General features: G+C 67.6%; 52 protein-coding genes (2 of these 52 only partly in view). 28 read left to right on the top strand and 24 right to left on the bottom strand.

What is annotated here, in order from left to right; translation table 11 throughout:
* Together MJ605_RS11655 and pip are read left to right on the top strand one after the other, a co-directional pair.
* A protein-coding gene (locus MJ605_RS11655) for an FAD-binding oxidoreductase (RefSeq protein ID WP_243041682.1) crosses the window boundary here: on the top strand, nt 1-324 show its 3' end. 1059 nt of this gene lie to the left of the window's left edge; 324 of the gene's 1383 nt are visible here — the last part of the coding sequence; the start codon falls outside the window, past its left edge; the stop codon is at nt 322-324.
* Nucleotides 325-408: 84 nt separating this feature from the next.
* Complete coding sequence (gene pip, locus MJ605_RS11650; protein ID WP_243041681.1) at nt 409-1365, top strand: prolyl aminopeptidase; 957 nt, start codon at nt 409-411, stop codon at nt 1363-1365.
* Between the two features lie 122 nt (nt 1366-1487).
* Here pip and MJ605_RS11645 read toward each other — a convergent pair whose 3' ends face one another.
* The 5 genes from MJ605_RS11645 to MJ605_RS11625 form a co-directional block, all read right to left on the bottom strand.
* Nucleotides 1488-3242, bottom strand: a complete 1755-nt coding sequence (locus tag MJ605_RS11645) for a GGDEF domain-containing protein (RefSeq protein WP_243041680.1) — start codon at nt 3240-3242, stop codon at nt 1488-1490.
* A 52-nt stretch (nt 3243-3294) separates the two neighbouring features.
* A complete protein-coding gene (locus MJ605_RS11640; RefSeq protein WP_243041679.1) occupies nt 3295-4935 on the bottom strand; it encodes a methyl-accepting chemotaxis protein in 1641 nt (546 codons plus the stop codon).
* Between the two features lie 241 nt (nt 4936-5176).
* Complete coding sequence (upp, locus tag MJ605_RS11635; protein ID WP_243041678.1) at nt 5177-5818, bottom strand: uracil phosphoribosyltransferase; 642 nt, start codon at nt 5816-5818, stop codon at nt 5177-5179.
* Between the two features lie 209 nt (nt 5819-6027).
* On the bottom strand, nt 6028-6372 hold the full coding sequence (locus MJ605_RS11630) for a PsiF family protein (protein ID WP_243041677.1): 345 nt from the start codon (nt 6370-6372) through the stop codon (nt 6028-6030).
* A gap of 198 nt (nt 6373-6570) precedes the next feature.
* Entirely contained in the window at nt 6571-8067 is a 1497-nt protein-coding gene (locus MJ605_RS11625) for an aminotransferase class III-fold pyridoxal phosphate-dependent enzyme (RefSeq protein ID WP_243041676.1), read from the bottom strand.
* A 457-nt stretch (nt 8068-8524) separates the two neighbouring features.
* On the opposite strand from MJ605_RS11625, the gene MJ605_RS11620 reads away from it, so the two are divergent.
* The 9 genes from MJ605_RS11620 to MJ605_RS11580 all read left to right on the top strand — a co-directional run bounded on the left by MJ605_RS11620 (nt 8525) and on the right by MJ605_RS11580 (nt 20955).
* The gene (locus MJ605_RS11620) at nt 8525-9556 is read left to right on the top strand and encodes a sensor histidine kinase (protein WP_345779531.1); all 1032 of its coding nucleotides are present in this window, start codon (nt 8525-8527) and stop codon (nt 9554-9556) included.
* Nucleotides 9557-9759: 203 nt separating this feature from the next.
* Nucleotides 9760-10893, top strand: a complete 1134-nt coding sequence (locus MJ605_RS11615; protein ID WP_243041675.1) for a sensor histidine kinase — start codon at nt 9760-9762, stop codon at nt 10891-10893.
* Nucleotides 10890-11492 carry a response regulator transcription factor gene (locus MJ605_RS11610; RefSeq protein ID WP_243041674.1) on the top strand — a complete coding sequence of 201 codons (603 nt, stop codon included), beginning with the start codon at nt 10890-10892 and terminating at the stop codon, nt 11490-11492. Before MJ605_RS11615 ends, MJ605_RS11610 begins: the two co-directional genes overlap by 4 nt.
* Nucleotides 11493-11638: 146 nt before the next feature.
* Entirely contained in the window at nt 11639-12673 is a 1035-nt protein-coding gene (gene queA, locus MJ605_RS11605; RefSeq protein ID WP_243041673.1) for a tRNA preQ1(34) S-adenosylmethionine ribosyltransferase-isomerase QueA, read from the top strand.
* Nucleotides 12674-12753: 80 nt separating this feature from the next.
* Nucleotides 12754-13881: a tRNA guanosine(34) transglycosylase Tgt gene (gene tgt / locus MJ605_RS11600; protein ID WP_243041672.1), complete on the top strand. Its 1128-nt coding sequence runs from the start codon at nt 12754-12756 to the stop codon at nt 13879-13881.
* A gap of 344 nt (nt 13882-14225) precedes the next feature.
* Nucleotides 14226-14561 carry a preprotein translocase subunit YajC gene (yajC, locus tag MJ605_RS11595; protein WP_243041671.1) on the top strand — a complete coding sequence of 112 codons (336 nt, stop codon included), beginning with the start codon at nt 14226-14228 and terminating at the stop codon, nt 14559-14561.
* A gap of 88 nt (nt 14562-14649) precedes the next feature.
* Complete coding sequence (secD, locus tag MJ605_RS11590) at nt 14650-16521, top strand: protein translocase subunit SecD (RefSeq protein WP_243041670.1); 1872 nt, start codon at nt 14650-14652, stop codon at nt 16519-16521.
* Nucleotides 16522-16591: 70 nt separating this feature from the next.
* Nucleotides 16592-17557: a protein translocase subunit SecF gene (secF, locus tag MJ605_RS11585; protein ID WP_243041669.1), complete on the top strand. Its 966-nt coding sequence runs from the start codon at nt 16592-16594 to the stop codon at nt 17555-17557.
* A gap of 419 nt (nt 17558-17976) precedes the next feature.
* The gene (locus tag MJ605_RS11580) at nt 17977-20955 is read left to right on the top strand and encodes a TonB-dependent receptor (RefSeq protein ID WP_243041668.1); all 2979 of its coding nucleotides are present in this window, start codon (nt 17977-17979) and stop codon (nt 20953-20955) included.
* Nucleotides 20956-21096: 141 nt separating this feature from the next.
* Here the strand turns inward: MJ605_RS11580 and MJ605_RS11575 are convergent, their stop codons facing one another.
* The 5 genes from MJ605_RS11575 to MJ605_RS11555 form a co-directional block, all read right to left on the bottom strand.
* A complete protein-coding gene (locus MJ605_RS11575) occupies nt 21097-22206 on the bottom strand; it encodes a sterol desaturase family protein (protein ID WP_243041667.1) in 1110 nt (369 codons plus the stop codon).
* A gap of 235 nt (nt 22207-22441) precedes the next feature.
* Nucleotides 22442-23143 carry an N-acetylmuramate alpha-1-phosphate uridylyltransferase MurU gene (gene murU / locus MJ605_RS11570; protein ID WP_243041666.1) on the bottom strand — a complete coding sequence of 234 codons (702 nt, stop codon included), beginning with the start codon at nt 23141-23143 and terminating at the stop codon, nt 22442-22444.
* Nucleotides 23140-24153 (bottom strand): aminoglycoside phosphotransferase family protein, encoded by a 1014-nt coding sequence (locus tag MJ605_RS11565; protein WP_243041665.1) that lies wholly within the window; start codon nt 24151-24153, stop codon nt 23140-23142. Before MJ605_RS11565 ends, murU begins: the two co-directional genes overlap by 4 nt.
* 238 nt (nt 24154-24391) lie before the next feature.
* Complete coding sequence (locus tag MJ605_RS11560; protein ID WP_425601006.1) at nt 24392-25708, bottom strand: ammonium transporter; 1317 nt, start codon at nt 25706-25708, stop codon at nt 24392-24394.
* A gap of 43 nt (nt 25709-25751) precedes the next feature.
* Nucleotides 25752-26090, bottom strand: coding sequence for a P-II family nitrogen regulator (locus MJ605_RS11555; RefSeq protein WP_243041663.1), 339 nt, complete (start codon nt 26088-26090; stop codon nt 25752-25754).
* 345 nt (nt 26091-26435) lie between these two features.
* On the opposite strand from MJ605_RS11555, the gene MJ605_RS11550 reads away from it, so the two are divergent.
* The 5 genes from MJ605_RS11550 (at nt 26436) to MJ605_RS11530 (ending at nt 31882) form a co-directional block, all read left to right on the top strand.
* On the top strand, nt 26436-26870 hold the full coding sequence (locus MJ605_RS11550) for an SUF system Fe-S cluster assembly regulator (protein WP_243041662.1): 435 nt from the start codon (nt 26436-26438) through the stop codon (nt 26868-26870).
* 47 nt (nt 26871-26917) lie between these two features.
* Entirely contained in the window at nt 26918-28396 is a 1479-nt protein-coding gene (sufB, locus tag MJ605_RS11545) for a Fe-S cluster assembly protein SufB (RefSeq protein ID WP_243041661.1), read from the top strand.
* 118 nt (nt 28397-28514) lie between these two features.
* Entirely contained in the window at nt 28515-29285 is a 771-nt protein-coding gene (gene sufC, locus MJ605_RS11540) for a Fe-S cluster assembly ATPase SufC (RefSeq protein WP_243041660.1), read from the top strand.
* Entirely contained in the window at nt 29282-30601 is a 1320-nt protein-coding gene (gene sufD / locus MJ605_RS11535) for a Fe-S cluster assembly protein SufD (RefSeq protein WP_243041659.1), read from the top strand. Before sufC ends, sufD begins: the two co-directional genes overlap by 4 nt.
* Before the next feature lie 33 nt (nt 30602-30634).
* Entirely contained in the window at nt 30635-31882 is a 1248-nt protein-coding gene (locus MJ605_RS11530) for an aminotransferase class V-fold PLP-dependent enzyme (protein WP_243041658.1), read from the top strand.
* A 160-nt stretch (nt 31883-32042) separates the two neighbouring features.
* Here MJ605_RS11530 and MJ605_RS11525 read toward each other — a convergent pair whose 3' ends face one another.
* Nucleotides 32043-34079 carry a M13 family metallopeptidase gene (locus MJ605_RS11525; protein ID WP_243041657.1) on the bottom strand — a complete coding sequence of 679 codons (2037 nt, stop codon included), beginning with the start codon at nt 34077-34079 and terminating at the stop codon, nt 32043-32045.
* A 169-nt stretch (nt 34080-34248) separates the two neighbouring features.
* On the opposite strand from MJ605_RS11525, the gene MJ605_RS11520 reads away from it, so the two are divergent.
* Together MJ605_RS11520 and MJ605_RS11515 are read left to right on the top strand one after the other, a co-directional pair.
* Nucleotides 34249-34797, top strand: coding sequence for a GNAT family N-acetyltransferase (locus tag MJ605_RS11520; protein ID WP_243041656.1), 549 nt, complete (start codon nt 34249-34251; stop codon nt 34795-34797).
* Complete coding sequence (locus MJ605_RS11515) at nt 34794-35114, top strand: non-heme iron oxygenase ferredoxin subunit (RefSeq protein ID WP_243041655.1); 321 nt, start codon at nt 34794-34796, stop codon at nt 35112-35114. The genes MJ605_RS11520 and MJ605_RS11515 overlap by 4 nt, the downstream gene beginning before the upstream one ends.
* A gap of 88 nt (nt 35115-35202) precedes the next feature.
* Here MJ605_RS11515 and MJ605_RS11510 read toward each other — a convergent pair whose 3' ends face one another.
* Genes MJ605_RS11510 through MJ605_RS11490 form a run of 5 tightly spaced genes read right to left on the bottom strand, consistent with a single transcriptional unit; the run spans nt 35203 to nt 40252 of the window.
* Nucleotides 35203-36009, bottom strand: a complete 807-nt coding sequence (locus MJ605_RS11510) for a MipA/OmpV family protein (RefSeq protein WP_243041654.1) — start codon at nt 36007-36009, stop codon at nt 35203-35205.
* Nucleotides 36010-36020: 11 nt separating this feature from the next.
* Nucleotides 36021-36956 carry an efflux RND transporter periplasmic adaptor subunit gene (locus MJ605_RS11505; RefSeq protein WP_243041653.1) on the bottom strand — a complete coding sequence of 312 codons (936 nt, stop codon included), beginning with the start codon at nt 36954-36956 and terminating at the stop codon, nt 36021-36023.
* Complete coding sequence (locus MJ605_RS11500) at nt 36953-37708, bottom strand: ABC transporter ATP-binding protein (protein ID WP_243041652.1); 756 nt, start codon at nt 37706-37708, stop codon at nt 36953-36955. Before MJ605_RS11500 ends, MJ605_RS11505 begins: the two co-directional genes overlap by 4 nt.
* A 4-nt stretch (nt 37709-37712) precedes the next feature.
* On the bottom strand, nt 37713-38846 hold the full coding sequence (locus MJ605_RS11495) for an ABC transporter permease (protein ID WP_243041651.1): 1134 nt from the start codon (nt 38844-38846) through the stop codon (nt 37713-37715).
* Nucleotides 38846-40252: a TolC family protein gene (locus MJ605_RS11490; protein ID WP_243041650.1), complete on the bottom strand. Its 1407-nt coding sequence runs from the start codon at nt 40250-40252 to the stop codon at nt 38846-38848. The genes MJ605_RS11495 and MJ605_RS11490 overlap by 1 nt, the downstream gene beginning before the upstream one ends.
* Before the next feature lie 259 nt (nt 40253-40511).
* Between MJ605_RS11490 and MJ605_RS11485 the strand changes: the two genes are divergently transcribed.
* Entirely contained in the window at nt 40512-41216 is a 705-nt protein-coding gene (locus MJ605_RS11485; protein WP_243041649.1) for an MtnX-like HAD-IB family phosphatase, read from the top strand.
* A 49-nt stretch (nt 41217-41265) separates the two neighbouring features.
* Entirely contained in the window at nt 41266-42675 is a 1410-nt protein-coding gene (locus tag MJ605_RS11480; protein WP_243041648.1) for an aspartate aminotransferase family protein, read from the top strand.
* 140 nt (nt 42676-42815) lie between these two features.
* On the opposite strand, the gene MJ605_RS11475 is transcribed toward MJ605_RS11480, so the two are convergent.
* A complete protein-coding gene (locus tag MJ605_RS11475; RefSeq protein WP_243041647.1) occupies nt 42816-43721 on the bottom strand; it encodes a LysR family transcriptional regulator in 906 nt (301 codons plus the stop codon).
* Here MJ605_RS11475 and MJ605_RS11470 point away from each other — a divergent pair.
* A complete protein-coding gene (locus MJ605_RS11470) occupies nt 43683-45365 on the top strand; it encodes an MFS transporter (RefSeq protein ID WP_243041646.1) in 1683 nt (560 codons plus the stop codon). The genes MJ605_RS11475 and MJ605_RS11470 overlap by 39 nt on opposite strands.
* A 92-nt stretch (nt 45366-45457) precedes the next feature.
* Here the strand turns inward: MJ605_RS11470 and MJ605_RS11465 are convergent, their stop codons facing one another.
* The 3 genes from MJ605_RS11465 to MJ605_RS11455 form a co-directional block, all read right to left on the bottom strand.
* Nucleotides 45458-45658, bottom strand: a complete 201-nt coding sequence (locus MJ605_RS11465; protein ID WP_425601003.1) for a transposase — start codon at nt 45656-45658, stop codon at nt 45458-45460.
* A gap of 134 nt (nt 45659-45792) precedes the next feature.
* A complete protein-coding gene (locus tag MJ605_RS11460; RefSeq protein WP_243041645.1) occupies nt 45793-47256 on the bottom strand; it encodes a sensor histidine kinase in 1464 nt (487 codons plus the stop codon).
* Nucleotides 47253-47942 carry a response regulator gene (locus MJ605_RS11455; RefSeq protein ID WP_243041644.1) on the bottom strand — a complete coding sequence of 230 codons (690 nt, stop codon included), beginning with the start codon at nt 47940-47942 and terminating at the stop codon, nt 47253-47255. The genes MJ605_RS11460 and MJ605_RS11455 overlap by 4 nt, the downstream gene beginning before the upstream one ends.
* Nucleotides 47943-48171: 229 nt before the next feature.
* Here MJ605_RS11455 and MJ605_RS11450 point away from each other — a divergent pair, with 229 nt between their 5' ends.
* The 5 genes from MJ605_RS11450 to MJ605_RS11430 all read left to right on the top strand — a co-directional run bounded on the left by MJ605_RS11450 (nt 48172) and on the right by MJ605_RS11430 (nt 52891).
* Nucleotides 48172-48816: a PepSY-associated TM helix domain-containing protein gene (locus tag MJ605_RS11450; RefSeq protein WP_243041643.1), complete on the top strand. Its 645-nt coding sequence runs from the start codon at nt 48172-48174 to the stop codon at nt 48814-48816.
* Nucleotides 48817-48906: 90 nt separating this feature from the next.
* Nucleotides 48907-49422: a DUF2271 domain-containing protein gene (locus MJ605_RS11445; RefSeq protein ID WP_243041642.1), complete on the top strand. Its 516-nt coding sequence runs from the start codon at nt 48907-48909 to the stop codon at nt 49420-49422.
* 16 nt (nt 49423-49438) lie between these two features.
* Nucleotides 49439-50248, top strand: a complete 810-nt coding sequence (locus tag MJ605_RS11440; RefSeq protein ID WP_243041716.1) for a DUF4198 domain-containing protein — start codon at nt 49439-49441, stop codon at nt 50246-50248.
* 13 nt (nt 50249-50261) lie between these two features.
* Nucleotides 50262-51251, top strand: a complete 990-nt coding sequence (locus tag MJ605_RS11435; RefSeq protein ID WP_345779532.1) for an FAD:protein FMN transferase — start codon at nt 50262-50264, stop codon at nt 51249-51251.
* Between the two features lie 17 nt (nt 51252-51268).
* A complete protein-coding gene (locus MJ605_RS11430) occupies nt 51269-52891 on the top strand; it encodes a flavodoxin domain-containing protein (RefSeq protein ID WP_243041640.1) in 1623 nt (540 codons plus the stop codon).
* Between the two features lie 32 nt (nt 52892-52923).
* Here the strand turns inward: MJ605_RS11430 and MJ605_RS11425 are convergent, their stop codons facing one another.
* From MJ605_RS11425 to MJ605_RS11410, 4 genes are all read right to left on the bottom strand, one after another.
* Nucleotides 52924-53496 (bottom strand): HutD family protein, encoded by a 573-nt coding sequence (locus MJ605_RS11425; protein WP_243041639.1) that lies wholly within the window; start codon nt 53494-53496, stop codon nt 52924-52926.
* Complete coding sequence (locus tag MJ605_RS11420) at nt 53493-54032, bottom strand: GNAT family N-acetyltransferase (RefSeq protein ID WP_243041638.1); 540 nt, start codon at nt 54030-54032, stop codon at nt 53493-53495. The genes MJ605_RS11425 and MJ605_RS11420 overlap by 4 nt, the downstream gene beginning before the upstream one ends.
* Nucleotides 54033-54037: 5 nt before the next feature.
* The gene (locus MJ605_RS11415; RefSeq protein WP_243041637.1) at nt 54038-54517 is read right to left on the bottom strand and encodes an SET domain-containing protein-lysine N-methyltransferase; all 480 of its coding nucleotides are present in this window, start codon (nt 54515-54517) and stop codon (nt 54038-54040) included.
* A gap of 105 nt (nt 54518-54622) precedes the next feature.
* Complete coding sequence (locus MJ605_RS11410) at nt 54623-54970, bottom strand: ComEA family DNA-binding protein (RefSeq protein WP_243041636.1); 348 nt, start codon at nt 54968-54970, stop codon at nt 54623-54625.
* A 219-nt stretch (nt 54971-55189) separates the two neighbouring features.
* Between MJ605_RS11410 and MJ605_RS11405 the strand changes: the two genes are divergently transcribed.
* The gene (locus MJ605_RS11405) at nt 55190-56614 is read left to right on the top strand and encodes a M20 family metallopeptidase (protein ID WP_243041635.1); all 1425 of its coding nucleotides are present in this window, start codon (nt 55190-55192) and stop codon (nt 56612-56614) included.
* Nucleotides 56614-56740, top strand: partial view of a YggS family pyridoxal phosphate-dependent enzyme gene (locus MJ605_RS11400; protein WP_243041634.1) — the 5' end (the start) only. The gene runs 569 nt beyond the window's last position; the window shows 127 of its 696 coding nt (coding positions 1-127); the start codon lies at nt 56614-56616; its stop codon lies beyond the right edge, outside the window. The genes MJ605_RS11405 and MJ605_RS11400 overlap by 1 nt, the downstream gene beginning before the upstream one ends.

The following is a 56740-nucleotide window of genomic DNA, read 5'->3' as shown; positions in this document are numbered from 1 at the left end:
CAGGTGCTGCTGGCGCGCGAGTACCCGTATGCCGAGGTCGTGTGGTTCGGCCATATCGGTGACGGCAACCTGCATATCAACGTACTGCGGCCCGATGACCTCTCCGACGAGGATTTCATCGCGCAATGCGAGCGCGTGACCAAGCTGCTGGCCGATACGCTGCAGCGCCATGGCGGCAGCATCTCGGCCGAGCATGGCATCGGGCTGGTCAAGCGCCCCTACCTGGAAAGCACGCGCAGCGCGGCGGAGATCGCGCTGATGCGCGGGGTGCGGCAGGTGTTCGACCCCAAGGGCATCCTCAACCCGGGCAAGCTGTTCGAGTGAGGTTTGGCCAGGCGCGGGCGCAGGGCGATTGCCCAGGCGCCGTGCTAGCCTAGTGGGTCGTCCCACGCCGCCAGGAGCAAGCCCATGTCGCCGTCGCTATGCACGCTGTATCCGGAGATCGAGCCCTACGACAGCGGCATGCTGAAGGTCTCGGAGCTGCATACGGTCTACTACGAGCAGAGCGGCAATCCGAACGGCAAGCCGGTGGTGTTCCTGCATGGCGGCCCGGGTGGCGGTACCCATCCCAAGTGCCGGCGTTTCTTCGACCCGGCGGTGTACCGCATCGTGCTGTTCGACCAGCGCGGCTGCGGCCGCTCCACGCCGCATGCCGAGCTGAAGGACAACACCACCTGGCACCTGGTCAACGACATCGAGCGCATCCGCACGCACCTGGGCATCGACCGCTGGCAGGTGTTCGGCGGCTCGTGGGGCTCGACGCTGGCGCTGGCCTATGCGCAGACGCATCCGGAGCGCGTCACCGAGCTGGTGCTGCGCGGCATCTTCATGCTGCGGCGCTGGGAGCTGGAGTGGTTCTACCAGAAGGGTTGCGATGCGCTGTACCCGGATGCGTGGGAGTCGTTCCTGGCTGCCATTCCGGAGGTCGAGCGCGGTGACCTGATGAGCGCCTACCACCGTCGCCTCACCAGCAGCGACCCGCGGGTGCGCGTGGCCGCCGCGCGTGCCTGGTCGGTATGGGAGGGCGCTACCAGCTATCTCTGGCAGGATCCCGGGCATATCGAATCCAGCGGCCAGGACGAGTTCGCGCTCGCCTTCGCGCGCATCGAATGCCATTACTTCGTGCATGGCGGCTTCTTCGAGCACGACGACCAACTACTGCGCAACGTCGATCGCATCCGCCACATCCCGGCGGTGATCGTGCAGGGCCGCTACGACGTGGTGTGCCCCATGCGCAGCGCCTGGGACCTGCACCGCGCCTGGCCGGAAGCCGACCTGCGCATCGTGCAGGATGCGGGGCATTCGGCGTTCGAGCCGGGCAATATCGCCGAGCTGGTGCAGGCAACGGATCGGTTCCGAGGTTGAGCCGGGCGGTTCGCCGCCGCCCTGTTTCGCGTTCGCCATGCCGGCCTTGATGGCTGGCGCCGGCGACTGCCGCTGGTTCTGGCGTTCTGCCTGTGGATTCCGGCCTGCGCCGGAATGACGGCTCAGGGAACGGAAGGCGTCGCGCGCGCGAACACGTGCATGCCGATGCCGGCGCGCTTGGCCTGGCGCTTGGCGCGCGCGGCCAGCGTGGCGATGGGTTGCGCACGCTGTGGCAGCGGCGGCGACAGCTCGACGGCGCCCATCACCACCGAGGTGATGGGGAAGAACTGGGGCTCGCCTCGACGGTCCTTGCCATGCAGGCCTCCGCGCGTCGTGTCGTCGGGATCGAACAGGGCAGGCGCGCGCAGGGTGAAGGCGTCGATGATGCGCTGGCACCGCGCCTTCCAGTCGGCGCTCTGGAACAGCACCACGAAATCGTCGCCGCCGATGTGGCCGACGAAGTCGAGCGAAGGATCCACGTGCTCGGTGAGCAGGCTCGACAGCAGGCGGATCATCTCGTCGCCGCGCGAATAGCCGTAGTGGTCGTTGAATGGCTTGAAGTCGGTCAGGTCCGCGTGCACGACCGCGAAGCGCTCGCCGCCGTCCAGCAGGCGTTCGAGATGCTCGGTGGTGGGAATGTTGCCGGGCAGGAAGGTCAACGGATTGGCATGCCGGGCGGCGTCGATGCGCAGCTCGCTGACGCGCCGCACCAGGGCCTCGCCGGTACCCAGGCCCAGGTAATGGCCGTGGCGGGTGACGATGAAGCCATCGGAGAGATAGCGCTGGTCCTCGCCGCGCAGCACGTCGGCGAGGCTTTCCAGGCTGCGGTGCTCGTCGCATACCAGCGGCGCGCTGTTCATCAGCGCGGTGCATGACTTGCGCGCCAGCAGCTCGCGGGCGAACGGCTGCGCCATGCGCTCGTTCATCAGCCGCCGGTTCACCAGGCCGATTGGCTCGCCGTCCCGCACCACCGCCACCGCGTGCAGCTCGGGATGATTGACGAACAGCGTCATCACCTCCTCGTTGCTCTGGCGGGGATGCACGGCGGGCGCCTCGATCAGCAGGTGGCTGACCTGGGTGGGACGCTGGGTGACCGGGCCGCGCGGACGCGGCAGCACCGATACCGCCGGCGTGCGCAGCAACTGCCGCGACTCGGCGCTGGCTTCGCCGGCGGGCATGGCGTCGGGCCGGCCGATCAGGAAGCCCTGCGCATAGGGGATGCCCAGGTCGCGCAGCACGCGCAGGTCCGCCGGATCCTCCACGCCTTCGCCGACCAAGTCGGTGCCCAGCGTTTCGGCCACTTGGCACAGCGCCCGCACGATGGCCAGGCGCCCGGCGCTGCGCGAGAGGCCATTGATGAGATAGCGGTCGATCTTCACCACGTCGGGGTGGATCTCGTTCCACATCTCGAAGTTGGAATGGCCGTTGCCGAAGTCGTCCAGCGCGATGCGCACGCCATGCGCGCGCAGGTAGCCCAGCGCATGGGCGAGCCGGGCGGGGTTCTCGACCACGTCGCGCTCGGTGACCTCGATGGTGACGCGCGCGGGATCCAGTCCATGGGACGTGATCGCGGCCAGCACCTCGTCCGGCCGCATGGCATCCTGCAGGATGGCATACGCGCTGAGGTTCACCAGCAGGCGGCCGTTGCCAGGATGACCGGCAAAGCGCCGGCAGATCGTGCGCGCGGCATGCAGCTCCATCTCGGCGAGCCGTCCTTCCAGCCGGGCCAGGTCGAGCAGGTCGGGAATGGTGATGTGGCTCGGCATCGCGGCGCAGCGGCTGAGCCCCTCGTGCGCCACCACTTCCAGGGTATCCAGCCGCACCACGGGCTGGAATACCGGTGTGAGGTTCCCCGCGGCGAGTGCCCGTTCGAGCATGGCTTTCCGGGTGAATGGGCTGATGGATGGGGCAGGCATGCCTTCGGTGGGATCAGGCCGCGGCGGCTTGAGGCAAGGGCTTCGTTGCGGGTGAGGGGCGCGCCTCGTGCGCGGCTCCGTGGGAATCTTCCTGCGTGGCGGGCAGGCGGAAGAAGGCAACCTGTTGCATCAGCGCCTCGGCGTCGGTGCCGAGGGCGCGGCCGGTATGGTTGATGTCCTCCACCAGGCCGGCGTTGGCCTGGGTGATGCGGTCCATCTCCATCATGGTGCGGTTGATCTGGGTGATGCCGCTCGCCTGGCCCTGGCCCGCTTCGGAAATCTGCGAGACCAGATCCGACACGCGCGACATGCTCTGCACGATGCCGTCCAGGACCTCGCCCGACAGGGCGACGCGGGCCTGCGCCACTTCGATAGCCTCGGCGCTGCTGGTCACCAGTCGGCGGATGTCTCGCCCGGCCTCCACGCAGCGGCGCGCCAGCTGGCGCACCTCGCCGGCCACCACCGCGAAGCCGCGGCCGCGTTCGCCGGCCTGGGCCGCCTCGATGGCGGCATTGAGCGAAAGCAGGTTGGTCTGGAAGGCGATGCTGTCCACCAGGTCCACGATCTCCGCGATGCCGCGTCCGGCCTGCTGGATGGCATGCATGGAGCCAAGCGCCTCGGCCGCCACCTGGCGACCCTGTTCGACGTGGGCGAGCGCCTCGCGGGCCGCCTCGGCGGCGCCGTCGGCATGGCCGGCGCCTTCCACGGCGCTGGCGGCGATGTGTTCCATCGAGGCGGTGGTTTGCTCCAGGCCGGCCGCCTGCATCTGGGTGCGCTCGCTCAGTGCGTCGTTGTCGTAGGCCAGGCGTCGGGCACGCTCGCCCACCGAGAGCGCGCTGCTGCGCACCTGGGCGAGCACGTTCGCCAGCTGCGCATCCATCGAGGCCAGCGCGCGCAGCAGCTTGCCGAGCTCATCGTCCACGCCAGCCTCCACACGCTCGCCCAGCGAGCCGGCGGCGATGCGCTGCGCCACCTGCGTGGCGAGGGTCAGGCGGCGCATCAGCGAGCGCATCAGCGCGCCGTCGAAGACGATGGTGATGAGCAGGGCGACCGACAGCAGCACCAGCAGCGCGATCATGCCATGGCGGTCGGCCTGCCGCTGGGTCTGGACCTGCTGGTTGCCACGGGCCAGGGCGGCCTGGAACAGGTTGGCGAAATCGCTTTGCAGCGGCTCGTAGGCCGGCTGCACCTCGGTGCTGAGTTTCAGCGCGCCGATGTCGAATTGGCCGGCGTCGAGCAGGGCCAGCGTCTCGTCGATGGCGCGGTCGGCGTCGGCGCGATGCACGGCGGCGATCTTCAGGGTCTGCGCCTGCTCCCGCGCCAGTTCGCTGGCGAGCAGCGGTTTCCAGTGGCGCTCGGCATCCACGCGGTCGGTATGGATGCGGGTGTGTGCGTCCTCCACGGCGGAGGGCAGCTGGGAGAGTACGGCATGCACTAGTACCTGCAGGCTGCTGTTGTAGTCGTTCTGCACGCGGCCCACGTCGGCCACGGGGCTGAGCGAGCCTTCCACCAGGCCCTGGATGCGCGTGTCGGCGCGTTGCAACTGCAGCACGCCGGCCGCGCTCATCACGGCAAGCAGCGCAAGGATGGACAACAGGCGCAACAGCAGGCGCTGGCGCAAGGTCAGGGAAGGAAGCCAGTGGGGACGTTTCATGGGACGGGGGCGGGTGGTGAGGGGGACTGCAAGGTCTGTCGGCTCACCGGGCTGCAACTTTAGCGGAAAATTCAAATAAAATTATTTCAAATCAAATATTTATGCTTTATTTTTTTGGGTATGAAGGCCGGCCTAGGCTGGCACGCAAAGATGGCGATCCGATGACTTCCCGCGTGTCGCGTCGCCACAGCAAAGTCGGATGGCCGCACCGACGCAGACACGGGCGAAGGCCCTGTATGGCTCAGCCGGACGGCAACTGCTTGGTGCCGAAGATCTTGTCGCCGGCGTCGCCCAGGCCCGGCAGGATGTAGCCGTGCTCGTTGAGCCGCTGGTCGATGGCCGCCACGTAGACCTCGATATCCGGATGGGCCGCCTCGATGCGTTCGAGGCCCTCCGGCGCGGCCACCAGGAACAGGCCCTTGATGCGCTTGCAGCCGGCGGCCTTGAGCATGTCCACGGTGGCGACCAGCGTTCCCGCGGTGGCCAGCATGGGGTCGACGATGAGCGCGATGCGCTCGTCCATGCGGCCGGTCAGCTTCTCGTAGTAGGCGATCGGCTTGAGCGTTTCCTCGTCACGCTGCAAACCCACCACGCTGACCTTGGCGGCGGGGATCAGGTCGAGCACGCCAGGCAGCATGCCCAGGCCCGCGCGCAGGATCGGCACGATGGTGATCTTCTTGCCCTTGATCTGGTGCACGGTCAGCGGACCGGCCCAGCCCTCGATCGCCTGCTCCACGGTTTCCAGGTCCTTGGTGGCCTCATAGGTGAGCAGGGCGGCGACCTCGGAAGCCAGCTCGCGGAACTCCTTGGTGCTGATGCCGGCGCGGCGCATCAGGCCAAGCTTGTGCTGGATGAGGGGATGGCGGACTTCGACGATCGTCATGGTGGGGCCTGGCGGGAGGGGCTGGCGCGATTGTCGCCTACGCCGCGCGCGCGGCACAGTGGTTGTGGGAGCGCACCCTGTGCGCGACAAGCCCATGAAACGGCGATACCGGCAGGCCTCGGTCGCGCACAGGGTGCGCTCCCACAAGGGAGGCATGAAAAAAGGCGCCGGCATGCCGGCGCCCTTGGCGGTCATCATTCGGCCGACGCTCAATGGCCGGCGGCGTCGCCCTTCAGGCAGTTGCTCATGAACTGCTTGCGCGCATCGCCCTTGAGGCTCTTGGCTTGCGGATCGGCGTTGCAGGCCTTCATCTTTTCCTGCTGAGTCTGCTTTGCTGGCGCGGCGGGGGCCTGGCCCTTGAGGCAACTGCTCATGAACGTCTTGCGCTCATCGCCGGTCTTGCCGGTGGCCTGCTTGTTGCAATCGGTCATGCGCTGCTGCTGGGCGTTCTTGGGGGGCGGGCTGCGGGTGGCGGCCTGCGGCGCGGCGAAGGCGGTGGAGGCGGCAAAGGCCAGCGCGACGCTGGCGACCATCAGGCTCGAACGCGAGGACATGCGGGTACCCTCCTTGATGACCGGCGAGTGCCGGCCGGCCAAGTCTATGCCTGTAGGCCCAAAAGAAGGGAGGGGTACGAATTCACGGTGCCAATGTAGGAGCGCCCCCAGTGCGCGACCGCGGCGCGGCGATGTATCGCTTCGCCGGCTTGTCGCGCACTGGGGGTGCTCCTACACGGAACCGATGGGGCCTCCGACTCAGGCCGCCTCGGACTTGAGCTTGCGCGGGCCATGCAGCAGGGCCTGGCGCACGTGCGACACCACCAGGTCCACCTCGGCGCTGGTGACCTGGAAGTGGGGAGTGAAGCGCAGGGAGTTGACGCCGCCGTGGATCACGCCCACGCCGCGCTCGCGCAGGTATTCCTCGATGGAATGGGCGCCGTAGCACTTGAACTCGGGCGCCAGCTCGCAGGAGAACAGCAGGCCGGTGCCCTGCACCTTGGTGATGAGGCCACCCAGTTCCTGCTTCAGCGCGTTGAGCTTGTCCAGGAACTCCCTGCCGCGCTCGCGGATGTTGTCGCGCACCTCGTCGGTGAGCAGCGTCAGCGTGGCCAGCGCCACGTCGAGCGCGCGCGGGTTGGCGGTCATGGTGTTGCCGTAGATGCCCTTGCGGTACAGCTCGGCGGTGCGTTCGCCGACGGCGAGCACGGAGAGCGGATACTGGCCGGCGTTGAGCGCCTTGGAGAAGGTCTCCATGTCCGGCGGCGCCAGCGTCTCGAAGCCGGGGTAATCGGTGACCGACAGCACGCCGTGCGCACGCAGGCCCGCCTGGATCGAATCGACCAGCAGCAGCGACCCGTGCGCCGCGGTGAGCTCGCGCGCCTTCTGGTAGAACGCCGGCGTCACCGCGCGGCCCGGGTCGCCTTCGCCCATCACCGGCTCCAGGAACATCGCCTCGATGAACCAGCCATGCTTCTCGGCATCGGCGAACACTGCTTCCAGCTGCGCGATGTCATACGGCGCGACGGTGAGCAGGGTGTCCTCATGGCGATAACTGGCCAGGTGCTGCAGGTAGGTCTTGCGGGTGGAATCCGAATACAGCGCCGGGCGGTCGGTACGGCCATGGAAGGCGCCCTTCACCGCGATGCGCTTGATGGCGCGGCCCGCATAGCGGCCGCCGGCGTCGGTCATCAGCTTGGCGTTGACGTCGGCGATGCGGCAGGCCAGGCCCACCGCTTCCGAACCGGAATTGAGGCACAGGTAGCGCGCATAAGGATTGCTGCCACGGTTGATGCCCAGCTCGCGATCCATCGCCTGCGTGAAACGCATCTGCGAGATGCTCGGCGTCATCACGTTGGCCATCACCTGCGGGTGCGCCAGCGCGGCGTCGATGGCCGGATGGTTGTGGCCGAAGCCCAGCATGCCGTAGCCGCCGTTGTCGTGGATCACCGCGCCCTTGAAGCTGACGATCCACGGGCCGCGCGCGGCGGCCGGCAGGTACGGATTGATCGCATCGTCGGGATAGAAGTTGACGAACCCGGCCTGCGCCTGCGCCAGCTGCTGCACCTCGTCCAGCTTGAGGAAATCGCCCAGTTCGCCGCGCAACTCGCGATGCCGCGCCACGGCTTCCCCGATCGCCTGCGCCAGCGCGGGATGGCTGGCCGCGAAACGCTCGACCGTGGCGTCGTCGAGTCCGGTGGTCAGCGGAGCGCCGCCGAAATCGCGCAGTTCGCGCAGTTGGTCAATCACGCCCATGGGTTCCTCCTTCCAAGGCCGACGATCTGCCGTCCCGCTGGCATGCGCGCCGACGTGTCAACGAATGCATGGGGGAAACGCATGGCCGTTCAGCGCTTCCCGGGCCCCGGGAAGCTATCCCGGCGGGTCATGTCGCACTGCGATCCCTCGCGGTTGTGGCAATGCAACGACCACCCGAGCATAGCGCGGCGATGTGGCCGCCGGTACCCCGGGTGACGCTTGTCACCCGCGCCTGATGACGCTGGCGAGTGCCGCCGAACCGTTGCGCCGCCTAGCATGGCGGCCAAGGAGGAAACGCCATGGCGCATGCCGTCGCAGTCGTCGCCAGCCTGGCTGGCGCAATGGAACGTTACGGTGATCTGGCCGCTTTCGGCGGCCAGGATCTCATGCTGCACCGCGGCGAATGGGTTGAAGTACGATGCGGGTGGGGCAGGGCGGATCCGGGGAGGCCGCGGCGGTGCGCAAGCTGATTCGTGCATGGTTCACGCCCGCGCCTGATTCACTGGTGGCGCACAGCGTGCGCAAGGGCCGCTCGCCCTGGGTCGATGCGGTGCACCTGCTGTGGTCGGTGTGGGTGTTCCTCACGCCGGTGTTCGACCGGTTCTCGCTGCGCTGGGTGGTGCTCACCCTCATTAGCTACCCGATCTTCCTGTTCCTGTATGCGCGCTGCTGTTTCGCACCGCGCCGGACGGTGTATCGCTACAGCCTGGTGCTGGTGGGCATGGCCTACCTGCTCATGCCCTGGTATCCGAGCGGCCTGACCTATTTCATGTACGGCTGCGTGATGCTGTGCAGTCACCGCATGAGCCTGCGCGCCTACATGGCCACCATTGCCGCGCTCAATGCGGGGATCCTGGTGGAGGCATGGCTGCTGCACTATCCGTGGCAGGCCATCATCTGGATGCCGCTGAGCAGTTTCATCGTTGGCCTGGCGGTGAATGCCGAGCGCATGAGCGAAGAGAAGGAAATCGCGCTGCGCCTCTCGCACGAAGAGGTGCGCCGCCTGGCGGCCACCGCGGAACGCGAGCGCATCGGCCGCGACCTGCACGACCTGCTGGGGCACACGCTCTCGCTGATCACGCTGAAGCTCGAGCTGTCGCGCAAGCTGTTCGATCGCGACAGCGAAGCGGCCCGCCGTGAGATGGAGGAAGCCGAACGGGTCGCGCGTCATGCACTGGCCGAGGTACGCGCTGCCGTCACCGGTATTCGCGCCACCGATCTCGCCGCAGAGCTGGCTTCCGCCAAACTGCTGTTGGAATCCTCGGATGTGACGCTCGATTACGGCAGCTTGCCGGCTTCGCTGCCTACCGACTTCGAGCGCAGCCTGGCACTGGTGCTGCGCGAGGCGGTGACCAATATCGCGCGGCACGCGCGGGCCAGCCGGGCGTCAGTGGCGATCGAGGTCATCGGCGAGACGTTGCAGTTGCGCGTGGAAGACAACGGTCGCGGCGGGATTGGCGTGCACGGCAACGGTCTGTGCGGCATGTAGGAACGCGTGCGCGCGCTCGGCGGCCAACTTCAGGTGGATTCTCCGCTGGGGCAGGGCACGCGGCTGTGCATCAGCGTGCCGCTGCGGCCGCGAGGCCGGATGTTCGACCTGCCCGGCGAGTCGACAAGCGCCGCTGCGCCGTGGGTGGAGAAGGAACGGCACGCCACATGAAGCTCATGTCGGCTACGAGCCCGGATTCCTTGATGGCCCAGCTGCACTCGCCCGGCTTCCTGAGCTGGGAAGCCGCGGCGGGCAAACTGTGGATGGTGGCACTGCTGCTGGGGCCGCTGGCGGACGCGCACACCGAGTGGTCGCGGTGGCTTCCGGTCACGCTGCTGTCGATGCCTGTCTATCTTTACCTGCATTCGCGGGTCTACCACGGGCCCTATCGTTATCTGCTGTGGTACGCGATGGGCATGGCGGCGCTGGGCCTCGTGGTCTGGCCTTGCAACGGTGTCGCGCTGGGTTACGTGGTGTCGGCCAGCATGTGCCTGGCTTACCTGCCCACGGTGCGCCAATGGCTTGTCGCGGTGGCGCTCCTGGCGCTGCCCGTGGGCATGGTGTCGGTGTGGATGCAGGTGTCGCCATGGATCATGGCCTTGGTGTTGTTCGCTTCGGTGCTTTCAGGCGCGGGCCATTTCCTGCGGATGAGCAATCTCCGCAAGGACTCACAGCTGCGCCTTTCGCAGGACGAAGTGCGCCGCCTGGCCACGTTGGCGGAGCGGGAGCGCATCGGTCGCGACCTGCACGATTTGCTCGGTCATACGCTGTCGCTGGTGACGCTGAAGTCGGAGCTGGCGCGCAAGCTCGCGCTGATTGATCCGCCGCGTGCGCAACGCGAGATGGATGAGGTGGAGCGCGTGGCGCGTCACGCCCTGGCCGAGGTGCGTGCGGCGGTAACCGGCATGCGTCGCAGTGATCTCGCCGCGGAAATGGTGTCGGCGCGGCTGATGCTGGAAGCATCCGGGCTGATGTTCGATGGCGAACTGCCGGCCGGAGCCACCCTGCCGCCCGCCATCGAGGCGCCTCTCGCCCTCGTGCTGCGCGAGGCGATCACCAATATCCACCGTCATGCGCGAGCCACCAGGGCCAGCGTGCGGTTTCAACCTGGAACGGAGTTATTCCAGATGTGCATCAGTGACAACGGTTGTGGCGGCCTGGCCGCACACGGCAACGGCGTGAGCGGCATGCGCGAACGCGTGAATGCCCTGGGTGGCAACCTGCAGATTGATTCCCCGCCGCGCAAGGGCACGACGCTGACCGTGCGGGTGCCGCTACCGGCGAACAGTGTCGTTGACGCCGCGCAACCGGTCGTCGCACCGAGGAACGCCGCATGATCCGCGTGTTGTTGGCCGAAGACCAGGCGATGGTGCGTGGCGCCTTGTCCGCGCTGCTCAATCTCGAATCGGATATCGAAGTGCTGGGTTCCGCCGCCGATGGCGAAGCAGCCTGGCGGGAGCTGCAACGATTGAAGCCCGACGTGCTCGTCACCGACATCGAGATGCCGGGGCTGACGGGGCTGGAACTCGCGCAGCGTATCCAGCGGCACGAATTGCCCATGAAGGTCATCATCGTCACCACGTTCGCCCGTCCGGGCTTTTTGCGCCGTGCGCTCGATGCAGGCGTCTCCGGTTCCCTGCTGAAGGACGCGCCCGCGGAGAACCTGGCCGAGGCGTTGCGGCTGGTCCATCGCGGTGGCCGTGCCATCGACCCGCAACTGGCGCTCGAAGCATGGTCCGAGGCCGACCCGCTCAATGATCGCGAGCGCCAGGTGCTGCGCCTCGCCGGTGAAGGGCAGTCAGCCAGCGACATCGCCAGCCAGCTCAACCTCTCGCATGGCACGGTGCGCAATTACCTGTCCGAAGCCATTGGCAAGCTGGGGGCGGCCAACCGCATCGAGGCTTATCGTCTGGCCAGGCAGAAAGGCTGGCTCTGATCGGCTGCACGCGCTGCTCCACCGCTGCTTTGCTGAAGGCTGGATGACGATCCTCGCAAAAGCCGGCCGTCGCAGGCGGCTTTTGCGTTTCCGGCCCAGGCGGGCGCTTTGCGCGATAATGGCACATTCGACGCCAGTATCCCGCCGTGAAGAAGACCGATTTCGACTTTGAACTCCCGCCTGAACTGATTGCCCAGGCGCCGCTGGACGAGCGCTCGGCGAGCCGCCTGCTGGTGCTCGACATCGAGGCCCAGGCCCGCCAGGACCGCATGTTCCGCGAGCTGCCGGAGTTCCTGCGCGAAGGCGACCTGCTGGTGTTCAACGACACGCGCGTGTTGCCGGCGCGCCTGTATGGCCGCAAGGACACGGGCGGGCAGGTGGAGATCCTGATCGAGCGCGTGACCGGCACGCACGAGGCCACCGTGCAGTTGGGCGTGAGCAAGAAGCCCAAGGAAGGCGGACGGATCGAACTGGCCGATGGCAGCCGCGCCCTGGTGCTGGGACGTGATGGGCCGTTCTTCCGCCTGCGCTTCGAATCGCCCGACCCGTTGGAGCGGCTGTTGCTGCGCCTCGGCGAAATGCCCTTGCCGCCCTACATCACGCGCCATGCCGACGCCAGCGACATGGAGCGCTACCAGACCGTGTACGCGCGCGAGCCGGGTGCGGTGGCGGCCCCCACCGCCGGCCTGCATTTCGACGAGGCGATGCTGGGTCAACTGCGCGCGATCGGCATCCAGTTCGGCTATGTGACCCTGCACGTCGGCGCGGGCACGTTCCAGCCGGTGCGCACGGAAAACCTCAAGGACCACCAGATGCATCGCGAGTGGCTCAATGTGGGCGCTAGCCTGGTGGAGCAGATCCGCCGCACGCGCGCCGCGGGCGGCCGCGTCATCGCGGTGGGCACCACGGTGGTACGCGCGCTGGAAAGCGCCGTGCGCGACGGCGAGCTGCAGCCGTTCGCCGGCGAGACGCAGATTTTCATCTTCCCCGGCTACAGGTTCAGCAGCATCGATGGCCTGCTGACCAATTTCCACCTGCCGCAATCGACCCTGCTGATGCTGGTGTCCGCGCTGGCGGGACGGGAGTTCATGCTGGCGTCGTATCGGCATGCGGTGGAGCGGCGGTATCGGTTTTTCTCGTATGGCGATGCGATGCTGATCCTGCCGAGAGGCAACTCTTAAATCCCTCTCCCCAAAGAGGAGAAGGAGTTGAACCGAAGCTTCTCGGAGCACGAAATCGCCAGACAGGCGATAATTCCCTTATGACTTCCTTGACTTTCGAACTCCAGGCCACCGACGGCGCGGCCCGTCGCGGCCGCCTCACGTTTGGCCGCGGCACGGTGGAGACGCCGGCGTTCATGCCGGTGGGCACCTATGGCTCGGTGAAGGCGATGACGCCGCGCGATATCCGCGAGATCGGCGCCGAGATCATCCTGGGCAATACCTTCCATCTCTTCCTGCGGCCCGGCCTGGAGGTCGTGGAGCAGTTCGGCGGGCTGCACACGTTCATCGGCTGGGACAAGCCCATCCTCACCGACTCGGGCGGCTTCCAGGTGTTCTCGCTGGCGCACAAGCGCAAGATCACCGAGGAAGGCGTGGCGTTCGCCTCGCCGGTGGATGGTTCCAAGGTGTTCCTGTCGCCGGAAGAATCGATGCGCATCCAGAAGGTGCTCGACTCGGACATCGCGATGATCTTCGATGAGTGCACGCCATATCCGGCCACGGAAAAGGTTGCCGCCGCCTCGATGGAACTGAGCCTGCGCTGGGCGGAGCGTTCGCGTCGCGCCTTCGACGACCTGAAGAACCCCAATGCGCTGTTCGGCATCGTGCAGGGCAGCGTGTACGAGAACCTGCGCCGCCGCTCGGCGGAAGGCCTGGTCGGCATCGGCTTCGACGGCTATGCGGTGGGTGGCCTCGCCGTGGGCGAGCCGGAGGCCGAGCGCAACCACACGCTGGATATCACCGTGCCGCTGCTGCCGGCGGACAAGCCGCGCTACCTGATGGGCGTGGGCCGCCCCGAGGACATCGTGGAAGCGGTGCGCCGCGGCATCGACATGTTCGACTGCGTGATGCCCACGCGCAACGCGCGCAACGGCTTCCTGTTCACCGCCGAGGGCACGCTGCGCATCCGCAACGCCAAGTACGCGCTGGATACCCGCGTGATCGAGGAAGGCTGCGACTGCTACGCCTGCAGCAACGGCTTCAGCCGCGCCTACCTGCGCCACCTGGACCGCTGCAACGAGATCCTGGGCAGCCAGCTCGCCACCATGCACAACCTCCGCCACTACCAGCGGTTGATGGCCGGCCTGCGCCAGGCCATCGCGGCGGGGCAGCTGGGGGATTTCGTGGCGGAGTTCTATGCGCGAAGGGCCGGTGGCGTGGCGGCCTGATCCGGGGCTGGCGCGCCCTCCACGCTCGTCATTCCGGCGCAGGCTGGAATCCAGTAGCCGGGCGGTCCGGTTTTCGCGGCCGCTGTCTGGATACGCTTTTGCGACAACCGACCCTAGCGGTCACTGGATCCCGGCCTACGCCGGGATGACGGGTAAGGGGCATGAGGGAACCTTTGACGCTCCCACCCGGTCCAGTCCTTGGCATCCTAGCCTCCCGCCGCCAGAACCTGCGACGAGGGGCTTGCGGCGCATGCAGGGCCTAGGGGCGCGTGGCATAATCCACGGTTCTTTTATCAGGCGCCGGTAGAAAACCTTGCTGGCGCCGCAACTTACGAGACAAGCTGATGACTTTCCCGATGTCCTTCGTGATCGCCCAGGCCGCTCCGGCCGGCGGCCAGGCACCGAACCCGCTGATGACCTTCCTGCCGCTGATCGTGCTGTTCGGCGTGTTCTACTTCCTGATGATCCGCCCGCAGATGAAGCGCCAGAAGGAGCACCGCAACATGGTGTCGGCACTGTCCAAGGGCGACGAGGTGGTCACCAACGGCGGCATCGCCGGCCGCGTGGAGGAGGTGGGCGAGAGCTTCATCACGGTCGAGATCGCGCCGAACGTGAAGATCAAGCTGCAGAAGGGCGCCGTGCAGCAGGTGCTGCCCAAGGGCTCGCTGAAGTCGTCCTGACGGCTTGCCGGGACGGAGGGGTCCCGGTCCCACGATGCAATGCTCGCCGCGGCCTGCCTCATGCCGCGGCTTTTGACGGATTCAAGGCATGAGTGATTTTCCACGCTGGAAATACGCGCTGGTCGCCATCGTACTGGTGCTCGGCATTGTCTATGCGCTGCCCAACGTGTTCCTGCCGGTGCCCGCCGTGCAGGTCACGGCCAACCGTGGCGGCACGGTGGACGCCGCGCTCGAGCAGAAAGTGTCCGATGCCTTGAAGAAGGCGAACATCGCCAGCACCGGCATCGCGGTCAGCGGCGACCACCTGCAGGCCAGCTTCGTCAACGCCGACGTGCAGAAGAGCGCCGCCGACGCGATCAAGGCCGTGCTGGGCGACGACTACACGGTGGCCTTCAACCTCAAGCCCACCGTGCCGGGCTGGCTTACCGCCATCGGCGCCAAGTCCATGCCGCTGGGCCTGGACCTGCAGGGCGGCGTGCACTTCCTGATGCAGGTCGACCAGGACGACGTGATCGACAAGCAGGAAATCCGCTATGCGGACGACATCCGCAGCCTGCTGCGCGAGAAGAACATCCGCTACGACTCGGTGACCCGCAACGCCCAGCGCGGGCAGGGCGTGCTGGTAGTGCTCAAGTCCGCCGAGGACCGCGCCGCCGCCGCCAACGCCATCGCCACCGAATACGCCGACCTCACCGTGCAGGACGCGGCGGCCACCGGCGACCGCTACCCGCTCAACGCCGTGGTGCGCCCGGACAAGCTGCGCGACCTCTCGCTCAACACCATCCGCCAGAACCTGGGCACGCTGCGCAACCGCATCAACGCGCTGGGCGTGTCCGAGCCGATCATCCAGCAGCAGGGCGACAGCCGCATCGTGGTCGAGCTGGCCGGCGTGCAGGACACCGCCGAGGCCAAGAAGCTGATCGGCGCCACCGCCACCCTGGAATACCGCGCCGGCTACGGCACGCCGCAGCAGGCCATCGACGCCGCGCGCAGCGGCATCGTGCCGCCCGACGCGCGCCTGTACAAGGACCGCGATGGCCGTCCGTACCTGCTAAGCAAGAACATCATCGTCACCGGCGACCAGCTGGTCGATGCGTCCTCCAGCTTCGACCAGCAGAGCGGCACCCCGGCCGTGTCGGTGACGCTGAACTCGGCGGGCGCCAAGAAGATGCTCGACTTCACCACCGGCAACGTCGGCAAGCCGATGGGCGTGGTGTACGTGGAGCGCGTGGTCGACACCAAGGTGGTGGACGGCAAGGAAGTGCGCACGCCCAAGATCACCGAGGAGGTGATCAACTACGCCACCATCAACGGCGTGTTCGGCAAGAACTTCCAGACCACCGGCCTGCGCAGCCCGAAGGAAGCCTCCGAGCTGGCCCTGCTGCTCAAGGGCGGCTCGCTGGCCGCGCCGGTGGACATCGTCGAGGAACGCGTGATCGGCCCCAGCCTCGGCCAGGACAACATCTCCAAGGGCCTGCGCGCGGTGACCCTGGGCCTGGCCCTGGTGCTGCTGGCGGCCGCCTTCTACTACAAGCTGTTCGGCCTGGTCGCCGACGTGGCGCTGTTCTTCAACCTGGTGATCCTGGTGGCGGTGATGTCGGCCATCGGCGTGACGCTGACCATGCCGGGCATCGCCGGTATCGTGCTCACCCTGGGCATGGCCATCGATGCCAACGTGCTGATCTGCGAGCGCATCCGCGAGGAGCTGCGCAACGGCTCCTCGCCGCTGGCGGCCATTCGCGCCGGCTACGACAAGGCCTGGGCCACCATCCTCGACGCCAACGTCACCCACCTGATCGCCGCGCTGGCGCTGACCACGATGGGCTCGGGCCCGATCAAGGGCTTCGGCGTCACGCTGCTGATCGGCATCCTGACCTCGATGTTCACCTCGGTCACCGTGACCCACGCCATCACCGCGCTGATCCACGGCCACCGCAAGCTCAAGACGTTGAGTGTTTGAGTTCTTATTGAGAAGTGCGGCCATGGATGGCCGCGTTCTTGGAAATGGACTTCCATAAAGAGAACACGCCATGGAAATCTTCAACCACAACGCCAACATAAACTTCCTCGGCATGAGGAAGTTCAGCGTCGGCCTCGCCATCCTGCTGATGGTCGCCTCCATCGCGCTGATCGCGGTGAAGGGCCTCAACTACGGCCTCGACTTCACCGGCGGCGTCTCGCTGGTGATGGACTACGACAACCCGGTCCAGATCGGCGAAGTGCGCGATGCGCTCGAGAAGGGCGGCATGGAGCACGCCCTGGTGCAAAGCCTGGGCGGCACCAAGGAAGTGTCCATTCGCCTGCAGCCCAAGGACGACCCGCAGTCCGGCCTGGCCGACGGCGGCAAGGTGAACCTGGACAAGATCGCCGACGACGTCACCAAGACGCTGCAGGCCGCGCGCCCCGACGCCAAGCTCAAGAGCCGCGACTACGTCGGCTCCGCCGTCGGCGAAGAGCTGCGCAGCGATGGTATCGTGGCCGCCATCGTGGTGGTGCTCGGCATCGGCCTGTACCTGGGCATCCGCTTCGAGTGGCGCTTCGCCGTGGCGGCCATCGCCACCGAGGCCCATGACGCGCTGATCACCGTGGGCATCTTCGCCCTGGTGCAGCGCGAGTTCGACCTCACCGTGCTGGCCTCGGTGCTGGCGGTGATCGGCTACTCCATCAACGACAAGGTGGTGGTGTTCGACCGCGTGCGCGAGCTGTTCCGCCTGGCCCGCAAGGCCGAGCCGGAGGAGATACTCAACCGCTCGATCAACAACACGCTGTCGCGAACCATCATCACCGCGCTGTTCACGGCGATCACCATGGCCGCGCTGTACTTCTTCGGCGGCCCGGCCGTGCACGGCTTCGCCATCACCATGCTGATCGGCATCCTGGTGGGTACGCTGTCCTCGATCTTCGTGGCCAGCCCCATCCTGTTGTGGCTGGGCGTCTCCAAGCAGGACCTGATGCCCAAGACCCGCGAGAACCCGGAGCTGGCCCGTCGCCCCTAGGTTTTCGCCTACACCCCAGTACTTGATGGCTCACAGAACGGCCCGGGTTTCCCGGGCCGTTTTTCGTTGCATATGCGGCGAAACCCCACAAGGCCGTGGGCGGTGACGTGGTGTTGGTCTGCCATCACGCCCACAGGGAAGGGCGGGCTTTTCCGATGAACTCTCCCATTCATCCCCAGTAAGGTCTTTGCTTCGCAAGAAACGGCCGTGCCGGGCTTCATCGCCTCGACCGGCACGCGGCGGTTCCGCCGCCAGGCGCTGCCGTTCCCGCATCTCAAAGGGGCGTCGTCCAGCCCGGAAGCTGACAGACCGTACCCATGGCTCATGCGATCCACCGACCTTCCACAAGGCCGGTATCGCTTTCTTTTGCCCAAAAAACTGGGCCGAAACGGGGAGAACCATTGATGAAGTCTCACACGATGAACGGAAGCGTCCTGCTGCGCCGCTCCACGCTGGCCATGGCGCTGGCCATGGGCTTCACGGGCGCCGTCCACGCCCAGTCCACCACCGGCAGCATCTTCGGCCAGGCGGAGGCCGGGCAGACGATCGTGATCTCCAACGATACGGGTTTCGCCCGGCAGGTCACCGTGGACAGTTCCGGGCGCTACCGCGTCACCAACCTGCCACTGGGCACCTACACCGTGACGCTGCAGAAGGATGGCGCCACCGTCGATACGCGCAGGAACATCGGCCTGACCGTGAATGCCGGCACCGAGGTATCCTTCGCCTCGGTCGCCAACGCGACCCAACTCTCCACCGTGACGGTGACCGCCAATACCTTGCCGCCCATCGACGTCTCCACGGTCGATTCGCGCACCGTCATCACCGCGGAAGAACTCCAGCACCTGCCGATCACCCGCACCGCCGAGGCCATCGCGATGCTGTCGCCCGGCGTCGTGCAGGGCAGCGGCTTCTTCACCGGCCCGATGGGCACGCCGCTGGTATCGGTCGGCGGATCGTCGGTCACGGAGAACGCGTACTACATCAACGGCATGAACGTCACCGATCCGTTGAGCGGCCTCGGTGGCATCACGCTGCCCTATGGCGCCATCGCGCAGCAGGAGACGCTCAATGGCGGCTACGGCGCCATGTATGGCCGCTCCGATGGCGGCGTGATCAACCAGATCGGCAAGCGCGGCACCAACGAGTGGCACTTCGGCGGACAAGTGCTGTGGACGCCGGAGTCGCTGCGCGCGGACCCGCACAACATCCGCAACTCGGCGGGCACGCTGTACCAGTACCGCAACGCGAACAAGGGCTGGAACACCACCGCCAATGCCTATGCCGGCGGTCCGCTGATCAAGGACAAGCTGTTCTTCTTCGTGGCCGGCGAGGCGAGCAAGTCGGAGGACACCTACGTGGACCCGGCGTCCGCGGGGATCCTCCGTGAGCGTACCTATCGTGACCCGCGCGGATACGTGAAGCTGGACTGGAACATCAACGACAACAACATCCTCGAATGGACCGGGGCCTCCAGCAAGCATAGCTACGACGGCGATATCTACGAGTTCGACAACGACGCCCGCAGCAAGGGCGACTACCTGTCGGGCGACACGCACACCAAGGCGTCGGCCTCCATGTGGATCGCCAAGTATACCGGCTACATCACCGACAACCTGACGCTGTCCGCCCAGTACGGCAAGCAGAAGACCGACTTGTATACCGAACTGGCGCCGGGTTTCGATCCCAGCCTGATCTACGTCTTGAATGCGGGTAACCAGAATCCCGCGCTGTCGGGCGGGGGCGTGGGCATCGGCAACACGCAGTCGGTCGATAGGACCGACGATCCTGCCCACCAGACCAAGGGCGCGAACTATCGGCTGGACCTCAGCTATGTGCTGGGCGACCACACCCTCACGGTGGGTATCGACAACCAGCGCACCCAGGATCTGTCCGATGGCCAGTACGTTCCCACCGATGCGGGCTATATGTGGAATTACGGGCGCATGACCAATCCCAACTCCGGCATCGTCGCCGGGCAGGTCGATGCCCCGGCGAATTATCCCGGCGGCGCCGATGGCTACTACGTCTCCCAGTATTTCTATCGGACGGCCGCGTCGGTGCGGGTGGAGCAGCGCGCGCAATACATCGAGGACAGCTGGCAGGTCAGCGATCGCTGGCTGCTGAAGCTGGGCCTGCGCAACGACCAGTTCACCAACTACAACAGCGACGGCAATCCGTACATCCGCCAGACCAAGCCGCAGTGGGCGCCGCGCCTTGGCTTCGCCTGGGACGTGAATGGCGATTCCAGCTTCAAGGTGTACGGCAACGCCGGCCGCTACTACCTGGCGATGCCGACCAGCGTGGCATTGCGCGGCGCTTCCGGCTCGCTGTACACCAACATCTACTACACCTACACGGGTATCGATCCGGCCACGGGCTATCCCACCGGCCTCACCCCGATCGACACCATCAAGGGACCGGGCGTGCCGATCTCGGCCAACAACGAATACGGGCAAGCGCCCGACCCCAGAACGGTGACGGCCACCTCGCTGAAGGCGCAGTACCAGGACGAATACATCCTGGGCTTCGACAAGCAGTTCAACGAGTCGTGGGCCTATGGCGCCAAGCTCACCTATCGCAGCCTCAAGAACGCCATCGACGACACCTGCAACTACCAGCTGTTCTTCGATAAGGCCAACGCGCTGGGCCTGGACACCGATGCGCTGCGCGGTTGCTACTTCTTCAATCCCGGCCGGGCCGCGACCTTCCAACTGCCCGACGGCCAGGGCGGCCTGGGCCAGTTCACGGTGACCAATGCCGAGATGGGATTCCCCAAGCTGAAGCGCAACTATTACGCCCTGGAGCTGTTCCTGGACCACCCGTTCGACGGCAAGTGGCAGGGCCGCCTGATGTACACCTTCTCGCGCAGCTACGGCAACACGGAAGGCCAGGTGAAATCCGATATCGGCCAGGACGACGTCGCCGCCACGCAGGACTGGGACTACCCGTCGCTGATGCAGTATGCGAGCGGCCGGCAGCACAACGACCACACGCACCAGATCAAGGCGTATGGTGCCTACCAATTCACGAAGGAGTGGAACCTGTCCGGCTTCCTGTCGCTGATTTCAGGCGCGCCGACCAACTGCTCGGGCTACTACGGCCCGGACCAGACGACGCCCGCCTATCCCGGGCCGTACTACCACTGGTGCGATGGCCGGCCGGCGCCGGCCGGTACGGCGGGCGACCTGCCATGGCAGAAGAACCTGTCGCTGAACCTGGAATACCGGCCCAACTTCGCCGACAACAAGCTGGCCTTCAGCCTGTACGCGAACAACGTATTCAACTGGCAGACCCCGACGTACGTGTACGAGTACTACCTGGAGCCGAACTATCGCCGCGCACGCGGTTATTCCAACCCGCGTTCGGTACGCCTCGGCGTGAGCTACGACTTCTGATGTTCTTGCATCGGCCGCAAGGCCGACTTTGCCCCACGGTGTCACTCCCGTCACCGTGGGGCCTCTTGGAGGAATGGTGTTGCCCCATTACCCAATCGCCGGCCTGGCCGGCGTCTTTTTTTGGGGGGGCGTGGATTCGCTTCAGGCGACCGTGGCGTCGCTGGCGGCTTGCGGCGAGATGGGAGAGCCGGCCGCGACATGTCCCGCCATGACCTGGTGGCCCAGCGCATGCAGGTCGAGCTGGTCGACCGGAATGGGCTCGTAGTGGGGGCCGAAGGCGACCTCGCCGAGCTTCCAGCCGGCCGGGCGGCGCACTGCGCCCCAGAAGCGCTTGAAAGCGTTCCAATGCAGGCCGACCAGGCCGTGGTGGTTGTCGTCGTCCACCATGGGGTCGCCCACGCCGGTGGGGCGCAGCGGTTCGCCGTAGAGCGCGGTGCCGAACAGCACGTCCCAGATCGAGAACACCTGGCCGAAGTTGCAGTTGTGCAGCTTGGGGCGGCTGGGGTCGACCAGCATGTGGTGCAGGCGGTGGAATTTGGGCGCGACGAACACGCGGTCGAACACCGGGCCGAAATCGATGCGCACGTTGGCATGCGAGAAGTTCTGCACCAGCTCGCCTGCCAGCACCAGCCACGCGAACTGCTCGGGCTCCACGCCCATCACGATGCCGACGCAGGCCAGGATCATGGACTGGATGAAGCCGTCGATCAGGCTGCCGCGGTCGTTGGTCCAGCAGCTCATCTGGCGCGTGCTGTGGTGCATGCTGTGCAGCGCCCACCACCAAGGCAGCGCGTGTTGCAGGCGGTGCATCCAGTAGTACACGAAGTCGTAGACCAGGTAGTAGCCGCCGAACAGTAGCCAGGGATGCTGTTTGAGCCAGGGCACCCAGTGCGTGATCGCCAGCGGCGAGGCGCTGGCGTCGCCGGGACCGGTATCCGGGCCGCCGAAGTAGTTGGCGATGGGCGCCAGCACCAGGTAGCTGAAGATCGGGAAGATGCCCACCAGCATCATCACGGTGTACTGGAAGTCGACCTTGGTCAGCTTGCGATCCTCCCACCGTTCCGCCGGCACGATGCTTTCCAGCGGGCGGAACACCAGGGCGATGACGCACAACTGGAAGGCGGCGATCAGCAGTGAGGCGGCGATGTCCCTCGGGTCGCCGGCCAGACCTTCCAGGTGCAGAAGCCTCAGCACCGGCAGCACTCCATGGGCGGCAAACCAGTTGACCAGGTGGAACCACAACTCGGACATCGTCGATACCTTGCAGCGCAGTTGGCGACCAGGCTACAGAACCAGGTGGTTTAGGATACCCGCGCGCGCGTTCTGGCCTCAAACGGGCAGGATCTTGCGCCATCCATGCCATGGGGCCGATTCTGTGGGAGCGCACCCTGTGCGCGACTGGTGCGCGAGGGACTTGTCTCTGATCGCTAGCTCCATGCGGCAGTCGCGCACAGGGTGCGCTCCCACGGGGAAAGACGGGTATGGCCTAGCGGAGCTTCGCGTCGAGTTCGGCCAGGCGTTGGGGAGTGCCGACATCGGTCCAGGTGCCGCGATGATGGCTGCCGTGCAGCAGGCTGCGTGCCATCGCATGTTCCAGCAGCGGCCGCAGCTTGAAGCGCGGTGGTTTTTCCCGCGCGCCGGCATCGTCGACGATGCCATGCCAGCCATCGAGCAACTCGCGCCGGAACACGCCGATGCCGCTGTAGGTCAGGCGGGGCAGGACGCGGTCGCTGCGCAGCAGGCCTTGCGCATCCAGCGCGAAATCGCCTTCGGGATGATGCGTGGGATTGTCCACCATCAGCAGGTGTCCAAGGCCGGCCGGCTGGGGAGGCAGGGTGGCGAAGTCGGCGTCGGTCCAGACGTCGGCGCTGATCGCGAGGAAGGGTTCGGGACCCAGCAAGCCAAGCGCATTGAGCATGCCGCCGCCGGTTTCCAGAGGCGAGGGACCTTCGTAGGCATAGCGGATGCGCAGGCCCCAGCGCGAGCCGTCGCCCAGCGTTTCGGGAAACTGCTCGGCCAGGTGCGAGGTATTGATGACCACATAGCGCACGTCGATGGCGGCGAGCCTTTCCAGGTGCCATTCGATCAGCGGCTTGCCACCTGCCGGCAGCAGCGGCTTGGGCGTGTGGTCGGTGAGCGGGCGCATGCGCTCGCCCAGGCCGGCGGCGAAGATCAGTGCATGCCTCATGCGGCGGCTACCTGGGTGAGGTCGCGACCGGCCGTATGGCGTTCAAGCAGCGCCACGAAGTCGGCCAGCTCCGGATAGCGCTTCGCCACCGACACCACGTAGCGGTAGACGGTCGGCACGTTCGCGAGATAGCCGGGCTTGCCGTCGCGATACCACAGGCGATAGAACTGGCCGAGCACGCGCACATGGCGATGCATGCCGGTGAGATCGAACCAGCGCAGGAAGCGCGCCGGGTCCGCGGGTGCGTCGATCATGCCGGCGCCGAGCAGGCGCTGCCGGTAGGACTCCACCCAGCCCTCCACGCGCTCGCGTGGCCACACGATGTAGGCATCGCGCAGCAGCGAGGCGAGGTCATAGGTGATGGGCCCGCCCAGCGCACCCTGAAAATCGATGATGCCCGGATTGTTGTGCTCGACAATGAGCAGGTTGCGGCTGTGGTAGTCGCGGTGCACGAAGCAGCGCGGTTGTTCCAGCGCGTTGCGGACGATCACGTCGAACGCCGCTTCCAGCACGTCCCATTCGCCGCAGCTGGGCGTGTGGCCGAGATGGCGGCCGAGGAACCATTCCGGCATCACCTCCAGCCCGCTTACCAGCAGCGGCTGGTTGAACGGTGGCAGGTCCGCGTAGTCCATGCGTGTCTGCATGCGAAGCAGGGCGTCCATGGCGTCGCCGTACAGCGCGTCGGCGGTGTGCTCGTTCAACGCGGGCAGGTACAGGCGGTTGCCGAGGTCCTCGATCAGCAGAAAACCCTGCTCCAGGTCCGTGGCGCGCACGGCGGGCACATGCAGGCCGGCGTCGGCCAGGCGTTCGCCGATGGCCAGCCAGGGACGCGGATCCTCCTTGTCCGGCGGCGAATCCATCACGATCCAGCTGGCGCCATCGTGATGCGTGCGCCAGTAGCTGCGGAAGCTGGCGTCGGACGAGGCGGATTCGAGGGTAAGCGTGGCGTCGCCGAGGGCAGTGCGGGTCCAGGCCAGGCGGGCGGCGGCGCGGTCGAGGGCGTTGGTCATGGCGTGCTGCGTGAGGTGATGCACGCAGCTTAGCGGGTGAGGCCCTTCAACTGTAGGAGCGCACTCTGTGCGCGACCGCGGTACCGGGGCCTTGCGGTCGCGCACTGGGTGCGCTCCGCAAAAGGAGGTGGTTGTCGCAAGATTGGCTCCTCACCCCGGCCCTCTCCTCGCTCCTCAAAGCCGCGGCCATCCATGGCCGCTCCCCGCGTGCCCCAAAGGGGAGAGGGAGAAGGGCGGTTCACGACAGGTTGTAGGCCTTCTCTTCGTGCAGCGAGAGATCAAGACCGATCTGTTCCTGTTCGTCGTCCACGCGCAGGCCCAGCGTCCAGTCGATCAGCTTGAGGATCACCAGGCTCAGCACGGCGCTCCACACCACGGTGAAGCCCACGCCCTTGGCCTGGATCCACAGCTGGCCGCCCAGCGATTCCACCGTGCCGAAGCCGCCCAGCCTGGGCGAGGCCAGCGGGCCGGTGAGCAGGGCGCCGACGATGCCGGCGATGGCATGCACGCCGAACACGTCCAGCGAGTCGTCATAGCCGAGCTTGTGCTTCAGGCGCGTGGCGCTGAAGAAGCAGATGACACCGGCAATCAAGCCAAGCACCAGTGCGCCGCCCGGGCCGGCGGTACCGGCGGCAGGCGTGACCGCGACCAGCCCGGCCACCGCGCCGGAGACGATGCCCAGCACGCTGGGCCGTCCATGCACGATCCACTCGGCACCGAGCCAACCCAGTGCCGCGGCGGCGGTGGCGATCTGTGTCACCAGCATGGCCATGCCGGCGCTGCCGTTGGCTGCCACCGCGGAGCCCGCGTTGAAGCCGAACCAGCCCAGCCACAGCAGGCTGGCGCCGACCACGGTGTAGCCGAGATTGTGCGGGGGCATCGGCACATGCGGATAACCGCGGCGCTTGCCGATCACCAGGCAGGCGACCAGGCCGGCGATGCCGGCGTTGATGTGCACCACGGTGCCGCCGGCGAAGTCCAGCACGCCGAGGTCGCCCAGCAGCGAACCCGGGCCACTCCACACCATATGCGCCACCGGCAGGTAGACGATGGTCAGCCACAGCCCGCTGAACCACAGCAGCGCGCTGAACTTCATGCGCTCGGCAAACGCGCCGATGATCAGCGCGGGCGTGATGATGGCAAAGGTCAGCTGGAACATGATGAACACGCTTTCCGGCACCGTCTGGTAGCGCGAGTCCGGCTTGAGTCCGGCCAGCAGCACGCGATTCAGTCCACCGATAAACGAGTGCAGGTTGGTCACGCCGGCCTGCATGCCTTCGGTACTGAAGGCCAGCGAGTAGCCGTAGAACAGCCACAGCACCGTCACCAGCGCGGTGATGGCGAAGCATTGCATCAGGATCGACAGCAGATTCTTGGCGCGCACCATGCCGCCGTAGAACAGCGCCAGGCCCGGGATGGTCATCAACAGCACGAAGGCCGTCGCGGTGAGCATCCAGGCGGTGTCGCCGCTATCGATATGCGTGGGCGTGGCGGCTTGCGCCCATGCGGGCAGCCAGGCAAGGCTGCCGGCCAAGAGCAGAGCGATGCGCACCATGCGGCGCATGCCGATTCCCGATTCCCGATTTCCCATTTCCTGCTTACAAGGCATCGACGTCCACCTCCTGCGTGCGAATGCGGATGGCCTGCTCCAACTCGCTGACGAAGATCTTGCCGTCGCCGATCTTGCCGGTGCGGGCGGCGCCGATGATGGCCTCGACCGCCCGGTCGAGCTGCTCGTCGGCCACCGCCACCTCCAGCTTCAGCTTGGGCAGGAAATCCACCACGTACTCGGCGCCCCGGTACAGCTCGGTATGCCCGTGCTGGCGGCCGAAGCCCTTCACCTCCGTGACGGTCATGCCTGTCACCCCCACCTCGGTCAGTGCCTGCCGGACGTCGTCCAGCGTGAACGGCTTGATGATGGCCGTGATCCACTTCATGCCCGAGCTCCCCGTGCTTCCAGATATGTCGCGATGCAGCAGGATGCGTGCCATGGTGGATGCGGTCGGCGATGGCGCATGCGCGTGCCGCCTCCCTGGTCATGCCGACGAAGGCCGGAATCCAGCCACTTCAATGGGTTGCAAGGCACGGGATCCCTGCCTTGGCCGGCATGACGGGGAGGGGAAAGCGGTTGCCGGGCTCGACGGGTGGGCGGTATTGCCCGAAAAGGGGGCGCTGCACCGGGATGATCGCCCACTTTTGGTGCGCCGCCGTGGTTTGACCCCGGGATCATTAATCAGTACCATTTTGGTACCGATTCATCGCAGTCCCTTGGCCGCTTCCCCATGCTTCGCGTCAGCCGCCTTACCGACTACGCCACGGTGGTGATGACCTGTATCGCCGCCCACCCCGACGACGTGCTCAGCACGGCGCAGATCGCCGATGAGACACGCCTGGAACTGCCCACGGTGAGCAAGCTGCTCAAGTCGCTGGGGCATGCGGGGCTGGTGGCATCCTTCCGGGGCGTCAACGGTGGCTACCGCCTGGCGCGCCCGGCCGGGCAGATCACCCTGGCGCAGATCGTCGAGGCACTGGAAGGACCCATCGGCATGACCGAGTGCAGCCTGGCCGAGGGCCAGTGCGATCGCGAGTCGCAATGCGGCGTGCGCGCCAATTGGCAGCATGTCAACAGCGTGGTGGACAACGCCCTGCGCGCCATCAGCCTGTCCGACATGCTCAAACCCCCTAGTCGCCGTATCGACACGACCCTGGTCGGATGAACGCCGATCCCGCAGTGCCCGGCCACGACGACTCAACGAAGACCCTCATGACTACCGAAACCACCGACCGCAGCGAGATCTCCGCCACGCTTCGCGACAATGCCGAAGTGGCCGCCGCGCTGGGCCGCCGCTATGAGGCCGGTTTCGTCACCGACATCGAGACCGACAGCCTGCCGCCCGGCCTGTCCGAGGACATCATCCGCCAGCTCTCCGCGCTCAAGCACGAGCCGGAGTGGATGACCGAGTGGCGCCTGCAGGCCTATCGCCACTGGCTCACCATGCCCGAGCCGCACTGGGCCAAGCTCAACATCGGCGCCATCGATTTCCAGGCGATCAGCTACTACGCCTCGCCCAGGAACCGCCCGAAATCGCTGGACGAGGTCGATCCGAAACTGCTGGAGACCTACGACAAGCTCGGCGTGCCGCTGCACGAGCGTGCCAAGCTTGCAGGCGTGGCGGTGGACGCGGTGTTCGATTCCGTCTCGGTGGGCACCACCTTCCGCAAGGAACTGGCCGAGGCCGGCGTGATCTTCTGCTCGATGAGCGAGGCCATCCGCGAGTATCCCGAGCTGGTACGCCAGTACCTGGGCAGCGTGGTGCCGATCGGCGACAACTACTTCGCCGCGCTCAACTCCGCCGTGTTCTCCGACGGCTCGTTCGTGTTCATTCCCAAGGGCGTGCGCTGCCCGATGGAGCTGTCCACCTACTTCCGCATCAACGCCGGCCACACCGGCCAGTTCGAGCGCACGCTGATCATCGCGGAAGAGGGCGCCTATGTGTCCTACCTCGAAGGCTGCACCGCGCCGATGCGCGACGAGAACCAGCTGCACGCGGCGGTGGTCGAGCTGGTGGCGCTTGAAAAAGCGCAGATCAAATATTCCACCGTGCAGAACTGGTACCCGGGCGACGAGGAAGGCCGCGGCGGCATCTACAATTTCGTGACCAAGCGCGGCGACTGCCGTGGCGACGATTCGAAGATCTCCTGGACGCAGGTGGAAACCGGCTCGGCCATCACCTGGAAGTACCCCAGCTGCGTGCTGCGCGGCGACCGCTCGGTGGGCGAGTTCTACTCGGTGGCGCTCACCCACCACCGCCAGCAGGCCGACACCGGCACCAAGATGATCCACCTCGGCAAGGGCACCAAATCCAAGATCGTGTCCAAGGGCATCAGCGCCGGCCGTAGCTCCAACAGCTATCGCGGCCTGGTGAAAGTGGAGAAGTCGGCTTCCGGCGCGCGCAACTACACCCAGTGCGACAGTTTATTGATTGGGAAAAAATGCGGCGCGCACACCTTCCCCTATATGGAAGTGAAGAACCCCAGCGCCATCGTCGAGCACGAGGCTACCACCTCCAAGATCTCCGACGACCAGCTGTTCTATTGCCGCAGCCGCGGCATCGGCGAGGAAGACGCCGTGTCGATGATCGTCGACGGCTTCTGCAAGCAGGTGTTCCGCGAACTGCCGATGGAGTTCGCGGTGGAAGCGAAGAAGCTGCTGGAAGTGTCGCTGGAAGGCGCGGTGGGATAGCGGGTAAAGGGTGAATGGTAAGTGGCAAAAGCAAGACCGCTGCCGCACCGCCAGCCGCCCGTTTTCTCGCGCCCGCGCACGCTCTTTCCATTAACCATTTACATTGACGGCTCCATACATGCTAAAGATCGAAAACCTGCACGCCCGCGTCGAGGGCAAGGACATCCTCAAGGGGCTCACGCTCACCGTGAACCCGGGCGAGGTGCACGCGATCATGGGGCCGAACGGCGCCGGCAAGTCCACCCTGGGCAACGTGCTGTCCGGCCGTGACGGCTACGAAGTGACCGAGGGTTCGGTGATCTTCAACGGGGTCGACCTGCTGGCGCTGGAACCGGAAGCGCGCGCCGCCGCCGGCGTGTTCCTGGCTTTCCAGTACCCAGTGGAAATCCCCGGCGTCAACAACACCTACTTCCTGCGCGCCGCGCTCAACGCGCAGCGTAAGCAGCGCGGCGAACCGGAGCTGGATTCCATGCAATTCCTCAAGCTGGTGCGCGAGAAGCTCAAGATCATGCAGATCTCCGACGAGCTGCTGCACCGCGCGGTGAACGAGGGCTTCTCCGGTGGCGAGAAGAAGCGCAACGAGATCTTCCAGATGGCGGTGCTGGAGCCGAAGCTGGCGATCCTGGACGAGACCGATTCGGGCCTGGACATCGACGCGCTCAAGCAGGTGGCCCAGGGCGTGAACGCGTTGCGCTCGCCCGAGCGCGGCTTCCTGGTGATTACCCATTACCAGCGCCTGCTCGACTATATCGAGCCGGATTTCGTGCACGTGCTTGCCGATGGCCGCATCGTGCAGAGCGGCGACAAGACGCTGGCGCTCAAGCTGGAAGAACAGGGCTACGCCTGGGTGGCCGAGAAGGACCCGGCGCTCAGCGGAGCCTCGGCATGAGCGAGCCGCAACGCACGCCCTTCGTGGAGTCGCTGCAGGATGCGGCTGCGCGGGTGCAACTGGCGGGCAGCGGCATCGGCTGGCTGGATGCCGCGCGACGCGAGAACCTCGAGGCCTTCGTCGCCGCCGGCTTGCCGGATACGCGTACGGAGGCGTGGAAGTACACCGCGCTGCGCGCGCTGGGCCAGCGCCGTTTCGCCCTGGGCGACGCCCAGGCGGCGGCACGCGCGGTCGACGCCGCCGCGTTTGCGCTGCCCGGCGTCGATGGCCCGGTGCTGGCGTTCGTCAACGGCGTGTTCCGCGCCGACCTCTCGCGCCTCAACGCGCTGCCGGCGGGACTGGACCTGCAACCGTTGTCGCAGGCCCTGCGGGGCGATGCCGAACCGTTGCGCTTCGCGCTGTCGCGCCACTACCGCGAAGGGGGCGACGCGTTCGCCCGCCTCAACGCGGCGCTGGCCGGCGATGGCGTGGTGTTGCGGGTGGCGGCCGGTGCCAAGGTGCTCGGGCCGGTACAGCTGGTGTTCGTGGGTGCGCCCGCGGAGGGCGATCTTGCCTGGCATCTGCGCCATGTCATCGAACTGGGCGAGGGCGCCGAGCTGTCGCTGGTCGAGCAGCATGTGGCGAGCGGCGCGCAACAGCACCTGGGCACCCAGGTGGCCGACATCGTGCTGCGCAAGGGTGCGCGGCTGGACCACGTCACGTTGCAGCAGGCCGCCGCCGGCGGCACGCTGGTGCGCCGCGACAGCCTGCACCTGGGCGAGGACGCGCAGGCTCGCCTGCACGTGCTGGAACTCGGTGGCGCGCTGGTGCGCCACGACCTGCATGCCACGCTGGCGGGCGACCGCGCGCGGCTGGCGACGGGCGGCGTGTTCGTCCTGCGCGGACGCCAGCATATGGACACCCAGATGGCCATCCGCCACCAGGCGCTCGATACGGCGTCCGAATCGGTATGGCGTGGCGTGGCCGACGAGCGTTCACGCGGCGTATACCGCGGCGCCATCGTGGTGGCGCCCGGTGCCGATGGCAGCGACGCCAGCCTGAGCAGCAAGAATCTCCTGTTGTCCGGCCAGGCCGAGATCGACACCAAGCCCGAGCTGGAAATCTATGCGGACGAAGTGAAGGCCGCGCACGGCGCCACGGTGGGCCAGCTGGACGAGCGCTCGCTGTTCTACCTGCGCTCGCGCGGCATCCCGCTGGGCGAGGCGCGAGCCATGCTCACGGCGGCGTTCTGCCGCGCGGTATTCGCGTCGGTGAGCCACGGCGGCCTGCGCGAGGCGCTCGACCAGCGACTGATGGCCCACCTGCCTTCCGCGTGAAGGCTTGAGAACCGGCAAGGCGAGACGACCACGATGAATGCACAGACCCAACCGAGCCCGACCGTCTTCGACGTGCAGCGCGTCCGCGCCGATTTTCCCTTGCTGTCGCGCACGGTGCACGACAGGCCGCTGGTCTACTTCGACAACGCCAATACCAGCCAGAAGCCGGCGAGCGTGATCGAGGCGGTGGACGACCACTATCGGCGCCACAACGCCAATGTCTCGCGCGCCGTGCACCAGCTCGGCGAAGAAGCCACGGCGGCCTACGAGGGCGCCCGCGACAAGCTGGCCCGCTTCATCAACGCCTCCTCGCGCAACGAGGTGGTGCTGACCTCGGGCACCACCCAGTCGATCAACCTGGTGGCCTACAGTTACGCGCTGCCGCGGCTGAAGGCGGGCGACGCCATCCTCACCACGACGATGGAACACCACGCCAACATCGTGCCGTGGCAGCTGATGGCTGCCCGCAGCGGCGCCACGGTGAAGCCGGCGCCGATCGACGAGCGTGGCGAGCTGATCGTCGAGAAGTACATCGAGATGCTGACGCCGGAAGTGAAGCTGGCCTGTGTCACGCACGTCTCCAACGTGCTGGGCACGGTCAACCCGGTGCGCGAGATCGCCCGCGAGTGTCGCAAGCGCGGCATCCCGCTGCTGGTGGACGGCTCGCAGGCGGTGCCGCATCGTCCGGTGGACGTGCAGGCGCTGGGCTGCGACTTCTATGCGCTGACCGGCCACAAGATGCTTTCGCCCACCGGCACCGGCGCGCTGTGGGCGCGCAAGGAACACCTGGAGGCCATGCCGCCGTTCTTCGGCGGCGGCGAGATGATCCGCGAGGTGCGCTTCGACGGCACCACTTTCGCCGAGCCGCCGCACAAGTTCGAGGCGGGCACGCCCAATATCGCCGGCTTCGTGGGCTTGAGCGCGGCCATCGACTATTACCACTCGATCGGCTTCGACGCGATCCATGCATGGGAGCAGCAATTGCTGGCCTATGCCACCGAGCGCCTGCGCGAGATCCCGGGCCTGCACCTGTTCGGCGAGGCGAAGGAAAAGGAGCCGGTGATCTCCTTCCTGATCGAGGGCGCGCAGGCGACGGACCTCGCCACGCTGCTCGACCTGCAGGGCGTGGCGGTGCGCTCGGGCCACCATTGCGCGCATCCGCTGATGCAATTTTTCAAGGTGCCCGCCACCTTGCGCGCCTCGCTGGCGTTCTACAACACCCGCGAAGAAATCGACGCCTTCATCACGGCCTTGCTCAAGGTGCGCAAGCTTCTGCTGTAACGCCACCCGACCTTTTGTAGGAGCGCACCCAGTGCGCGACAGGCCGACGAAGCGGTGACGACATGGCGCTGCGGCCGCGCATTGGGTGCGCTCCTACAGGGTAGAAAAACGCCGCGGTCGGGCCGCGGCGTTTTCCGTTGCGGTTATCGATCAGAAACGGCTACCAGATCTTCACCTGCTTGTCGGCCGGACGCACCATCGGATCGCCGGCCTTGCACTGGAATGCCTTGGCGAACGCGGGCATGTTGGACGGCGCGCCGATCGCACGGAACTGCGCGGGTGCGTGCGGATCGGTGTTGAGGGAGGTGAGCTGCGCCTCGGGACGGATGCTGCCGCGCCATACGCGGGCCCAGTTGAGGAAGAAGCGCTGGTTCTCGGTATAGCCGTCGATCTTGGCCTTCGCTTCCTTCGGGTTCTTGGCCAGGGCCATCTGCAGCGCGTCGTAGGCCGCGTTGAGACCGCCCAGGTCACCGATGTTCTCGCCCATGGTCAGGCGGCCGTTGACGAACTTGCCGGGCAGCGCCTCGTAGTGGTTGAACTGGTCGGCGAGCAGGTCGGTACGGGCCTCGAAGGCCTTGCGGTCCGCGTCGGTCCACCAGTTGACGTTGTTGCCCTGGGCGTCGAACTTGCTGCCTTGGTCGTCGTAGCCGTGGCCCATCTCATGGCCGATCACCGCGCCGATGCCGCCGTAGTTGAGCGCGTCGTCCGCCTTGGCATCGAAGAACGGCGGCTGCAGGATCGCCGCGGGGAACACGATCTCGTTCTTCAGCGAGTTGTAGTAGGCGTTGACCGTCTGCGGGGTCATGCCCCACTCGGTGCGGTCCACCGGCTTGCCGATCTTGCCGACCATGTACGCATAGTTGAACTTGGCCGCGGCCTCCACGTTGGCGAAGTAGTCGTCCGGTTGCAGGGTAAGGCCGCTCCAGTCGCGCCACTTGTCCGGATAGCCGATCTTCGGGGTGAAGGTGGCCCATTTCTCCAGCGCCTTCTGCTTGGTGGCGTCGCTCATCCACGGCAGGTTCTCGATGCGCGTCTTGTAGGCGGCGCGCAGGTTGGCCACCAGTTCCTGGGCGCGGGCCTTGGACTCGGGCGAGAAGGTCTGCGCGACGTACAGCTGGCCCAGCGCCATGCCCATGCCGCCCTCGATGGCGTCGAGCGTGCGCTTCCAGCGCGCTTTCATTTCCTTCTGGCCGTTGAGGGTCTGCGCATTGAAGGCGAAGTCCTCCTGCTGGAAGGCCGAGGAGAGGTACGGCGCCGCCTCGCTGATGGCGTGGAAGCGCAGGTAGGCCTGCCAGTCGGCCACCGGCACATCGGCCAGCATCTGGTCGAACTCGGCGAAGAACTTCGGCTGCGACAGCGAGAAGCCGTCCTTCACGTCGGCGCCTTGCGCCTGGAAGAAGGCGGCCCACTCGAAGTGCGGCGTGACCTTGTCGGCCTCGGCGATGCTCACGTAGTGGTAGCGGTTCTCCGGCTGGCGCAGCTCGGTCGGCACCAGCGAGGCCTTGGCCAGTCGCGTCTCGAAGGCCAGCACCGCCTTGGCCTGCGCCTGGGCATCGGCCTCGCTCGTGCCCACCAGCACGAGCGTGCGCGCGATGTGTGCCACGTAGGCGTCACGGATCTTCGCGAAGTCGGGCTTGCTGTAGTAGTCGGCCGTGGGCAGGCCCAGGCCGCCCTGGTTGGCATAGGCGATCTGCTTGCTGGAATCCTTGAAGTCGGCGTTGCCGCCGAAGCGGAAGGCCACCGGGTTGCCGTGCGCATAGCTGTCGCGGATATAGGCGGCGACGTCGCCGCCGTTCTTCAGCGCGGCGATCTGCGCCAGCACCGGCTTGATCGGCTCGTAGCCGGCCTTCTCGATGGCCGCCTCGTCCATGCCGGAAGCGTAGAAATAGCCGATCTTCTGCTCGATCGAGCCCGGCTTGGCGGTGGCGGCGTCCTTGGCGGCTTTCTCCACGATGGCGTGCTGCACGTTGAGGCTGTCCTCGCGCAGCATGTCGAACGAGCCCCAGCGCGTGCGGTCGGCGGGAATCGGATTGGCATCGACCCACTTGGCGTTGACGAAGCCGTTGAAGTCGTTGCACGCGTTCTTGCTGGTATCCAGTTCCTTGATGTCGAAGCCGCCGCCGGGAGCGGCCAGCACACCGGTACAGATGGCCATGCCCACGGCCAGCGCGAGCGGTTTCACAATGCGGTTCTTCATGGATTCTCCCTTGGTGGCAGGCGTCTCGCGCATCCGGACGGCCAGTAGCGCTCGATGGGACCGGCGCGGCCCCGCCGGACAGGCTAGGCACCGATCCCTGGCCGCGCACAGTGTCGAAGGTCATTGGTGTACGGTGCGGTCGCCTGCCGTGGGCCTTATCATGGCGCCCATGCCTCATCCATCGATTCCCCTCTACCGCGCGGCGACCGCCGCCGACGTTCCCGCCCTCGTCGCCCTCGTCGAGTCCGCCTATCGCGGCGAATCCGGCCTGCGCAGCTGGACGACCGAGGCCCATCTGTTCGATGGCCAGCGCACCGATGCCGAAAACGTCGCCGGCCTGATCGGCCGCGGCGGCAGCGTGGTGCTGCTGGCCGAGCAGGAGGGCGTGCTGGTGGCCTGCTGCCATGTCGAGCGGCAGGGCAGCCAGGGTTATTTCGGCATGTTCGCGGTCGATCCCGGGCGACAGATGGCGGGCCTGGGCGGCGCGCTGCTGGCCGAGGCCGAGCGGATGGCGCGCGACGCATGGCGGGCCGACGTCATGCGCATGACGGTGATCGAGCAGCGCGCCGAGCTGGTTGCCTGGTACGAGCGCCGCGGCTACCGGCTCACCGGCGAAACGAGGCCGTTCCCGTATGGACAACCGCAATTCGGCATTCCACGCCGGGACGACCTGAGCTTCGTGTGGATGAGCAAGCCGCTGCAGGAGGCGATCGCATGAGCCTCGATGGCTGGGTCCTGGTGGGCACACGCAGCGAGCTGCTGCCGGGCGAGTTCAAGGTGGTGTGGGACGGCGATACTGCCATCGCGGTCTACAACATCGACGGCGACCTGTATGCCGTCGAGGACGTGTGCAGCCACGACGGCGGCGAACTGGCCGGTGGCGACGTGCACGGCTTCGAGGTGGAATGCCCGCGCCACGGCGCACGCTTCGACCTGCGCACCGGCGCGGTGACCTGCCCGCCCGCCTACGAGCCGATCGCCAGCTTCCCGGTGCAGGAAGCGGATGGGCAGATCTGGACGCGCGACGATCGCTGACCCCTCCCCGCCCTCCCTGCGTGCAGGGGGGCGGGAGGAGGTTAATCGGAGTTACATCGAGGTAAACCGTACCGAGGGTGGGCCCGCCTCAGAACCGGTAGACGAAGGCCAGCGTGGTGGTGACCTGGTTCGCCGAGCCGAAGCGGCGCACCAGCGGGCTGTCCGCGGCGTCGCCGAGCAGGCGTGTGTCGTTGATCGCCAGGGCGATGCCGGTGTGCACGCTGGTCGGCATGTAGGCGTCGTATTCGAAGGCGATCTGCTGGCCACCGGCGCCGGGAGACCATGGCATGACACCGAGCCTCGCCGCCTGGCTGGGCGTGAGGCCGAAGAAGCGGCGCATGGCCGGGCCGTTCATGCCCTGCCATTGCAGCTGGATGCTGTGGTTGAGGTAGCCGATGGCGGGCAGGTCGTAGTCGCCGTACACATTGAGGTAGGCGCCCGCGCCCTGGGTGTCGTGGCTCAGCGTGGCGCCCAGGTTGAGCCGCGTGGTGGCCTGGTATTCCAGGTAGCCGCCGCCGTTGATGCGCGGCGACAGCGAATCGACGATGCCGCCGAGCCTGGGACCGAGCTCGTCGTGGTCGCGCCCCCACATGTAGTTGCCGTACAGGCCGCCGCGCCATTGCTCGCCGTGGATCAGGTCGACGGTGAGGCCATCCAGCGTGGACAGCGTGATGTGCCAGGGCAGCTCGGCCTGGATGTACGGCACGGGCTGGTTGCGATGATCGCGTGAACCCAGCCAGGCCGGCATGCGCTGCACGCCGGCGCCCAGCAGGGTATTGGCGCCTTCGACGTCGTCGTCCGCCCTGGCGTGGGAGGCCATGCCCAGGGCCAGCACGGCCAGCGCGACATGGATGGCCCGTGCGCAGGGCGCCGTGGCGGACAGTCGTCGGGACATGCTCACGCCGTTCAATGGCCCGGCTTGGCAGTGCCGTTATCGGCGGGGAACTGCACGATGACGCGCTGGCCGATGCGCAGCGAGGGCGGCGGCGGCTGGTCGAAGGCCAGCACGCATTCGACCGTGCGGGTATTGGCGCGGACCAGCGGATCTTCCTCCAGCGCGCTGGGACCGAACACGGTGCCGATGCGCTGCACGTGGGCACCGAGCGTGGGTACGCCGCTGCCGCTGTCGTCCACCACCTGGGCATGCATGCCTTCGTGCACGGCGGTCACGAACGATTCGTTGAGTTCGGCCCGCACGATGCGCGCCTGTTCCGGCAGCAGCACGAACACAGGGCCGCCCTGCGGTGACACGGCGGCGCCGGGCTGGATCAGGCGTTCCACGATCTGCCCATCCACCGGGGCCAGCAGGCTGCGTTGCGCCAACTCGTAGCGCGCGGCTTCCAGCTTCTGCGCGGCTATCGCCTCGGCAGCGCGCGCGTTGTCCAACTCGCCTTGCAGCTGTTGCGCGGCATCCCTGGCGTCGTCGGCGCTCTGGCCGTCGCCGGCGCCGCTCGCGGCGGCGGCCACGAGCCGCTCGGCACGCTGCTGCGCGGCCTTCAGGCGAAGCTCCAGCAGCCTGCCCTGGGCCTGCGCCTGCTTCTGTTCGGCCTCCGCCGCGCTCACCATCAGTTGCGCCGGCCGGGTATCGAGCATCGCGAGCACCTGGCCCTTGCGCACGTGGTCGCCTTCGTGCACCTGGATGCTGGCCACCACGCCATCGCGCGGCATGCCGAGCTTCAGCAGGCCGCCCTCGACGTCCACGCGGCCGCGCGCCACCGCCGCGTAGGCCGGGGTGGCCGCCGCCGCTGCGCCCTTGTCGCCGGCGTCGCCATGCGAGCAGGCAGCCAGCAGCGCGGTGGCGAGGGGCAGGGCAAGCAGGGAACGGAGCGGACGCAGGATCATGGGGTTTCCTCGAAGCCTGTCGCCGGCGTCGATGGGGAGGGCGGTACACGGTCGCTTAGGATACGGCCATCCTCCATGGCCAGCACGCGGTCGGCATGGCCGACCAGGCGCGGGTCGTGGCTGACGCACAGCACGGTGGTGCCGTGCGTGCGTGCGATGCGATGCAGGATGTCGATGATGGTTTGTCCGTTCGCCGCATCCAACGCGCTGGTGGGTTCGTCGGCGAACAACAGGTCCGGCTGCTTGGCCAGCGCGCGCGCGATCGCCACGCGCTGCTTCTCGCCGCCGGAAAGCTCGGACGGCCGCAGGCTCGTGCGCGGCCCGAGCCCGACTTCCTCCAGCGAAGCCATCGCGCGGCGGCGCGCCTCGGCGGGTGCGAGGCCGAGGTAGCTCAACGGCAATTCCACCTGTTCGAGCGCATTGAGCGCCGGGAACAGGTTGAAGCCCTGGAACACGAAGCCGGTATGGCGCAGGCGGAACCGTTCCAGCGCGCGCGCGCCGAGCACGCCCAGGTCCTGCCCGAGCGCGATCACCTGGCCGTCGTCGGCGCGCTGCAGGCCGCTGAGGATGGCCAGCAGCGTGCTCTTGCCGCAGCCCGAGGGACCGGAGATCAGGGTCAGCTCGCCGGCGCGGATATCCAAGGTCAGGTCGTGCAGCACGGTGCTCCGCACCTGGCCGGAGACGAACGACTTGCGCACGTGGCGCACCTGCAGCGAGGTGGATGCGTTGGCGCTGGGCAGCGGCTGGCTCATGCGGTTACCTCAACAGCGTCGCCGGATCGGCGCGGTGCAGGCTGCGCATCGCCGCCAGGCCGGAGACGATGGCCAGGCCCATGCACAGCGACAGGCAGGCCAGCGTGGTCCAGGGTCCCAGCGCCACCGGCACGTTGCGGCTGCGGGCGAACGCCATGGCGACGGCGCCGAGCACGGCGCTGCCCACCAGGCCCAGCAGGCCGACCCAGAACGCCTGCTCCATCACCACCCTGCGCAGCGCGCCCACGCCGACGCCCAGCGCGTTGAGCGTGGCGTATTCGCGGACCGAGCCGATCACCGCGGCCATCAGCGTCTGGCTGGTGATTGCCGCGCCGACCAGGAACACGATGCCGGCCAGGAACAGCACGCCGGCGCCGGCGCCGGTGTCGAATATCCAGTACAGCCGCGAACGGCGAGCGAAGCTCTTGGCCGTCCAGACGTCATAGTTGCCGAACGCGCGGTCGCCACGCAGGCGCACGGCCACCCTGCGCGCCTGGCCGGGATCATGCAGCCTGGCCACGAAATAGGTCATGCGGTTGGCATTGGACGGATCGGTATCCAGCGTGGCGGCGGTAGCCAGCGAAGCCACCACGTTGACGCCGCCCAGCGCGCGCAGGCCGCTGCTGACGCCGACCACGCGCACGCGGTGGCCGTTGATGACGGCGCTGTCGCCGATGCCCACGCCCAGGCTGTCCAGGTCGGCGCGGTCGACGATGACCGCGTCGGGCTCGTTGAGGCGCGCGCGCAGGGCCGGCGGCAGCGCTTGCGCGAACAGCATGCCGTCCGGTCGCGTGTTGATGCCGGAGACGAACACCGAGACGCCGCCGGTATCGTTCGGGCCGCGCCAGTCGGCATCGACCCAGTGGAAAGGCTCCACGGCGGCCACCGCCGGATCCATGCGCAGGCGCATTTCCACGCCGGCATCGATCGAGCGGCCCAGGTTCACGCTCTGCGTGCCGGGATAACCGGCCCACAGGTCGGCCGAGGAACCGGTGATATAGACACTGGCGCTGCCGAAGATGCCCAGCACCAGCGCGGCCTGCAGCAGCTGCAGCAGGCCGGCGAAGCACACCGCGAGGATGGCGGGCAGGAAACGGCGCCATTCGTAGACCAGCGTCTTGCGTGCCAGCGCCACCATCAGTCGTGGCTCCGCGGCAGCGGCGCGGCGGGCATGGGCGCACCGCCCAGTGCCTTGTACAGCGACACGTAGGCGAGGTCGCGGGCGGCGATGGCGCTCACGGTCTCCAACTCGGCCTTGTGGCTTTCGATCAGGCCGTCCTGGATGTCCAGGCCGCTGCCCAGGCGCAGTTCGGCGCGCTTGCGCAACGCGGCCATGCTGGCCTGCATGGCTTGCGATGCCTGCTGCGTGGCTTCCTCGCGGCCGCGCAGCTGCTCCAGGTCGCCCATCGCCGTTTCCGCCTCCGCCACGCCCTGCAGCACGGCCTGGCGGTAGGCGAACACGGCGGCGCGCAGTTCATGGTCCTTGGCGTGCGCGTTGGCCACGCGCTGGCCCCAGTCGAACAGCGGAATGTCGATGACCGGGCCGATCGAGAAGATCGCCTCGCCGGTGTGCACGCGGTGGTTGCGGACGATGTCCGCCGACCACTGCAGCGAGCTGCCCAGGCCGATATGCGGGTAGATGTCGGCGCGGCTCATGCCCAGCTCGCCGGCGGCGCGCAGCACGTCCGCCTCGGCGCTGGCGATCTCGGGGCGCGCCCGCAGCAAGTCGGCCGGCGCGGCGGTCAGTTGCCAGGCGCCCAGCCGCGGCTGCGGGCCGGGCTGCAGCCAGGCCGGATCGGGTTCGGGCTGGCCCAGCAGCACGGCGAGCTGTTGCACGCTGGCGTTGATGGCCTGCCGTGGCTCTGCCAGCGCCGCCTCGGCACGGGCCAGCTCCGCCTGGGCGCGCGCTACCTCGACCGGGGCCGCCAGCCCGAGCTGCTGGCGCGTATGCAGCAGGCGAAGCCTCTCCTGCTGCGCATCGCGGATCGCCGCCAACAGCAGCGCCTGCTGCTGTGCCGAGCGCAATTCGACCCAGCGCCGGGTCACTTCGGCCACCAGCGAGACCTGGGCGCCCCGCAGCGCGGCGTCGGTGGCGTCCAGCTCGCCCTGCGAAACCCGCTTGGCGCTTTGCCAGGCGCCGAACAACGGCATCTCCCACAGCGCGTCGAAACCGACTACGAAGTAGGACGCCGAGGTATCGGGGTCGATCACGTCGTTGGTGCGGCCGTGCAGCGAGGGCAGGTAGGGATCGTGCGCGTGGCGGTTCAGCAGGCGCGCGGCACGCATGCGCTCGGCGGCCTGGGCCACGTCCAGGTTGCCCTGCAGCGCCCGGTCGACCAAGGCGTCCAGCTGCGGATCGCCCAGCGCCTGCCACCAGCCGCGCAGGTCCGCCGTCGGCGGGGCCACGCCGGCAGGCGCATTGCGCCAGGCATCCGGCAGCGGTGGCTTCAGCGCCGGCATGGGCGCTACCGAGCAGCCCGCCAGCGTCGTCAGACCCCAGGCCAGCAGGCCCCTGGCGAACAGGCGGCGGGGGCGGGCACGCATGGCTTCCGGGAGGGAGGCATCTTGGTGATTTCGACGCTGGAACACGAATTTCCCGGATATTCAGGGGACAAGTGAGAACGCTTGTGGCCGGCGGCAGCGCCAAGAAGTCGCCAAGCATACCGGAGCTGGCCTTCGCCAGCCTTATGAAAGCCTTACCGCCGGAAGAGGCGAGGGCGCGCAGTATCTTTCGGAAAGAAAGGAGGCCGAAAGGGGTGGCTACCTATCGTGTAGGCATCCCGCAATCCGGAGCTGCGCCTAAGTGACTGGCTGGACCATCCTCTGCGACTTCGACGGCACCATTTCCGTCGAGGACGTGATCGACTCCCTGCTCGACCGTTTCGGCCGTCCCGGCTGGGAGGCGCTGGAGCAGGATTGGCGCGCCGGCCGCATCGGTTCGCGCGAGTGCATGACCGGCCAGGTGAGCTTGCTGGACATGACCCGGGAAGAGCTGGACAAGCACCTGGGCTCGCTGTGGATCGACCACGCGTTCCCCGCCTTCGTGGCCAGGGCCCGTGAGCTGCACACGCCGATCCGCGTGGTGAGCGACGGACTGGACTATGCCATCCACGCCATCCTTGGCCGCTATGGCCTGGACGATCTGCCGCTGGCCGCCAACCACCTGGCGCCGGCCACGCCGCCACGCCAGTGGCAGCTGACCTCGCCATTCCAGGCCGACGGCTGCCGCAGCGGCACCTGCAAGTGCGCCGTGGCCGCGCAGGCCGTCCGGGAGGGCGCCAGGACGCTGTTGATCGGCGATGGCGCGTCGGATTTCTGCGCCGCCGACCGCGTCGATTTCGTGTTCGCCAAGCATCGCCTGATCGAGCACTGCCGCGCCGCCGGCATTCCGTACGTGCCGATCACCGGTTTCGAGGACGCGCTGGAGCTGCTGCCGCGCCTGCTCGACGGCAGCCTGCTGGCCGAGCACGCCCCGGCCGCGCCCGCGCTGGCCGCCGCCCCGCTCTGAGCGGGCGGCCTCTCCCTTTACCCTTACCGACCGTTTCCGGATTTCCCTGATGAATGCTTTCAACAAGTACGACGCGGGTGTCGTGATCCCCGACGCGCAGCTGCTGGCCGACGAGGCCGAGTGGAGCTCCTTCGGTGACACCGTGCACTACGTCGATCCGCCGAAGATCTTCCGCCACGGCGAAGGCAGCTACATGATCGACACCGCCGGCGTGCCGTTCCTCGACCTGCAGATGTGGTACTCGGCGGTCAACTTCGGCTACGGCAACAAGCGCCTGAACGAGACGCTGAAGCGCCAGATCGACATCCTCCCGCAGGTCGCCAGCCAGTACCTGCACCAGACCCGCATCGAGCTGGCCAAGACCATCGCGGTGGACGCGCAGCGGAAGTTCGGCCTCAAGGGTCGCGTGCACTTCAACGTGGGCGGCGCGCAGGCGGTGGAGGATTCGCTCAAGCTGGTGCGCAACTACACCGGCGGCAAGAGCCTGATGTTCGCCTTCGAGGGCGGCTACCACGGCCGCACGCTGGGCGCCTCGTCGATCACCTCCAGCTACCGCTACCGCCGCCGCTTCGGCCACTTTGGCGAGCGCGCGATGTTCGTGCCGTTCCCGTACCCGTTCCGCCGCCCGAAGGGCATGACGCCGGAAGAGTATTCCGATGCGTGCGTGCGCCAGTTCGCGCGCCTGTTCGAAACCGAATACAACGGCGTGTGGGACCCCAAGGTCAACCAGGCCGAATACGCCGCCTTCTACGTCGAGCCGATCCAGGGCACCGGTGGCTACGTGCTGCCGCCGATGAACTTCTTCAAGGACCTGAAGAAGGTGCTGGACCAGTACGGCATCCTGATGGTGGTCGACGAGATCCAGATGGGTTTCTGGCGCACCGGCAAGCTGTGGTCGATCGAGCACTTCGGCGTGACGCCGGACGTGATCGTGTTCGGCAAGGCGCTGACCAACGGCTTGAACCCGCTGTCCGGCCTGTGGGCGCGCGAGGAGATGATCAACCCGACCGTGTTCCCGCCGGGCTCCACGCATAGCACTTTCAATTCCAACCCGCTGGGCACCGCCCTGGGCCTGGAAGTGATCAAGATGGGCTACGAGCTGGACTACGAGACCAGCGTGCCGAAGAAGGGCGCGCACTTCCTCGAGGGCCTGCGCGACCTGCAGAAGCGCCACAAGGAAATCGGCGACGTCGACGGCCTCGGCCTGGCGATGCGCGCGGAGATCTGCACCGACGACGGCTTCACCCCGAACAAGGCGCTGCTGGACAAGATGGTCGACATCGGCCTGGCCGGCGACCTCGAGCACAACGGCAAGAAGATCGGCCTCGTGCTGGACGTGGGCGGCTGGTACAAGAACGTCATCACCTTTGCGCCCTCGCTGGACATCACCCACGAGGAAATCGACCTGGCCATCGCGCTGCTCGACCAGCTGCTGACCAAGGCCAAGAAGGCGATGTAATGCAACGCCGCGGGCCCCAGGCCCGCGGTGTGTTGTCGATGGTTTGTCTCAAGCAGTTCCCATGCAGGGGATGTGTGACGACGGCGATGCCTGTGCATCGCCGTTTTTTTGTGGTGCGGACACGGTGGCCGGGGCCTCGGTCAATCCGCGACCATGGCGGGAATCTCGGCGGCCAGCGCATCGATGACGCAGCGCGTCTTGGGCGGCATGTAGCGTGTCTTGGGCCAGATCGCGTGGATGTCCTGCGCGGGCAGGCTGCAGCGTCCCTTGACCATGACCAGTTCGCCACTTTCCACGTAGCGGGCAAGCAGCCAGGAAGGCAGCCGGGCCAGGCCGAAGCCGGCGATGGCGGCCGCGGCGATGGCCTGTACGTCGTCCATGCTCAATTGGGGCCGGATGTCGATGCGCCTGGTCTGGCCCGATGCCTCGCGCAGATCCCAGGGCGCCGCCACGCCGGCACGCGCGTAGGCGATCACGGCGTGACCGTCAAGTTCGTCCAGTTCCATCGGCATGCCGTGGCTGGCGATATAGGCGGGCGATGCGCCGATACTCATGTACTGCGCGCCGAGCCGTCGCGCCGCGAGGCTGGTGCTGTCGCGCAGCTCGCCGATGCGCAGGGCGATGTCGAAGCCTTCCTCGACTAGGTCGACCATGCGGTCGGTGAACGAGATATCGATGCTCAGCGAGGGATGGCGACGCGCGAGGTTCATCAGCACGGGCGCCACGCACAGGTGCCCGAACGCGATGGGCACGCTGACGCGCAGCCGACCTCTCGGCTGCTGGCGGCTACCTTCGAGCATGGCCTCGGCAGCGTCGAGTTCGGCGAGTGCGCGCACGCAATAGTCGTAATAGGCCTGGCCGTCCTCAGTGAGGCTCTGGCTGCGCGTGGTGCGCTGGAGCAGCCGCACGCCGAGGCGGGCTTCCAGCCGCGCCACCGCCTTGCCCACGGCCGAGCGCGTCAGCCGCAGCCGCTCCGCGGCCAGTGCGAAGCTGCCCGCCTCGACGACGTGCACGAAGGTGGCGACGCCCTCAAGCCGGTCATCCATGCGGCGCACCATTGGTTCCTTGATGGATGCATTCATGGGATGAAATGGAGTCAATGGGGATGTTTGTTCGTCTATATAGTACCGGCTCCCGCAGGAGTCCATTTCATGACCGCCCCGCACGTACCCATACCCAATAACAGCATGGCATTGGCTGCCGTGTGCCTTTCGTCGCTGATGTTCGGCCTCGAGATATCCAGCGTGCCGGCCATCCTGTCCGCTTTGGAGAGGACCCTGCATGGTGACTTCAAGGACGTGCAGTGGGTGATGAACGCCTACACCATCGCCTGCACCAGCGTGCTGATGGCGACGGGAACGCTGGCCGACCGGTATGGGCGAAAACGGCTGTTCCTCATCGCCATCGCGCTGTTCGGCGTGGCCTCGGTGCTATGCGGGCTGGCGCGGGACATGCCGGTGATGATCGCCGCCCGGTTCTTGCAGGGAGCCACCGGTGGCGCGATGCTGATCTGCCAGGTGGCGGTGCTGTCGTACCAGTTTCCCGATCGCGCCGCGCGGGTGAAGGCATTCGCGGCATGGGGCGTGATTTTCGGCATCGGCCTGGGATTCGGACCGGTCATCGGTGGCGCCATCCTGGCACTGGCGAACTGGCAGTGGGTTTTTCTCGTCCATGGTCCGCTCGCGCTCGCCACCTTGGCGCTGGCCTGGCGCGGCGCGCTGGAGTCACGCGACCCGAATGCCCAAAGGCTGGACGGCGCGGGCATGATCACTCTTTCGCTGGCCGTGTTCGGCGCCGCCTATTTCATTACGCAGGGTGGCGACATGGGCTATGCGAGCCTGCCGACGCTGGGCATCGCCGGTGCCAGTGCGCTGTGCTTGCTGGCGTTCGTGGTGGTCGAGCGCGTCGCGGCGTGCCCGATGTTCGATGTCTCGGTATTCGGCATTCGTACCTTCTCGGGCGCGCTGCTGGGCTCGGCGGGCATGAATGTCAGCTTCTGGCCGTTCATGATCTACCTGCCGCTGTATTTCCACGGCGTCTTGGGCTATGGCGACGTCGCGGCGGGATGCTCGCTGCTGGCCTACACCCTGCCCACGCTCGTGGTGCCGCCGCTCGCCGAACGGCTCGCCCATCGCTATCGGCCGGGCTGGGTCATCCCGGGTGGCCTGTTCGCCATCGGCGCGGGCTTTTTCCTGATGCGATGGGGCAGCGGCGTTGCGCAGCCCAGTTGGCTGACCATGCTGCCTGGCTGCGTCTGCGCGGGCGTGGGATTGGGCCTGACCAACACGACCGTCACCAATACGACGACGGGTTCGGTGTCGAGCGAGCGGACCGGCATGGCGTCGGGCATCGACATGAGCGCCCGCATGGTCACGTTGGCGATCAGCATCGCCTTGATGGGGCAGGCCCTGGTCTCGGGCGTGTCGGCATACCTGCGGCACGTCGCGGACGCGCGCGCCTGGGCCGCCGCGAATGCCCTGCCGCTGCGCCACCTGGCCGAGGCGATCGCCGGCGGCATGCCGGTAGCCATCGACGCTGGCACCGCACGCGCGGCACTGGCGCACGGTTTCCAGTGGGCGTTGCTGTATGGCGGCATCGGGGTATGGATGCTCGCCGCCATCAGCTTCCTGGTATTCGGCCCGGCAAGGCCCGGCTGCGATAGTGCTTCCTGCGCACGGGCGTTTACCTGATGTCGCCGAGCAGTCGTCGCCTGGTCGCGGAGCACCCCTCCCCTGCACGCAGGGGAGGGAGCCAGTGTGCGTGTCTTGGCTAGGGCCTGTCATCAATTAAGCCAAGCGATGGCCGCAGCGAGGTAGATGGCACCGAGAAAGTTGCGAGCGGTCGTGTCATAGCGCGTGGCAATCGCTCGATACGGCTTGAGCCGTGCAAAGAAGTTTTCGATCAGGTGGCGCGCCTTGTCGCCGCGTCCCACGGGGACTTCCTTCGGTCGTAGGTGGCAACCTGGCGATAAGGCGACAATCAAGCGATACCGTTACTGGATCCCGGCCCTTGCCCCCTTTTGCGGGGTGCGCCGGGGTGACGAGCATGAAAGCGGTCGCGCACAGGGTGCGCTCCTACATTTAGGTAATAAGTGGCGAACCGGCGCCGCCACCAAGCTCAGTCCAGCACCCTGGAGGTTCGCGCCGGCGGAAACACCACCTCCACCCGCAACCCGCCGCTGCCGCCATTGCGAAAACGCACCTGGGCATGGTGCCGCTCGGCGATGCGCTGCACGATGGCCAGGCCCAGGCCCGTGCCTTCCTCCGCCACGCCGGGCACGCGGAAGAAGCGCTCGCCCAGGCGTTCCAGGAAGGCCGGCGGCACGCCGGGGCCGTTGTCTTCCACGCTGAGGCAGGGGCTTTCGCCGAGTATCGATACCCCCACGGTGACGATACTGTGGCGGCCCGCGTAGCGCAGGCTGTTATCGATCAGGTTGTCGAGCATTTCCTGCAGCGAGAGACGGTCACCATCGATCCAGACCGGGCCGGGCGGCCCCTCGTAGCCGAGGTCCACGCCCGCGGCGATGGCATCGTGCACGCGCACGCCCAGCAGTTCCGGGATCAACCGTGCGAGATCGAGCAGCACGAGCGGCGCGGTTTCGTTCAATTCCGGCGATTGCACGCGGGTCAGCGCCAGCAGCTGGCTCGACGTGCGGCTGGCGCGCTGGGTCAGCCGCACGATGTGCTGCAGGGCGTCGGCCACGGTTTCCTTGCCCGGGTCGGCCTGGGCGCGCTCGACATGCACGCGCAGGCCGGCCAGCGGCGTCTTGAGCTGGTGAGCGGCATCGGCGATGAAGCGCTCCTGCAAGGCCAGCATGCCGCGCTGGCGGGCGAACAGCGCATCGATGGTGCGGGTGAGCGGCAGGATCTCCACCGGCACGTCGGCGTCGCCGATGGGCGCGAGGTCGTGCTCGCGGGCGCCCAGCCGCGCGGTCAGCGGGTCGAGCTGGCGCAGGCCCACGCGCACGCCATACAGCACCAGCACGAACACGCTGGCGATCAGGATGGCCTGGGCGGGAATGGTCAGCAGCAGGATCTCCCGCGCGCGCTCGTGGCGGTCGCGGAAGGTCTCGGCCATGGTGACCGTGAGCTGGTCGGTGGGATCGCGCAGGTTGGGGATGCGCACCGTGGCCGCGCGCAACTCGCGGCGCTTCTGCGTGAGCGTGTAGAGCGTAGTCGAGTAGAGCGCCGGCTCGCCGTCCTGCGCGGCGCCGTCCAGCGGCGCGGGCTGCAGCTCTGGCGTGCCGGCCAGCAGGCCGTGCTTCCGGCTGCTGACGTTGAAGTAGTTGTGGCCTTCGGGCGCGTATTCGAGCAGGAAGCGCGCCTGTGGCGAGATCTGCCCGCCAAGGTCCTCCTGGCTGAGCATCTGGGCCAGGGTCACCGCGTCGTCGGCGAGGTCGCGGTCGTGCACGTGGTTGGAATAGACCAGCGCGCCGCTGTAGGTGACCAGGCTTTCGATCACCAGCAGCACCATCAGCGGCACCAGCAGCGAGGACAGCAGCGCGCGGCGCAGGCTGGGGCGGCCGTCGGGCTCGGCCAGCCGGAACAGCCATGGACGGGCGGGCGGCGCGGCCTCGCTCATGCCTTGGTTTCCCTGCCTTCCCTGGTTTCCTCCAGCAGGTAGCCGAGGCCGCGGATGGTGCGCACCTGGGTGCCGGAGTCGGCCAGCTTGCGGCGCAGGCGGTAGATGGCGATGTCCAGGCCGTTGTCGGTGAGTTCCTCGTCCCAGCTGCACAGCGCCTCGACCAACTGCGCGCGGCTGGTGACGCGATCGGGGCGCGCGGCCAGTGCCTCCAGCAGGCCGAATTCGCGCGCGGTCAGTTCCAGCGGCGTGTCGTCCACCCAGGCGCGGTGGCCGGGCAGGTCCAGGCGCAGGCGGCCGATGGCCAGCTCGGGCGCGCCCTGGGCGGTGTAGCGCCGCAGCAGCGCGCGCACGCGCGCCTCGAACTCGGCCAGCGCGAAGGGCTTCACCAGGTAGTCATCGGCGCCGAGATCGAGCACGCGTACGCGTTCGCGCAAACCTTCGCGGGCGGTAATCACCAGCACGGGTAGGCCGGTGCCGCGCTTGCGTAGGCGTTGCAGCACGTCGGTGCCATCGAGGTGGGGCAGGCCAAGGTCGAGGATCAGCAGGTCGTAGGGCGTGTCGCGCAGCGCGGCATCGGCCTTGGCGCCGTCGCCCACGCAATCGACGGCGTGGCCGCCGTGGCGCAGCGAGGCGCTGACACCGGCAGCAATGGAGGGGTCATCCTCGGCGATCAGAATGCGCATGTCGGTTTCCGGAGGGGCGGGCGGAGGCCGGGCGCGCGGGTATTCGCGTCCCATCCGCTGAATTGCGAGTGATTCTCATTTGTGGCAAGATCCCGGCGTCGTCGGGTTAAGGGCCGCCCAAGCGGGCAGCTTAGCGCCGGCGCGGTACTTGGGACAGCTTGCGCGCCACGATGTTGCATGGCCGCCATGCAGAATGAAGCAGAGCGGATCCGACAGGCACAAGGCGGGCATGGAACCAGCGGTACGGTCGTACGAGAACAAGGCGGGAGCGGGCCGGGCATTCTGGCTCAAGCAACTGCACCAGTGGCACTGGATCAGCTCCGCGCTGTGCCTGGTGGGCATGTTGCTGTTCGCCGTCACCGGCTTCACCCTCAACCACGCCGGGCAGATCGAGGCGAAGGCGCGGACCGTGCACCGCCAGACGCAGCTGCCGGCGCCGCTGCTGAAGGCGGTCGGCGGCGAGGATGAGCGCAAGGGCGTGCCGCTGCCCGCCGTGGTGGCCGACTGGATCGGCGACACGCTGGGCGTCGAGGTGGCCGGCCGCGCCGCCGACTGGTCGTCCGACGAGATCTACGTCTCGATGCCCCGCCCGGGCGGCGACGCCTGGCTGAGCATCGACCGCGAGAGCGGCAAGGTGGAGGCCGAGCGCAGCACGCGCGGCGTCATCGCCTACCTCAACGACCTGCACAAGGGCCGTCACGCCGGTGCGGCGTGGGCCTGGTTCATCGACGTGTTCGCACTGGCCTGCGTGATCTTCTCGGTCACCGGCCTGCTGCTGCTGAAGATGCACGCCAGCCAGCGCGGCGCGACCTGGCCGCTGGTGGCTTTCGGCCTGGTGCTGCCGCTGGTATTGATCCTGATCTTTGTGCATTGACGCCATAAGTGAGAAAAGTCGAACCCTCCGCCCGCGCACCCGCGCCTTCCACCTTCCTACACGCGTTACCGTTCTGACATCGAGGAAACCATGCGACGCCTTTCCCTGACCCTTCCCGCCATGCTGCTGGCCGCGCCGGCCATCGCCGCGGACCTCAACGTCACCGTGCAGATCCCGCAGCTCGACGTGGCCGAGTACCACCGTCCCTACACCGCGGTGTGGGTCGAGCGTGAGGACCACAGCGTCGCCGCGCAACTGGCCGTGTGGTACGCGCAGAAGGAATCGAAGGAAGGCGCCGGCACCAAGTGGCTGCCCGAGTTGCGCCAGTGGTGGCGCCGCGGCGGCCGTGAGCTGCAGATGCCGGTGGACGGCGTGTCCGGCGCCACGCGCCCGGCCGGCGACCAGAAGCTGAGCTTCCACGAGGGCAAGGCGCCGCTGGGCGAGCTGCCGGCGGGCAAGTACGAGCTGGTGGTGGAGGCCGCGCGCGAAGTGGGTGGGCGCGAAGTGGTGCGCGTGCCGTTCACCTGGCCGGCCGCCGCGCCGCAGCAGTTGGCCGCGCAGGGCAGCAGCGAGCTGGGCGCCGTCAAGCTCGACCTCACCCCTTGATTGGAGAGAAGCCATGATGAAGCAATCGCTGAAATGGAGCGCGCTGGCGCTGGCCCTTGCCTTGCCGATGGCGGCGCAGGCGCACAAGCTGTGGCTGGTGCCCTCGGCCACCAACGTCTCCGGCGCCGACCCGTGGGTGACGGTGGATGCGGCCGTGTCCAACGACCTGTTCTATCCCGACCACATGCCGGTGCCGCTGGACCGCGTGGTCATCACCACGCCGGACGGCCAGACGGCCAAGCCCGAGCATGGTCTTACCGGCCAGTACCGCACCGTGTTCGACGTGCACCTGACCGAGCAGGGCACCTACCGCATCGCCGCGGTCAACGGCGGCCTGTTCGCCAGCTACGAGCTGGACGGGCAGAAGAAGCGCTGGCGCGGCGAGGCAGCGGACCTGTCCAGACAGATTCCCGCCGGGGCGAAGAACCTCGACGTGTCCGAATCGCTCAATCGGGTGGAAACCTTCGTGACCAACGGCAAGCCCAACGGCGTGGCGCTCAAGCCGTCGGGCCAAGGGCTGGAGCTGGTGCCGGTCACCCAGGTCACCGACCTGGCGACCGGCGAGGCCGCCACCTTCCAACTGCTGCTGGACGGCAAGCCCGCCGCCGGCCTCAAGGTCACTGCCATCGCGGGCGAGACGCGCTACCGCAATGCGCCTGAGGAAATGGACGCCACCACCGACAAGGACGGCAAGTTCAGCCTCAACTGGCCGCATGCCGGCATGTACTGGATCAACGCCAGCGCGCAGGACGACAGGACCAGCGTCAAGCAGGCCCGGCAGCGCCGGCTGTCCTATTCGGCCACGCTGGAAGTGCTGCCGCAGTGACGCCGGACCGATGCTGACCAGGGCTCCCGCATCGAGGGACCTGGTGGTGCAATCCACCGGGGGCCAGACCATGGGCACGACCTGGTCGGTGCGGGCCGTGCTGCCGGCTGGGCTGTCGCTGCAACGCTGGCAGGAAGGCATCCAGTCGGTGCTCGACCTGGTGGATGGCCAGATGAGCACCTATCGCCCGCAGTCGCCGCTTTCCCGCTTCAACCAAGCGCCGGCGGGCAGTTGGCATGCGCTGCCGGCGGAATGCTTCGAGGTGGTGCGGCGGGCGTTGCGGCTGGCGCGCGACAGCGGCGGCGCCTACGACCCGACGGTGGGGCCGTTGGTGAACCTGTGGGGCTTCGGACCCGATGCCGCGCGACGCGAGCCGCCCTCCGACGACGCCATCGAGGCGGCGCGCGCGCGCATCGGCTGGTGGCGGCTCAAGCTGGACGAGGCGACACGCAGCCTGTACCAGCCCGGCGGCGTCTATCTCGACCTGTCGTCGATCGCCAAGGGCTATGGCGTGGACCTGGTCGGGCAACACCTGGATAGCCTGGGCGTCGGCGCGTGGCTGGTCGAGGTGGGCGGCGAACTGAAAGGGCATGGTACGAAGCCGGATGGCTCGCTCTGGCGCATCGGCATCGAGCGTCCCGGCGCGGCGAGCGGCGCGGTCGGGCATGTGGACCAGCTCAGCCGCATCCTGGTCCTCGGTGGCCGGGCCATCGCCACCTCGGGCGATTACCGGCGCCGCTTCGAATCCGATGGCGACGCCTACTCGCATCACATCGATCCCCGCACCGGGCGGCCGGTGCCGCACCGGGTGGCCTCGGTCAGCGTGCTGGCCGACGAGGCGGTGGACGCCGATCCCATGGGCACGCTGATGACCGTGCTCGGGCCCGAGCGGGGCATGGCGCTGGCGCGCGAGCGCGGGCAGGCGGTGATGTTCATCCTGCATGGCGCGAACGGGCTGGAGGAGCGCCTTTCGCCCGCCTTCGCCGCGGCGCTCGCTTCATGAGGGAAGGCGGTACGTCGATGGCAGGACGCGTGTTGTGGGGCAACGTGGTACTGGTCGCGCTGCTCGCCGTGGGGATGGCGGGCCTGCTCGCGCTGCATGCGAAGGAATGGGAATGGCACGCTCCCGGCACGTCCCGCTGGCTGGCGGCGTGGCTGGCGCTGCTGGCCTGGGCCGGCCTGTGCGCGTGGCTGGCCTGGCGGCGCCGCACCGCGCAGCGCCGCGCGGCGGCATCGCTCGTCGCCGGAACGGACGGCGGCGATGCTTGGCTGGTCGCCTTCGCCAGCCAGACCGGCACGGCGGAACAGCTGGCGCAGCGCACGGCGCAGAGCCTGCGGCAAGCGGGCTTGGCGGTCCACGTGCGTGACCTGGGCGAGATCGACGCCGGCCTGCTGGCGCAGGCACGGCGCGTGCTGTTCGTGGCGAGCACTACGGGCGAGGGCGACGCGCCCGACCGTGCGGCAGGCTTCGTCGCCCGCCAGATGCGCAAGCCAGCGCCGCTCGGCGGCCTGCGATACGGACTGCTGGCCCTGGGCAGTCGCGACTACGAGCATTTCTGTGGCTTCGGGCGGCAATTGCAGCACTGGCTGCAACACAGTGGCGCGACGCCGTTGTTCGACCCGGTGGAGGTGGACAGCGGCGATGCCGCCGCGCTGCGGCACTGGCAGCACCACCTTTCGCTGCTGGCTGGCGCACCCGACATGCCGGACTGGAAACGCCCGCACTATCGGCGCTGGCGCCTGGCCGAACGCCGCCTGCTCAATCCGGGCAGCCTGGGTGGGCCGTGTTTCCATCTCGCCTTGCAGCCGTTGCAGGACAAGGCCGAGTGGCAGGCGGGCGACCTGGTGGAAGTGGGGCCACGGCATGCGGCAGCCGAGGTCGAGCGCTGGCTGGCGGCGCTGTCGCTGGACGGCGACGCGGTCGTCGAGCATGAGGGACGCCGGGCTCCCCTGCGCGATTGGCTGGCGGCCAGCCATCTTCCCGCGCCCGTGGAAGCGGCCGGCCGTTCGCCCGCGCAGATGGTTGCCGGGCTTCAGCCGTTGCCGCATCGCGAATATTCCATTGCCTCGCTGCCGGAGGATGGTGCGCTCCACCTGCTGGTGCGGCGCATGCAACGCGAGGACGGCTCGATGGGCATCGGCTCGGGCTGGCTGACCGAGCATGCCGGCGTAGGCGGGGAGATTGCCTTGCGCATCCGCCCCAATCCCGGGTTCCGCCTGCCGGAGGACGGACGTCCCCTGATCCTGGTCGGCAACGGTACCGGGTTGGCCGGCCTGCGCGCCTTGCTCAAGGCGCGCATCGCGAGGGGCCATGCGCGCAACTGGCTGGTGTTCGGCGAGCGCCAGCAGGCGCACGACTTTTTCCACCGCGACGACATCGAGCAGTGGCGCCGGCAAGGCCTGCTGGCACGGCTGGACCTCGCCTGGTCGCGTGATGGCGAGCCATGCGTCTACGTGCAGGACCGCTTGCGCGATGCCGCCGACGAGTTGCGGCAATGGACGGGGGAGGGCGCCGCCATCTACGTGTGCGGCAGCCTGGCGGGCATGGCGCCCGGTGTCGATGCGGTGTTGCGCGAGGTGCTCGGCGACGGGGAGCTGGAGAGCCTGCGCGAGCAGGGGCGCTATCGGCGCGACGTCTATTGAGCAGTTCTTGCCGGGTCTTGGCCGCCGCGCGGTCAGTCCGCGGGCAGGCGCGCCAGCAGGATTTCCCCGCCGCCTTCGATGCGCACCGGATGCCCCGGGATCGGGTCGATCCACAGCATGTCGTTTGCCTCGAGCGGGTGCGAGAGATGATCCACGATGACCTGGGCCTGGCCGGACAGCAACAGCACGAACCAGCGCCAGCCGAGCGGGGCCAGCAGCACCATGGCGCCATTCAGCGGCCGCGCGATCAGCTCGCCCTGCGCGTCGTCGCGCAGCATCAGGTTGAAGGTGCGGGTCGGCGAGGCCGGCTGGCAGGTCCTGGGTGCGTTGCCGTGGTCGAAATGGGCCACGTCGAACCGGTTCATGGGTTGCGTGCGGCCATCGTGGAAGCGGATGTCGACGGCAGCATCGAGCGGCACAAACTGCCGCCTGACGTCATCATGCGTCGGAAACACCAGGTCGTTGGCGTCGATGCCGATCAGGGCGAGCTGCCAGCGCCAGGACTGCCCGTCCGGCCCCGAGGCGATGTCGGTGATCGTCACGCTGCCATCCGGGCACGGCCTGGCGTGCAGGGCGTCGCTTGGCAGCGGACGCAGCTGGCTCATGCCCAGGCCCGGCGTTTCTCGGCTAGCGGGGGGTAGTAGGCGAACACGTGGTTGTGCGCGCCGAAGAAATCCATGTCCTCGATATGCTCGCCGCCCAGGCGCTCGGCCACGCGGTCGGAGGCTTCGTTGCCGATCTTCACCAGGCTGATCACGCGCGGCACGTTAAGCACGTTCCAGGCGTAGTCGAGGATGGCGCTGCCGGCCTCGGTGGCGTAGCCGTGGTGGCGGAACTCGGGCTTGAGCATCCAGCCCATTTCCAGGTCGGGCCAGCCTTCCGGCCGCATCAGGCCGGCGCGGCCGATGAACAGGCCGGTGTCCTTCAGCTCCAGCGCCCACATGCCGTAGCCGCGCAGATGCCAGTGGCCGATCAGCATGGCCAGCGAGCGCCACGCATTGGTGCGGTCCAGCGGCTGGCCGTCGCCCACCCAGCGGGTGCTGGCCGGATCGGCGAGCATGGCGGCGTAGTCCTCGAAATGCCGCTCGGTGAGAGCGGTCAGGCGCAGGCGCGCCGTTTCTATGACGGGTATGTCTTTCATGATCTTCAACAAGCAAGCCGGGTGCCATCGAGCAGGGCGGCCAGGGCCCGCGTGCTCATGGTCAGACTCTCGAGCCAGGGTAGGCCGACGATCTTGCGGCCCGTCGCGGCATCGGCGAACGCCTCCTCCTCGCCGGGAGGAAGCAGGTGGCGGTAATCCACGGTGATCTCGGTGCCGGCGGCGAGATCGCGCGTGGCGAACACGAAACCCAGGTGCCACAGCCCGGTCGGTTCGAAGCTGTGGTTGATGTAGCACTCGTCCGGCCAGTCGGGCGACAGCGTGTAGCGGTCCTCGAACCAGCGCGCGCTGGCGTGGAGCTGCGCGTACAGCGCCGGCGAGCTGGTCAGCTCGTCGTAGCGGTAGGTGCGCTCGATGGCGTCCGGCGCCGTGACGATCTGCCCGGCGGCGACATCTTGTTCGAGAAACAGCCCCTGTCCCGCGCCGGGGATCCCGGACGCGGCAATGCGGTAACGCGGAACGATCATGTCACCCCTAACCTACAACCTGGCGGCGGAGTGTAGGCCCATCCGTCCAGGCTTGCCAGGGCCTGACGGATGGGTTTTCTGAACGCAAGTGGCTGATGGGTTTGATTATTCGCCAGCGGCCTTGGCCGTCTTGGCGGGTTTGGCGGTCTTGGGCCTGGCGGCCGGAGCGGCGGCCTTGCCGGTGCCGGCGGCGTCCTGGAGCAGGATCGCGTCGCGGTTGCGTTCCAGCGTGGCCGGGCCGATGCCCTTGACCTGCTCGAGTTCCGCCACGTTCTTGAAGGGCCCGTGTTCCTCGCGCCAGGCCACGATGGCCGCCGCCTTGGATTGGCCGATGCCGTCCAGCGAGCTGGCGATGGTGGCCGCGTCGGCCTTGTTGATGTTCACCGGCGTGGCGGCGAAGGCTGGCCAGGCCAGCGCCAGGCCGACGAGCAGGGTGGCGATCGTGTTGCGCATGCGTTGGTTCTCCCCGTGAATGGAATGCGGCGTCCTTGGTGAGCCGCGCTGCGACTCTGCCCGTGCACGATGCGCGTGGCAGTCGGCGGGATGCCGGTCGCGTCGTGAGCCTCGGGGCTCATGCGATGTACGCGGGCGGCGGACGCGCTGTGGGCTGCGGCGGGCGTTTTGTCCACGCTGATACAATTGCGCCCTTTCCCCAGCCGCAGGAGCCGCTCCATGGATACCGCCCGCCTCAACCGTTTCATCAGCGGACTGTGGGATGACGAGATCGTGCCGCAACTGGTCGAGTACATCCGCATTCCCAACAAGTCGCCCATGTTCGATCCCAAGTGGGTGGAACATGGCTACATGGATGCGGCGGTGAAGCTGATGGAGACCTGGGCGCGCGGCAAGCTGTCCGCGCTGCCGGGCGCCACGCTGGACGTGGTGCGCCTGGAAGGCCGCACCCCGCTCATCTATATCGAGGTGCCCGGCTCGGGCGACGACACCGTGGTGTTGTACGGCCACCTGGACAAGCAGCCGGAAATGACCGGCTGGGCCGACGGCCTCGGCCCGTGGACACCGGTGCTGAAGGGCGACAAGCTCTACGGCCGCGGCGGCGCCGACGACGGCTACGCCATCTTCGGTTCGCTGGCCGCGCTGCTGGCGCTGCACGAGCAGGGTGTGCCGCATGCGCGCTGCGTGGTGCTGATCGAGGCCTGCGAGGAATCGGGCAGCTACGACCTGCCGTACTACGTCGACCACCTGGCCGAGCGCATCGGCAATCCCTCGCTGGTGGTGTGCCTGGATTCGGGCTGCGGCAACTACGAGCAGCTGTGGCTGACCACCTCGCTGCGTGGCATGACCGGCGGCGAACTGACCGTGCAGGTGCTGGAGGAGGGCGTGCACTCGGGCGATGCCTCCGGCGTGGTGCCGTCGAGCTTCCGCATCCTGCGCGAGCTGCTCAGCCGCCTGGAGGATCCGGCTACCGGCACCATCAAGCCGAAGGAGCTGTACGTCGACATCCCGGCGCAGCGCGTCGAGCAGGCAAAGAAGTCGGCCCAGGTGCTGGGCACCGCCATCTACGACAAGTTCCCGTTCGTGCCCGGCATGCACCCGGTGACGGAGGACCTCACCGAGCTGGTGCTCAACCGTACCTGGCGGCCGCAACTGGCGGTGACCGGCGTGGACGGCATGCCGCCGCTGGAAAGCGCGGGCAACGTGCTGCGCCCCAAGACCGCGGTGAAGCTCAGCCTGCGCGTGCCGCCGACGCTCAACGGTGCCAAGGCCGGCCAGTTCCTCAAGCAACTGCTGGAGCAGGACCCGCCGTACGGCGCCAAGGTGAGCTTCAAGCTGGAGAAGGATGGCAGCGGCTGGAACGCGCCGCAGCTGTCGCCGTGGCTGGAGGACGCCGTGGCGAACGCCTCGCAGACCTACTTCGGCGCCCCGGCGGCCTACATGGGCGAGGGCGGCAGCATTCCATTCATGGGCATGCTGGGCGAGAAATTCCCGCAGGCGCAGTTCCTCATCACCGGCGTGCTCGGCCCGCATTCCAACGCGCACGGCCCGAACGAGTTCCTGCACATCCCCACCGGCAAGCGGGTGTCGATGGTGGTGGCCGACGTGGTGGCCCGCCACTACGCGCAGGGCGCCAAGGGCTGATGGATCTTTCCTACCTCGCCGCCAACCTTGCCGACGTGCGCGAACGCGTCGCCGCCGCCTGTCGTGCGGCGGGACGCGATCCGTCCGAGGTGGTGATCCTGCCGGTCAGCAAGACCTTCGGCCCCG

It is taken from the genome of Dyella sedimenti (assembly GCF_022760995.1).
GTDB lineage: Bacteria > Pseudomonadota > Gammaproteobacteria > Xanthomonadales > Rhodanobacteraceae > Dyella > Dyella sedimenti.
The sequence above is the reverse complement of the archived record's forward strand: the minus strand, read 5'-3'. Positions and strand labels throughout refer to the sequence as shown.

Bases quoted from the DNA above. Each gene is read 5' to 3' on its own strand.
- sufC (WP_243041660.1), top strand. From the start codon at position 28,515: ATGCTAAAGATCGAAAACCTGCACGCCCGCGTCGAGGGCAAGGACATC.
- MJ605_RS11575 (WP_243041667.1), bottom strand. From the start codon at position 22,206: ATGTCCGAGTTGTGGTTCCACCTGGTCAACTGGTTTGCCGCCCATGGA.
- upp (WP_243041678.1), bottom strand. From the start codon at position 5,818: ATGACGATCGTCGAAGTCCGCCATCCCCTCATCCAGCACAAGCTTGGC.
- MJ605_RS11425 (WP_243041639.1), bottom strand. From the start codon at position 53,496: ATGAGCCAGCTGCGTCCGCTGCCAAGCGACGCCCTGCACGCCAGGCCG.
- MJ605_RS11460 (WP_243041645.1), bottom strand. From the start codon at position 47,256: ATGAGCGAGGCCGCGCCGCCCGCCCGTCCATGGCTGTTCCGGCTGGCC.
- MJ605_RS11640 (WP_243041679.1), bottom strand. From the start codon at position 4,935: ATGAAACGTCCCCACTGGCTTCCTTCCCTGACCTTGCGCCAGCGCCTG.
- MJ605_RS11415 (WP_243041637.1), bottom strand. From the start codon at position 54,517: ATGATCGTTCCGCGTTACCGCATTGCCGCGTCCGGGATCCCCGGCGCG.
- MJ605_RS11580 (WP_243041668.1), top strand. From the start codon at position 17,977: ATGAACGGAAGCGTCCTGCTGCGCCGCTCCACGCTGGCCATGGCGCTG.
- yajC (WP_243041671.1), top strand. From the start codon at position 14,226: ATGACTTTCCCGATGTCCTTCGTGATCGCCCAGGCCGCTCCGGCCGGC.
- MJ605_RS11555 (WP_243041663.1), bottom strand. From the start codon at position 26,090: ATGAAGTGGATCACGGCCATCATCAAGCCGTTCACGCTGGACGACGTC.
- MJ605_RS11480 (WP_243041648.1), top strand. From the start codon at position 41,266: ATGAATGCTTTCAACAAGTACGACGCGGGTGTCGTGATCCCCGACGCG.
- MJ605_RS11550 (WP_243041662.1), top strand. From the start codon at position 26,436: ATGCTTCGCGTCAGCCGCCTTACCGACTACGCCACGGTGGTGATGACC.
- MJ605_RS11515 (WP_243041655.1), top strand. From the start codon at position 34,794: ATGAGCCTCGATGGCTGGGTCCTGGTGGGCACACGCAGCGAGCTGCTG.
- MJ605_RS11615 (WP_243041675.1), top strand. From the start codon at position 9,760: ATGGCCCAGCTGCACTCGCCCGGCTTCCTGAGCTGGGAAGCCGCGGCG.
- MJ605_RS11645 (WP_243041680.1), bottom strand. From the start codon at position 3,242: ATGCTCGAACGGGCACTCGCCGCGGGGAACCTCACACCGGTATTCCAG.
- MJ605_RS11430 (WP_243041640.1), top strand. From the start codon at position 51,269: ATGGCAGGACGCGTGTTGTGGGGCAACGTGGTACTGGTCGCGCTGCTC.
- MJ605_RS11490 (WP_243041650.1), bottom strand. From the start codon at position 40,252: ATGCGTGCCCGCCCCCGCCGCCTGTTCGCCAGGGGCCTGCTGGCCTGG.
- MJ605_RS11510 (WP_243041654.1), bottom strand. From the start codon at position 36,009: ATGTCCCGACGACTGTCCGCCACGGCGCCCTGCGCACGGGCCATCCAT.
- MJ605_RS11440 (WP_243041716.1), top strand. From the start codon at position 49,439: ATGAAGCAATCGCTGAAATGGAGCGCGCTGGCGCTGGCCCTTGCCTTG.
- MJ605_RS11560 (WP_425601006.1), bottom strand. From the start codon at position 25,708: ATGGTGCGCATCGCTCTGCTCTTGGCCGGCAGCCTTGCCTGGCTGCCC.
- sufD (WP_243041659.1), top strand. From the start codon at position 29,282: ATGAGCGAGCCGCAACGCACGCCCTTCGTGGAGTCGCTGCAGGATGCG.
- MJ605_RS11455 (WP_243041644.1), bottom strand. From the start codon at position 47,942: ATGCGCATTCTGATCGCCGAGGATGACCCCTCCATTGCTGCCGGTGTC.
- MJ605_RS11610 (WP_243041674.1), top strand. From the start codon at position 10,890: ATGATCCGCGTGTTGTTGGCCGAAGACCAGGCGATGGTGCGTGGCGCC.
- MJ605_RS11495 (WP_243041651.1), bottom strand. From the start codon at position 38,846: ATGGTGGCGCTGGCACGCAAGACGCTGGTCTACGAATGGCGCCGTTTC.
- MJ605_RS11445 (WP_243041642.1), top strand. From the start codon at position 48,907: ATGCGACGCCTTTCCCTGACCCTTCCCGCCATGCTGCTGGCCGCGCCG.
- MJ605_RS11530 (WP_243041658.1), top strand. From the start codon at position 30,635: ATGAATGCACAGACCCAACCGAGCCCGACCGTCTTCGACGTGCAGCGC.
- MJ605_RS11520 (WP_243041656.1), top strand. From the start codon at position 34,249: ATGCCTCATCCATCGATTCCCCTCTACCGCGCGGCGACCGCCGCCGAC.
- pip (WP_243041681.1), top strand. From the start codon at position 409: ATGTCGCCGTCGCTATGCACGCTGTATCCGGAGATCGAGCCCTACGAC.
- sufB (WP_243041661.1), top strand. From the start codon at position 26,918: ATGACTACCGAAACCACCGACCGCAGCGAGATCTCCGCCACGCTTCGC.
- MJ605_RS11475 (WP_243041647.1), bottom strand. From the start codon at position 43,721: ATGGATGACCGGCTTGAGGGCGTCGCCACCTTCGTGCACGTCGTCGAG.
- murU (WP_243041666.1), bottom strand. From the start codon at position 23,143: ATGAGGCATGCACTGATCTTCGCCGCCGGCCTGGGCGAGCGCATGCGC.
- secF (WP_243041669.1), top strand. From the start codon at position 16,592: ATGGAAATCTTCAACCACAACGCCAACATAAACTTCCTCGGCATGAGG.
- MJ605_RS11450 (WP_243041643.1), top strand. From the start codon at position 48,172: ATGGAACCAGCGGTACGGTCGTACGAGAACAAGGCGGGAGCGGGCCGG.
- MJ605_RS11565 (WP_243041665.1), bottom strand. From the start codon at position 24,153: ATGACCAACGCCCTCGACCGCGCCGCCGCCCGCCTGGCCTGGACCCGC.
- MJ605_RS11410 (WP_243041636.1), bottom strand. From the start codon at position 54,970: ATGCGCAACACGATCGCCACCCTGCTCGTCGGCCTGGCGCTGGCCTGG.
- MJ605_RS11630 (WP_243041677.1), bottom strand. From the start codon at position 6,372: ATGTCCTCGCGTTCGAGCCTGATGGTCGCCAGCGTCGCGCTGGCCTTT.
- MJ605_RS11500 (WP_243041652.1), bottom strand. From the start codon at position 37,708: ATGAGCCAGCCGCTGCCCAGCGCCAACGCATCCACCTCGCTGCAGGTG.
- MJ605_RS11405 (WP_243041635.1), top strand. From the start codon at position 55,190: ATGGATACCGCCCGCCTCAACCGTTTCATCAGCGGACTGTGGGATGAC.
- MJ605_RS11525 (WP_243041657.1), bottom strand. From the start codon at position 34,079: ATGAAGAACCGCATTGTGAAACCGCTCGCGCTGGCCGTGGGCATGGCC.
- tgt (WP_243041672.1), top strand. From the start codon at position 12,754: ATGACTTCCTTGACTTTCGAACTCCAGGCCACCGACGGCGCGGCCCGT.
- secD (WP_243041670.1), top strand. From the start codon at position 14,650: ATGAGTGATTTTCCACGCTGGAAATACGCGCTGGTCGCCATCGTACTG.
- MJ605_RS11625 (WP_243041676.1), bottom strand. From the start codon at position 8,067: ATGGGCGTGATTGACCAACTGCGCGAACTGCGCGATTTCGGCGGCGCT.
- MJ605_RS11505 (WP_243041653.1), bottom strand. From the start codon at position 36,956: ATGATCCTGCGTCCGCTCCGTTCCCTGCTTGCCCTGCCCCTCGCCACC.
- MJ605_RS11420 (WP_243041638.1), bottom strand. From the start codon at position 54,032: ATGAAAGACATACCCGTCATAGAAACGGCGCGCCTGCGCCTGACCGCT.